Source organism: Maribellus sp. YY47, assembly GCF_023111095.1.
In the GTDB taxonomy this organism is placed as follows: Bacteria; Bacteroidota; Bacteroidia; order Bacteroidales; family Prolixibacteraceae; genus Draconibacterium.
In genome coordinates, this window is sequence record NZ_JALGYW010000019.1 from 18,053 (window position 1) to 75,723 (window position 57,671).

The 57,671-nt window shown below is 43.2% G+C and carries 41 protein-coding genes (1 of these 41 cut by a window edge); 13 read left to right on the forward strand and 28 right to left on the reverse strand.

What is annotated here, in order from left to right; translation table 11 throughout:
* The 4 genes from MR764_RS15300 to MR764_RS15310 form a co-directional block, all read right to left on the reverse strand.
* Positions 1-3,416: HYR domain-containing protein (locus tag MR764_RS15300; RefSeq protein ID WP_247980314.1), on the reverse strand; the 3,416-nt coding region annotated here is incomplete at its 3' end.
* 36 nt (positions 3,417-3,452) lie between these two features.
* Positions 3,453-3,587 carry a hypothetical protein gene (locus MR764_RS20295; protein WP_282189233.1) on the reverse strand — a complete coding sequence of 45 codons (135 nt, stop codon included), beginning with the start codon at positions 3,585-3,587 and terminating at the stop codon, positions 3,453-3,455.
* Positions 3,588-3,621: 34 nt separating this feature from the next.
* The gene (locus MR764_RS15305) at positions 3,622-4,569 is read right to left on the reverse strand and encodes a PorP/SprF family type IX secretion system membrane protein (RefSeq protein WP_348773086.1); all 948 of its coding nucleotides are present in this window, start codon (positions 4,567-4,569) and stop codon (positions 3,622-3,624) included.
* Between the two features lie 274 nt (positions 4,570-4,843).
* On the reverse strand, positions 4,844-6,064 hold the full coding sequence (locus MR764_RS15310; RefSeq protein WP_247980316.1) for a dipeptidase: 1,221 nt from the start codon (positions 6,062-6,064) through the stop codon (positions 4,844-4,846).
* Positions 6,065-6,323: 259 nt separating this feature from the next.
* Here MR764_RS15310 and MR764_RS15315 point away from each other — a divergent pair, with 259 nt between their 5' ends.
* Positions 6,324-7,409 (forward strand): DUF3810 domain-containing protein, encoded by a 1,086-nt coding sequence (locus MR764_RS15315; protein ID WP_247980317.1) that lies wholly within the window; start codon positions 6,324-6,326, stop codon positions 7,407-7,409.
* A 105-nt stretch (positions 7,410-7,514) separates the two neighbouring features.
* On the opposite strand, the gene MR764_RS15320 is transcribed toward MR764_RS15315, so the two are convergent.
* Both MR764_RS15320 and rlmN read right to left on the reverse strand, forming a co-directional pair.
* Positions 7,515-7,928: an META domain-containing protein gene (locus MR764_RS15320; RefSeq protein WP_247980318.1), complete on the reverse strand. Its 414-nt coding sequence runs from the start codon at positions 7,926-7,928 to the stop codon at positions 7,515-7,517.
* A 69-nt stretch (positions 7,929-7,997) separates the two neighbouring features.
* Positions 7,998-9,017, reverse strand: a complete 1,020-nt coding sequence (rlmN, locus tag MR764_RS15325; protein ID WP_247980319.1) for a 23S rRNA (adenine(2503)-C(2))-methyltransferase RlmN — start codon at positions 9,015-9,017, stop codon at positions 7,998-8,000.
* Positions 9,018-9,238: 221 nt separating this feature from the next.
* On the opposite strand from rlmN, the gene MR764_RS15330 reads away from it, so the two are divergent.
* Positions 9,239-10,534, forward strand: a complete 1,296-nt coding sequence (locus MR764_RS15330) for a DUF3472 domain-containing protein (RefSeq protein WP_247980320.1) — start codon at positions 9,239-9,241, stop codon at positions 10,532-10,534.
* 161 nt (positions 10,535-10,695) lie between these two features.
* Here the strand turns inward: MR764_RS15330 and MR764_RS15335 are convergent, their stop codons facing one another.
* The 9 genes from MR764_RS15335 to MR764_RS15375 form a co-directional block, all read right to left on the reverse strand.
* Positions 10,696-12,306, reverse strand: a complete 1,611-nt coding sequence (locus MR764_RS15335; protein WP_247980321.1) for an amidase — start codon at positions 12,304-12,306, stop codon at positions 10,696-10,698.
* Between the two features lie 136 nt (positions 12,307-12,442).
* On the reverse strand, positions 12,443-12,706 hold the full coding sequence (locus tag MR764_RS15340) for a hypothetical protein (protein WP_247980322.1): 264 nt from the start codon (positions 12,704-12,706) through the stop codon (positions 12,443-12,445).
* 146 nt (positions 12,707-12,852) lie between these two features.
* The gene (ruvC, locus tag MR764_RS15345) at positions 12,853-13,404 is read right to left on the reverse strand and encodes a crossover junction endodeoxyribonuclease RuvC (RefSeq protein ID WP_247980323.1); all 552 of its coding nucleotides are present in this window, start codon (positions 13,402-13,404) and stop codon (positions 12,853-12,855) included.
* Between the two features lie 227 nt (positions 13,405-13,631).
* Complete coding sequence (locus tag MR764_RS15350) at positions 13,632-14,744, reverse strand: nucleotidyltransferase family protein (protein WP_247980324.1); 1,113 nt, start codon at positions 14,742-14,744, stop codon at positions 13,632-13,634.
* Positions 14,731-15,897 (reverse strand): hypothetical protein, encoded by a 1,167-nt coding sequence (locus MR764_RS15355; RefSeq protein WP_247980325.1) that lies wholly within the window; start codon positions 15,895-15,897, stop codon positions 14,731-14,733. The genes MR764_RS15350 and MR764_RS15355 overlap by 14 nt, the downstream gene beginning before the upstream one ends.
* A 99-nt stretch (positions 15,898-15,996) precedes the next feature.
* Positions 15,997-16,185: a hypothetical protein gene (locus MR764_RS15360; protein ID WP_247980326.1), complete on the reverse strand. Its 189-nt coding sequence runs from the start codon at positions 16,183-16,185 to the stop codon at positions 15,997-15,999.
* A gap of 50 nt (positions 16,186-16,235) precedes the next feature.
* On the reverse strand, positions 16,236-19,082 hold the full coding sequence (locus MR764_RS15365; RefSeq protein ID WP_247980327.1) for a hypothetical protein: 2,847 nt from the start codon (positions 19,080-19,082) through the stop codon (positions 16,236-16,238).
* A 1,297-nt stretch (positions 19,083-20,379) separates the two neighbouring features.
* Positions 20,380-20,568, reverse strand: a complete 189-nt coding sequence (locus tag MR764_RS15370) for a hypothetical protein (RefSeq protein ID WP_247980326.1) — start codon at positions 20,566-20,568, stop codon at positions 20,380-20,382.
* Between the two features lie 50 nt (positions 20,569-20,618).
* A complete protein-coding gene (locus tag MR764_RS15375; protein WP_247980328.1) occupies positions 20,619-24,449 on the reverse strand; it encodes a GLUG motif-containing protein in 3,831 nt (1,276 codons plus the stop codon).
* A 429-nt stretch (positions 24,450-24,878) separates the two neighbouring features.
* On the opposite strand from MR764_RS15375, the gene MR764_RS15380 reads away from it, so the two are divergent.
* Positions 24,879-26,636: a 7TM diverse intracellular signaling domain-containing protein gene (locus MR764_RS15380; protein ID WP_247980329.1), complete on the forward strand. Its 1,758-nt coding sequence runs from the start codon at positions 24,879-24,881 to the stop codon at positions 26,634-26,636.
* Here the strand turns inward: MR764_RS15380 and MR764_RS15385 are convergent.
* Together MR764_RS15385 and MR764_RS15390 are read right to left on the reverse strand one after the other, a co-directional pair.
* Entirely contained in the window at positions 26,633-26,818 is a 186-nt protein-coding gene (locus MR764_RS15385) for a hypothetical protein (RefSeq protein ID WP_247980330.1), read from the reverse strand. The genes MR764_RS15380 and MR764_RS15385 overlap by 4 nt on opposite strands.
* Positions 26,819-26,986: 168 nt before the next feature.
* A complete protein-coding gene (locus tag MR764_RS15390; protein ID WP_247980331.1) occupies positions 26,987-27,871 on the reverse strand; it encodes a DMT family transporter in 885 nt (294 codons plus the stop codon).
* 276 nt (positions 27,872-28,147) lie between these two features.
* Here MR764_RS15390 and MR764_RS15395 point away from each other — a divergent pair, with 276 nt between their 5' ends.
* The gene (locus MR764_RS15395; protein WP_247980332.1) at positions 28,148-28,615 is read left to right on the forward strand and encodes a hypothetical protein; all 468 of its coding nucleotides are present in this window, start codon (positions 28,148-28,150) and stop codon (positions 28,613-28,615) included.
* Positions 28,616-29,419: 804 nt separating this feature from the next.
* The gene (locus MR764_RS15400; RefSeq protein WP_247980333.1) at positions 29,420-30,286 is read left to right on the forward strand and encodes a hypothetical protein; all 867 of its coding nucleotides are present in this window, start codon (positions 29,420-29,422) and stop codon (positions 30,284-30,286) included.
* Between the two features lie 211 nt (positions 30,287-30,497).
* On the opposite strand, the gene MR764_RS15405 is transcribed toward MR764_RS15400, so the two are convergent.
* Entirely contained in the window at positions 30,498-30,824 is a 327-nt protein-coding gene (locus tag MR764_RS15405) for a helix-turn-helix domain-containing protein (RefSeq protein WP_119436632.1), read from the reverse strand.
* A gap of 136 nt (positions 30,825-30,960) precedes the next feature.
* Between MR764_RS15405 and MR764_RS15410 the strand changes: the two genes are divergently transcribed.
* Positions 30,961-31,962: a YhdH/YhfP family quinone oxidoreductase gene (locus MR764_RS15410; RefSeq protein WP_247980334.1), complete on the forward strand. Its 1,002-nt coding sequence runs from the start codon at positions 30,961-30,963 to the stop codon at positions 31,960-31,962.
* Positions 31,963-32,110: 148 nt separating this feature from the next.
* On the opposite strand, the gene MR764_RS15415 is transcribed toward MR764_RS15410, so the two are convergent.
* A complete protein-coding gene (locus MR764_RS15415) occupies positions 32,111-34,003 on the reverse strand; it encodes a tetratricopeptide repeat protein (protein WP_247980335.1) in 1,893 nt (630 codons plus the stop codon).
* Positions 34,004-34,135: 132 nt separating this feature from the next.
* Between MR764_RS15415 and lipA the strand changes: the two genes are divergently transcribed.
* Together lipA and lipB are read left to right on the forward strand one after the other, a co-directional pair.
* Positions 34,136-34,999, forward strand: a complete 864-nt coding sequence (gene lipA, locus MR764_RS15420) for a lipoyl synthase (protein WP_247980336.1) — start codon at positions 34,136-34,138, stop codon at positions 34,997-34,999.
* A gap of 145 nt (positions 35,000-35,144) precedes the next feature.
* Positions 35,145-35,813 carry a lipoyl(octanoyl) transferase LipB gene (gene lipB, locus MR764_RS15425; protein ID WP_247980337.1) on the forward strand — a complete coding sequence of 223 codons (669 nt, stop codon included), beginning with the start codon at positions 35,145-35,147 and terminating at the stop codon, positions 35,811-35,813.
* Positions 35,814-35,949: 136 nt separating this feature from the next.
* Here lipB and MR764_RS15430 read toward each other — a convergent pair whose 3' ends face one another.
* The 5 genes from MR764_RS15430 to MR764_RS15450 all read right to left on the reverse strand — a co-directional run bounded on the left by MR764_RS15430 (position 35,950) and on the right by MR764_RS15450 (position 43,967).
* Positions 35,950-36,678, reverse strand: a complete 729-nt coding sequence (locus MR764_RS15430; RefSeq protein ID WP_247980338.1) for a DUF1080 domain-containing protein — start codon at positions 36,676-36,678, stop codon at positions 35,950-35,952.
* A 71-nt stretch (positions 36,679-36,749) separates the two neighbouring features.
* Positions 36,750-38,519 carry a RagB/SusD family nutrient uptake outer membrane protein gene (locus MR764_RS15435; protein WP_247980339.1) on the reverse strand — a complete coding sequence of 590 codons (1,770 nt, stop codon included), beginning with the start codon at positions 38,517-38,519 and terminating at the stop codon, positions 36,750-36,752.
* Between the two features lie 15 nt (positions 38,520-38,534).
* Positions 38,535-42,053: a TonB-dependent receptor gene (locus MR764_RS15440; RefSeq protein WP_247980340.1), complete on the reverse strand. Its 3,519-nt coding sequence runs from the start codon at positions 42,051-42,053 to the stop codon at positions 38,535-38,537.
* 93 nt (positions 42,054-42,146) lie between these two features.
* The gene (locus MR764_RS15445) at positions 42,147-43,190 is read right to left on the reverse strand and encodes a FecR domain-containing protein (RefSeq protein WP_247980341.1); all 1,044 of its coding nucleotides are present in this window, start codon (positions 43,188-43,190) and stop codon (positions 42,147-42,149) included.
* Positions 43,191-43,373: 183 nt separating this feature from the next.
* On the reverse strand, positions 43,374-43,967 hold the full coding sequence (locus tag MR764_RS15450) for an RNA polymerase sigma-70 factor (RefSeq protein ID WP_247980342.1): 594 nt from the start codon (positions 43,965-43,967) through the stop codon (positions 43,374-43,376).
* 232 nt (positions 43,968-44,199) lie between these two features.
* Here MR764_RS15450 and MR764_RS15455 point away from each other — a divergent pair, with 232 nt between their 5' ends.
* From MR764_RS15455 to MR764_RS15465, 3 genes are all read left to right on the forward strand, one after another.
* A complete protein-coding gene (locus MR764_RS15455) occupies positions 44,200-46,581 on the forward strand; it encodes a LamG-like jellyroll fold domain-containing protein (protein WP_247980343.1) in 2,382 nt (793 codons plus the stop codon).
* 175 nt (positions 46,582-46,756) lie between these two features.
* Complete coding sequence (locus MR764_RS15460; RefSeq protein ID WP_247980344.1) at positions 46,757-48,028, forward strand: Gfo/Idh/MocA family oxidoreductase; 1,272 nt, start codon at positions 46,757-46,759, stop codon at positions 48,026-48,028.
* A gap of 48 nt (positions 48,029-48,076) precedes the next feature.
* Complete coding sequence (locus MR764_RS15465; protein WP_247980345.1) at positions 48,077-51,457, forward strand: family 16 glycoside hydrolase; 3,381 nt, start codon at positions 48,077-48,079, stop codon at positions 51,455-51,457.
* Between the two features lie 85 nt (positions 51,458-51,542).
* On the opposite strand, the gene pyrF is transcribed toward MR764_RS15465, so the two are convergent.
* The 4 genes from pyrF to MR764_RS15485 form a co-directional block, all read right to left on the reverse strand.
* Positions 51,543-52,376, reverse strand: coding sequence for an orotidine-5'-phosphate decarboxylase (gene pyrF / locus MR764_RS15470; protein WP_247980346.1), 834 nt, complete (start codon positions 52,374-52,376; stop codon positions 51,543-51,545).
* 56 nt (positions 52,377-52,432) lie between these two features.
* Positions 52,433-53,518 carry a peptide chain release factor 1 gene (gene prfA / locus MR764_RS15475; protein WP_247980347.1) on the reverse strand — a complete coding sequence of 362 codons (1,086 nt, stop codon included), beginning with the start codon at positions 53,516-53,518 and terminating at the stop codon, positions 52,433-52,435.
* Between the two features lie 63 nt (positions 53,519-53,581).
* On the reverse strand, positions 53,582-54,751 hold the full coding sequence (locus MR764_RS15480) for an AIR synthase related protein (protein WP_247980348.1): 1,170 nt from the start codon (positions 54,749-54,751) through the stop codon (positions 53,582-53,584).
* 140 nt (positions 54,752-54,891) lie between these two features.
* Positions 54,892-56,553: an AMP-binding protein gene (locus MR764_RS15485; protein ID WP_247980349.1), complete on the reverse strand. Its 1,662-nt coding sequence runs from the start codon at positions 56,551-56,553 to the stop codon at positions 54,892-54,894.
* A 223-nt stretch (positions 56,554-56,776) separates the two neighbouring features.
* Here MR764_RS15485 and MR764_RS15490 point away from each other — a divergent pair, with 223 nt between their 5' ends.
* Both MR764_RS15490 and MR764_RS15495 read left to right on the forward strand, forming a co-directional pair.
* The gene (locus MR764_RS15490) at positions 56,777-57,433 is read left to right on the forward strand and encodes an HD domain-containing protein (RefSeq protein WP_247980350.1); all 657 of its coding nucleotides are present in this window, start codon (positions 56,777-56,779) and stop codon (positions 57,431-57,433) included.
* Between the two features lie 65 nt (positions 57,434-57,498).
* Positions 57,499-57,671: the 5' portion of a VOC family protein gene (locus tag MR764_RS15495; protein WP_247980351.1), read on the forward strand. 217 nt of this gene lie beyond the right edge of the window; 173 of the gene's 390 nt are visible here — the first part of the coding sequence; the start codon lies at positions 57,499-57,501; its stop codon lies off the right edge, out of view.

Genomic DNA, 57,671 nt, shown 5'->3' on the forward strand with positions numbered 1-57,671 from the left:
ACCGGACTTTGGGTTACAGTAAATGAACAGTTATCCGTTGCTGTTATACTTCCTGTCAAATCAGGAACTGTCCCTTCACATGAACCGGCATCTACATTCACATCCTGATCGGTTGCACAAACAGTGATCTGTGGGGCAATATTATCAACCAGAGTCAGTGTAGCTGTACAGTCATCTGTATTGCCGGCAGGGTCAGTAACTGTGATCGTTACAACTTGCGTCGATCCGTCGATACTTCCAAACTTGGTTCCCGCAACCGGACTTTGGGTTACAGTAAATGAACAGTTATCCGTTGCTGTTATACTTCCTGTCAAATCAGGAACTGTCCCTTCACATGAACCGGCATCTACATTCACATCCTGATCGGTTGCACAAACAGTGATCTGTGGGGCTTCATCATCCCCAACAATCACCTCAACCGTAGTTTGTGAGCTACAACCATTTGCAGAAGCAGTAATTGTAAAAGTGGTTGTCTCCAAAACCGTTGGAGTGGAACTGCTTATTATTCCGCTAATTGTATTTCCTATACCGCTTTCCAGTCCTGTTAGCGTAGTGGTGTTATCACGCGTCCACGAAAAACTAGTTCCAGCCACGTTATTTGGGTTGGAAATTTCAATCTGAGTAATAGGTTCTCCCGGACATACCTGCTGTGTTGTCAGCGATGCTGAAACTGTTGGAATAGTATTGACAGTAACAGCAACATTATCACTTGCCGTAAAACCGTTTCCATCGGTTACGGTTACAGAATAAGTTCCCGCATCCGTCGTTGATAAATTTGTCCTTGTTGGGTTTTGATCTGTCGATGTGAATCCATTTGGCCCCTTCCATGCAAAACTAAACGGTGCATCACCAATTGGTGCCGATTCAAGATTTATATCGTCTCCCTCGCAAACCACATTTTTATTAACCGATGCAGTTACAGTTGGATCAGCGGCCGTAATTCCCGAAATGTTAAGATCCCCGGTTAAGCCATTAAATGTAATTGTATTTCCTCCAGCTACATTTCCCTTTGTCCAACTCGTTCCGTTCCATGCTCCAGCCTTAATTTCAGACTCCGTTCCTACAATATCGGCAGGACGATAATCCGCAGTAACACTATAAACAGGATTTGTAATACCTGTTAAATCCACCGTCCAATAGCGTGATAGATAATTGATATCGCTTTCGTTGGTGGCAAAAACGCCATCAGTAGTGGTAACTTTTATGGAAGCATCTGATGAGTATGAGTCTGCGGTAATTGTTATCTCAACAGGAATTTCATTCCCGGAACCATCGCTCAGGTTAAAGGTATAAGTACCATTAGCATCTATAGTTCTGGTAATTTCAAGTTCGGTTTGGTTAGCTGTCGTAATATTCGGGATATCGATGGCACTAATAATTTGGTAGGTGTTTGCTGTTCCGTCTCCAAAATGAAAGATACCATTCGTTATGGTTTTGGTTCCACTTCCATCCACTTCCTCAATGGCTAAATCAACTGCGGTTCCGGTTGTGCTGTTCGCATTAATAATATTTATCGTTCCCGCAGTAAAACTAAAAGCACCTTGTTGAGTAACATTTAAAGCCCCCGTTCCTGAAAGGCCATTCCCAACCATAGCCAGGTTAATTGTACCTCCTGAAATATTGATTCCTGATGGAATTGTGGGATCAATGAGATAGCCTCCAGCCGAGTTTTCAAGACGCCCGGCTATGTTTACTATTCCGCCACTAACTTCAAATGCACCGTCTACCATGGTCTGGACTGAATTTCCGGAGCTAATACCAAAGTTGGCTACACCAGAAGATATCCGAATCAGACCTCGGTTATCAATCGAAAAATCTCCTGTAGTTAAGGTAGCTCCATTCACATGTATTCCTGCTGGCTCGGGGATATCGAAAGCATCACTAAAAGTGTAAGTCCCGGTTGTAAGGACCAAAAGGCCACTGGCAAATGTATAGCTTCCCAATGAAACTGCCCCCACTGAGTTTATTTCAAGCGAGCTTGATACATCTGCTCCCTTGTTTAAAACAAACGCATTAAAATCAGTCGATGAACTTCCACTGATCGTAGCATCTGTCGAACCCGTAAATTCGACAATACCGCTTCCGGATGAGTAAGTGCCGTTATTGGTCCAGTTGCCATAAACACTCAAAGTAGTCGTTCCGGAGTGATTTAATGTAGCTCCAGATTCTATTTCAATATTCGAACAGGAATCAGCACCGTTTACGGTAACTGTAGCTCCAACTACAATAACAACATCATCATCAGGGCCGGGAACCACTCCACCCTCCCAGGTTGAAGATTCGCTCCAGGCTCCACCTATACCAGTAGAATAAATCGTTGCCATCCCCGATTTCAATACCAGCTCCTCCTCGGCTTCCGCCTGGGGTTCTGCCTGTGGTTCCGCCTGAAGTTCCTGCGGCATTTCGTCACTGTCAGTCACATGTACCAGGTGCTCCACTTCGGTAACGTTTCCATAATCGTCGGCAATGCTGTATACACGGGTAACGGTATAGGGGCAACTGAAATCGCTGGCTTTCTGGCTTACAAAACGAAAACTTTCTTCAGCAATGTTACAGTTGTCGATAGCAACACCGCCGGCTTCGGTAAATTCTTGCAGCGAAGTAAAAGCATCGGGAACCGGATTTCCACATTTTACAAAAACCGGGTGGGGAGCAAAGATTTGAGGGATTTCATCGTCGGTAACCGTTACGGTAAACGAGTATTCATCGCGGTTGTATTCCATACCGTCGCTGAAAGAGATGATTACTTCGGTAGTTCCAACAGGAAATGCGCTCCCCGGCAGGTAATTGGCATCGACCAGAATCTGGTCGCGGGAGGCACAGTTGTCCAAAACAATCGGGTCGGCCCAGTTTACAACGGCGTGACAATCTCCCGGGTCAGCTTCCAACGAAATATTGGAAGGCGGATTCATTAAACGTGGCACTTCGTTGTCGGCAACCAGCACCATAAAGGAACAAAATACAGCTTGATTTGATTTGTCCCTCCCCTGATAAGTAACCACAGTAGTTCCTTCGTTAAAGAGATACGAAGTTAGTTGGTTAATCCCCGACGGAGATGAACTGCCCACGGTGGCTCCTTCCATCTGCCAGGTGAGCGATGCAAGAGTATTGCCTGGATCAAGCAGTTCCAGACCGGAACTAATCAACGCATTACAGGAGTTGACGTCGGTGTAGGTAGAAATATCTTCCGGACAAACAATACCGGTGGTATCGTCTAAAAAGGTATTGGTACCGGAAGTTTCGGAAAACTGATTTTCAACAGATGCTTCATAACCACCCCAATAGTAATGTACAGTCCCTCCTTCAAAAGCACGCAACAAGTCTGCCTTTACAGAAGTAGGTTCTATAAATACCGATAAAATAACGATCAGAGCGACAGTTAATTTACAAGTTTGGCTATTTAGCAATTTAGTCAACTTAATGTCTTTCGATTTAAGTGGCCAACCTCTATGTTATTCGCCTTGTGCCGTTACCGGCGTTAAGGTATTTTTCTTCCAACACTGAAAACGGCAGGCGTTGGCATCCGCTTTACAGAAGGCCTGAAGCTGCTGTATATTCACTGTTTTGGTTAATGTTAAGTTTTTCATCTTTCTTAAATTGGGTTTGTATTTTACTTTCCTGTCAGAAGTACCTCGATCGTAAATAATTGCGTCCAAAAAAGTCAATGTCGTAACCAACGGTAAATTCAAAGGTTCCATTCTGATAAGGGTATATATCGGTATAAGAAACGTCCATCGCAAAGCCCACACGAATATTGTTACTAAACATCCAGTTTCCGGTAAAACATAAAGCTGCACCGGTTCGCCACATCATGCCGAGCCAAAGTTTTTCACGAATCATAAAATTGGCACCGATATCGGCCTGAAGCGGTGTTCCCCAGGTGGCACGCACCAGCATGGTGGGTTTAAAAACCACATAATTAAAGGGATCCAACGGCCAAACATAGCCGCCGGTCAGGTAGAGGGTTCGCACTTCGGCGCTGGTTGAATAATTATGAAAATTCTCCTTTAAATCGTTTTCTACGAGTTTAGGAATGGAAAATCCGGCGTAATAAGACTCTTGGTAAAGGAAAAAACCGATTCCGAAGTTGGGCAGAAATTTCAGGTCCACATCTTCGGCAAAAGCATGATCGTATTTATTGTCGGGATATAATTTATATTCAGTAAGAGGATTTTTATAGTTAAGAAACCCAAATTTAATCCCCATTCTTAAACGGGTACGCCGGTCGAGGTAAACTTCATAGGCATAGTCAGCCAATACACTCAAGCGGTTTTCGAGGCCGAACTTATCGTTCATAATATTAAGTCCAACCCCAACGGCTTCATTTTTAAGGGGTGAATGAAAAGAAAATGACTCAGTTAAAGGTGACCGGTTAATACCTGCCCACTGTTTTCTTACTAAGGTGGTAAATCCGACTTTCTCCCATATACCGGCATAAGCCGGGTTAATGACCTGGCCATTATACATGTAAGAAGTTAAAATCGGTTCTTGTTGCGCACCACAATGAATGGAAATTAGCAAGACAAAAACTCCTAGTACAACAATTCTTTTTATGACGATACCAATTATACCTGGTTACAACTATGGCAAACTACGAATAATTATCAACAAACACAACCGTTTCTGAACGAAAAAGATATCCACATAAACCTTGTGAAATCTATACATCCAGAAATACGACTGTTAATTCTCCCATTTTGGGAACTGTTCATAACTCCCAGTCGCCACAATAAACCAAAAATTTAAAATTCATACGTACTTTTCCGGAGCATGCGCACGTACAATCACCTATGCTCCATTACTAAACATAAAACCTAAGAGTAGTCCTAAAAAGAATATTAAGTTATTTAGTTGCCTTTTCTTCAATTACGTTAAATACGCGGAAAAAATTACCGCCCCAAACCTTTGCAATTTCTTCGCTGGTGTAACCACGGGCCATCATTTCCCGGGTAATTCGCGGAAATTCGCTCACATCTGCACAATCTTTGATTCCACCACCGCCGTCAAAATCGGATCCGATGCCTACAAAATCAATACCAACCAGTTTTTTTACATAATCGATATGATCCACAAAATCAGCAACTGTTGGTAATTCCTTTGGATAATTTTTATCCAGGTTTCGCCATTCGGCCCTGATTTTTGCTTTATCATCGTCGCTCATGGTTTCCCAATCTTTTGAAGAGAACACCTTTCTTAACTCGTTCTCCTTCTGAAACCTTACGGTAGTCGTATCCGGATCTTTTATATAATCGTCAAGCATGCAAATCTGAATCACACCTCCTTTTTTTGCCAGAGCCTTTATCATATCATCCGAAAGATTCCGGGGATGATGTGCAATGGCGCGTACGCTGGAGTGCGAAGCAATTACCGGAGCAGAGCTTAGCCCCAGCACATCATAAAACGACTGGTCGGAAATATGCGACACATCGATCATCATTCCCAGCCGGTTCATTTCTTTCACCACCTCTTTCCCGAATGCGCTTAATCCGTTATGTTCAGCTCCTTTTTTATCAGCAGAGGAATCGCAAATATCGTTGTTGGCAGAATGACACAAAGTAATGTAACGAACGCCTTTTTTGTAGAACTCTTCTACTCGACTAAGTTCTGTTCCTATCGGAAATCCGTTCTCCATTCCGATATAAATCGCTCGTTTCCCTTCGGCGGCTATCCTGTTTACATCATCCGGTTCTGTTGCAACTTCAGCCATTTCGCTGTTCTTCTTGCACTCCTCGTATGTTTTTTCAATCATCTGGTTGGCGGTTTCGTAGGCTTTCTGAATATTTTCAGGCGTACGTTCGCGCTGGCCGGTAAAGGCTGCAAAAAATATCGCATCCAAACCACCTTCTTTCATTCGTGGGAAATCAACCCTGCTTTCGGGTGCTTTGTTGCGAGCAGCCACATTGAAGTCGTCCTCCAGCAATGCCATTGGAGTATCGCAATGCGTATCAACAGTGATGGCTTTGTTATGAATGTTCATCACTTTTTTATCGTACGACTCTCCCTTTGCCAAAGAATGTACGAGCAATACCACCAAAGTCAACGCAACGAAAACTGACTTCTTCATTTTGCATTTATTGATTTGTATCGCAAGTATACCAATTTGTTTTCACAATCGTCTTTGTTTAAACAAGAAGTTCTTCAAGATTTCAGATAATTTACACACAAAACATCATTTCCTTCTCAGAGCTTCGTCGTTCCTGCAAAATTCATAAAACAACCCTAGTTTATACACATGTAAACGTTTTATGGCTTTCTGAAAAACCGGACCTCTAACTGAACCTCCCGGATTTCTTTTTTATCTTTCCGGACCATAAAAACATCTGATGCAAAAAGGCTTTAAACATACAATAAGATGGTGGGTATTTCCCCTTTTGGCAATCGTTTGCTTTGCCTTCACCGAAATGGCAGCCAAACACCCCGCGATCGTGGAAAATTGGTATTCGAATGGAATGTACCCGATGGTGGCCGGAAGCATTTCCACCCTAAGTTCGCTGATTCCGATATCGATCGACGACCTGTTTTACCTTGCACTCTTGGCTTGCCTTCCCGCATTGATGGTTTTGCTTGCCTTCCGAAAAATTTCCTTCGGGTTTGCAGGGAAGTTTATCTTAACTATTCTCTCCAGTCTTTATATTTTGTTTTATGTACTTTGGGGATTTAATTATTACCGGCAAAACATCAACCAGCGACTTGGCATTGATGAACAGCAGCCCACGCAAGAGGAATTTCTGTCAATTGTTAACCAACTAATTGCTCAGACCAACCAAAATTACTGTTCTTCCGATAGTCTCACGCCGGAGGACACTGACTCGCTGATAGAACGTTCGTACCAGAAACTTGCGCCGGTTTTGCGTCTCAGCTATCCGGCAGGGAAAAGGCCCGACAAAGCGATCACCTTTAGTCACTTTTTTGCACAATCGGGCATAACGGGATATTTTGGTCCATTTTTTAACGAAGTACATGTCAACACCTATACCTTGCCACTTGAGTATCCGGTAACACTGGCACACGAAAAGGCACATCAGTTTGGAATTACCAGCGAGGCGGAAGCCAACTTTTATGCCTGGCTGGTTTGTTCGCAAAGTCACTCGAAACCGCTCAACTACACTGCTGACCTCTACTTACTAAGGCATTTTTTAAGACAGGCTTATCAACTGAAAGAATACCCCGAACTTGCCGCGAAAATTTCGCCGGAAGTAAAAACGGACTTTAACCGGATCAGACAACACTGGATGGAACTTCGAAATGAGAAGCTCGACCGGGCAGCATCGACCGTTAACGATGCCTACCTGAAAACCAACAAAGTGGAAGGCGGTATCCAGGATTACAGCGGGGTAGTGAAACTGGTATTGGATTTTAAGCTGGACAGCACTTTTCAGAAAACGCATTCATACATACTTTCAGAATAAATTTTTGGACAGTCCCTTAATGGAGGGCTCCTAATTTACAGTATAAAGGTTCAGCATTCTGAAAAAGAATTATTGGGAGAAAAACCGTATAATCGCCATCGAGTTTCAGATCCGCTTCAATTCGAACCAACCCCAGGAAGGAACATTCAGCTTTAACATATTTCCTTCAAACGAAAAACCAGTTACCTGTGGCAACATCAATAAAAACTTTTTTGAGAATTCGCTGTCGCAGCAAATTTTCGTCACCGCTACCATTGAAAAATGAATTGAATCATCACCCGATAAAACAAAACTCCCATTCCCGGTATTCGCATCAAGTTTTATTTCGAAAGAACCATTCTCCTTAAATTCAATCCAGGGGCTAAATCCATTATTCTTGGGATAAGCAATCGACTCCAGCGACATAAGGTTATCAATCTGCCACTTACCATAAATATCAATATTCTCATTTTTGTCATCGTTACACGAAAACAAAACCATCGAAAAAAACAATACCGAAATAATGGAACAGACTCTCATCTCATCTAAATTTACTTCAAGATGTTCCGGAGAGAAAAAGGGTTGCGTAAAAATTCGAAATAACGAAACTTACTTCACCAGCTCTTTGGTCGAGAGCAATCCGCAAGCGGCATAAATATCCTGCCCCCGCGAGGCGCGTACGGTCGTCAATATGCCCTTGTCGTTCAACGCATCCTTAAACCGCTGAATGGTAGCTTCTCCCGGACTTTTTAGCGGTGTTCCCGGTACCGGATGAAAGCGGATCAGGTTGATGCGGCAACGCAAACCGCGAAGCAGACGAACCAGTTCTGCGACATGTGCTTCCGAATCATTCAATCCCTCAAACAAAATGTATTCAAACGACACCCGGCGCTGGCGACCAAAATCCCAGCTTTTTATTTCCTCCACCACGGCATCGATCGGGTAAGCCACCTGTACCGGCATTAATTTCTGACGCTCTTGGTGGAAAGGTGTATGCAAACTTACTGCAAGGTGTGCATCACTTCGCTCGAGAAAAGTAAGCATCCCCGGGATAATCCCGATGGTCGAGACCGTTATTCGTCTCGGACTCATTGCATACCCCCACTCCGAAGTCAATATATCAAGGCTTTTCAACACTTCGTCCAGGTTGTCAAAAGGCTCGCCCATCCCCATGTAAACGATGTTGCTTACTTCTTCTACCTCATCGATGCTGCGAATCTGGTTTACAATTTCGCCGGCCGATAATTGCCCCTGAAATCCCTGCTTGGCAGTAAAACAGAACAAACATCCCATTTTGCAACCAACCTGCGAACTCACACAAACCGTTTTTCGGTCGCGCTCGGGAATCATGGCGGTTTCGATAAATTTATTTTGGATGGTCGGGAAAAGATACTTTTTAGTTCCATCGACACTGGACTGCACCCGGGTATAAGGCGTCAGTCCATATTCGAATCCTTCATTCAGAAGTTCCCTCGCTTTCTTCGAAAGGTTGGTCATCTCATCAATGGAGGAGACCTGCTTTTTATAGAGCCAATCGGTAATCTGCTTAGCGGTAAACTTAGGCAGCCCCAGCCCGCCAACGATCTCCTGTAACTCTGAGAGTGTCTTCCCAAACAAACGTTCTTTCATCCCATCAAATTTTTGGCAAAGATACGCTTTCTTTTGAACAGAAATAAAAAGAGTTAATTGTCGCATAATTGTCCTCAATACTGCATGTCAGCTGGCGAATTCCAACCACGCGAAAGTTCAGGCTTAAGGCAAACGCACACCGTCTGCATCAGTAGTAATTAAAAAAAGAATGTAAATTCGCTCCCCTAAGCAACAATACATGAATTAATCAATCAAATAACATGAAGTACTTCGTTCTTACCTTTCTAATCTTTTTGACTTTTGCCAACGGCTATTCAGCAAACCCTCCCGTAAACATACCGCTTGGAGGCAATGCTTATGTGACCCAAGAATCGGGAGGTGTGGAAATCAATAAAAACGGAATATCGAACTGGAACGATAAAAATGCCGTGATCAGCAGCTGGTTTAAAGTCAGCCATGGCGGTAACCTTGAGCTTTCGATAAAAGCCAAAACCCGGGAAGGGGAATCTGAAATTGAGCTTTCGGTTAACGGGAAAAAATACCCGGTGAGCCTTAGTAGCTCGTCGTGGGAAACACTTAAAGTAGCCACGCTGAAAGTAAACGAGAATCAGCATGTACGTGTCGATTTTAAAGGCAAAACGCGTTCAGGCGAAGTTTTTGCCGATATTTCTGACCTTATTATTGAAGGAGACGCGGCACAGGAGCCGTTAACCTTTGTTCGCGAGCCTGAGAACTTTTATTTCGGAAGACGCGGCCCGTCGGTTCATCTTTCCTATCAAATACCCGAATCAGCCGGAAACGTGGAATATTTCTACAACGAAGTCACCGTTCCCGAAAAAGAAGATGTGATCGGCTCGTATTACATGGTGAATGGATTTGGTGAAGGTTATTGCGGCATCCAGGTAAATTCGCCCGAAGAACGCCGGATTCTGTTCTCGGTTTGGAGTCCGTTTCAAACAGACAATCCGGATGAAATCCCCGAAGAAGCCCAGGTACACATGCTTGGAAAAGGAAAAGACGTTATTACGAAAGAGTTTGGCGGAGAAGGTTCGGGAGGACAAAGCTTTCTGCGTTATTTCTGGAAAGCCGGAAATACTTACAAATTCCTGACACGTGTACATCCCGATAAAAACCGCGAAGGAGCAACAGTTTATACGGCGTGGTTTTTCGATCCGGAGCAAAACAACTGGTGCCTGATCGCCTCTTTTTCGCGTCCGCAAAAAGTAACCTGGTACACCCGGCCACATTCCTTTCTCGAAAACTTTATTCCAACGCAGGGGCACCTGACCCGGAAAGTGGAATTCGGCAACCAGTGGATTGTTACAGAAAAAGGCGAATGGATAGAGTTGACCGATGCCAAGTTTACTTACGATGCCACTGCCTCGGCCAAACGCCGCGACGACTATTATGGCGGCGTAAGTAAAAACCAGAAAGCCTTTGTATTAAAAAACTGTGGATTTTTTGACGAAAACACCACTTACTTAAGTCTGTTCAACCGTAAGGCATCAACCGCCGGCCACCCGGTTATCGACTTTGATGCCCTACCCAACCGATAGCTCATCCAACATCAGATATAAAAAGAATCAGGCTTTTCATCAGTTTTCATTACTGATTAAAGTCTGATTCTTTTTTTGATAATATCCTCCGAACAAGTCCCTCGTATAAATTTTTCAGGATATTGAAATCGGAAACAGAAAATGCTTTTCACATAAAACAACTATTCCTCCATCAGCGATTGTTTAAATCCGGGGGCTTTTCGGTGTTGTGTTTTCTGTTCGTAAGCAAAGGCGATTTCCAAAAGTACAGGCTCGCTCCAGGCTTTGCCAAAGAATGAAATTCCAACCGGAAGACCTTCGACAAATCCCATGGGAACAGTAATATTCGGATAACCCGAAATAGCAGCCGGCGAAGAACTGCCCCCGCTAAAATGATCGCCATTCACCCAGTCGATAGTCCAGGCCGGACCGTTGGTCTGCGCAATAATTGCATCCAGCTGATGTTCTTCCATCACCTTGTCGATTCCTTCCTTACCTGCAAACCGTTTCGAATTCGCCAAAGCTTCCAGGTACTCTTCGTTTGTCAAATCGCCCTTGGCCTGCGCAGCTTCCATTATTTCCTGATCAAACCATGGCATCTCTTTATCGGCATTTGCGCTGTTAAAAGCGATGATCTCCTCCAGGCTTTTCACAGGAGCCGTTGGATGTTCAGCCAGGTATTTATTCAAATCGATTTTAAACTCATAAAGAAGAACCTCGTAAGAATGATAGTCCCATTTTTGGTGATGGTCAAACGCTATTCCCTCAACAATTTCAGCGCCTGCTGCTTTCAGGTCAGCCACTGCCTGATCAAATAAGGCTTTCACCTTTCTGTTCGAAGGCAACATTTGCGCTGCAATGCCCATTCGTTTTCCCTTCAACCCATCTGCCTTCAGGTAAGAAGTATAATCTTTTTGAATATCGCCTTTCTCCAGATGTGTTTCAGCATCGTCCGGATCTGCTTCGGCCAGTGCTCCGAGTAAAATAGCAGCATCGGTAACATTTCGGCACATGGGTCCCGCAGTGTCCTGGCTGTGCGCAATCGGAATAATCCCCTGCCGGCTCCACATTCCCAAAGTCGGCTTAATTCCCACCAATCCGTTAATTCCCGACGGACAAACAATGGAGCCGTTGGTTTCGGTTCCGATTCCGATGGCGCACAAATTGGCCGAAATGGCCGCCCCTGTTCCCGAACTCGATCCGCAGGGACTTCTATCCAGAAAATAAGGGTTCCGCACCTGTCCGCCTCTGCCACTCCATCCACTCGAAGAATTATCCGACCGGAAATTGGCCCATTCGCTCAGGTTGGTTTTCGCGAGTAAAACGGCACCGGCTTCGCGCAATTTCGTTACAATAAACGCATCTTTCCCCACCACGTTCCCGGCCAGTGCCAGCGATCCGGCAGTGGTCATCATTTTATCCCCCGTATCGATGTTGTCTTTGATCAGCACCGGAATGCCGTGCAGCGGTCCGCGAACTTTCCCGCTTTTACGTTCCTCGTCCAGATTTTTTGCAATCTCCAGCGCATCCGGATTTAGCTCAATCACCGATTTGAGAATAGGATCCACTAATTTGATTCGGTCCAGGTACTTTTGGCAAATGGCTTCGGCCGTTAACTCTCCGGTCTCCATTTTTTGCTGAAGTTCGGCAACCGTGGTTTCATTTAACTCAAAATCGGTAAGGTTTACTTTTTCTGACAAAGGCTCAGAACCGGCGGTACAGGCTGCTGCTCCGGAAAGAGCCAGCACCGATCCGCTAATTGCACTGGTTTTAAAAAAGGTACGTCGTTTCATCTGTTTAGATTTTTAATTATTTGGATAACAGATGGAATTCGCATGAGATATCATGTCGTTTGGTGCAAATTCTATTCTCATGCTCATTTCATGTTCTTTTATTCGTTAGGTTTTCATACTTGAATACGAAGATTCGTTAGTTCGGAAACAAAAGATGGAGTAAAAATCCGCCTAAACTGATAAGTACCAGGGCCACCACCACAAAAAGAAAGGTGCTTTTCATTTTTGAGGAGAGCCAGATCAGCGACGGTGTCAGTAATCCCAGAAATACGGCATAACGCAATTCGGTCAAGGACACTTTGAATGCCTCTCCGTTGAGCCAGGCAATAAACGGGGGCAGAAATACAAAACCCAGTATAACAGCCATGACGATTAAAAAGGTCTTGATCGATTTTTTCATTTTCTATCTACTTTAACTAACAAGCAGAACGCGGACAACGCAGATTCAACAGATTTCAGCTGTTTTTTTATCTGTGATTAACGGTTACAATCCCTGTCATCAGCGTTCCGTTTTCACGTTTTTCCTTAGCGCTTCACCCATCCAAATTACTTCACTTTGGCAGGATTTTTTTTGATAAAATCGGCCCAGTTTTTATACTCTTTTGATTTCTGAGGTTTGTTCAGCTGGATAAAATGGCAAATGGCCACCGCTACCGCATCGGTTTCGTCGAGCACACTTTCCATTTCCTTCAGATCGTACACTTTTTGCAGGAAATAAGCCACCTGTTCTTTTGACGCACGCCCCATTCCGGTAATGGCCTGCTTCACCAGCAAGGGCGCATATTCGTGAATCTGAACACCGTGCATCAGCGCTGCCGCCATAATAACGCCCTGTCCGCGTCCGAGTTTCAGCATCGACTGTACGTTTTTCCCGTAAAAAGGGGCCTCAATCGCCATCACATCGGGACGATAGGTCTCCACCAAATGAAGCGCCCGCTCGTGCAAAACCTTCAGACGCTGGTAATGGTCCTTGAACTTCCCGGGCGTAATGTTCCCCATGTGCAGGATCACCGGTTTTTTGTTCCTGATTTCCACCAGCCCGTAACCGGTTACCGTGGTTCCCGGGTCGATCCCCAAAATTCGAAGTGGTTTTTCCATTCGATAAAAATAGTGACTTGTGGTAACTTATTGCGATTTATTGCGAGAAGTTGTGTCAGTCAGCATTAAATCCCCAGAATTCTCTACCCAGCACCTTCTTCTCGTCCTGTCCAACTGCTGAACGAGCACTCCCGAAACGATAAACACCAGCGAAAGAAACGGCGCAAAAAATATGATTTAGAAACAACAGTCCCAAGACATCAACTACTTCCCCAAAAGAAAAATCATTAACCCATGTTGCCCCACGATTTTAAATGAGCGACATACCAACTTTTATTGGTTAATCTCCAAATGAGTGCCTCTCGTTCGGCTTTGTTGTAAATAGCCCTAATTGGCAATGTGATATAGCGAATGAGCCTGGCCTTAAAAAAATGAATTACGATATTGCCTTTATACATCCAAGGCTTGTTCATAAAATACAAAAGTCTGCGGTAATACCTCTTTACGCTTTTATTGTTTACATAGTTGATCTGTCCGGGTTCTCCCATAACATTGGAAGCCACAAACAAATAAGCATTCAATTGTTTTTGATAGTATCCAAATTCAATTACTGCTTCCAGGGGACTTTCCCTTTCTGACAACAAGAGCAAATCATACTTATTTCTTAACTGAATTCTTCTCAACACAAAAGCATTGTCGTTCATTTGTGCATTCAAGATATTATGAAGTATCTGATTACGATCGGACAAAACATAAGCTTCCCCTTCTCCGCATAATTTTTTCTTGTCCCGGTTAATCACCTCGAAATTAAACTTGCGACTATATTTCAACGACACAGGTTGACGATGGATTTCAATGGCCGCTACGGTTTTGTGATTCTTTAACCTGGGATAATGCCTGTGGTTTACCATCAGGTCAACATCAAAATCATGGAATTTAAAATAACCATGCTCTATAAGTTTTTCAACGGCTGGTAATATGTCTTTTTCAGGTAATAAGAAATCAATATCGCCAATCATTCGTTCACCTGGATCAGAATAAAGACCATCTAAAACATGTGCTGTACCTTTTAAAAACAGGGGTGCAATTCCAATAGAGTTTAATGCTGATGTTATATGAATTGCCTCCTTCTGAATGGAAAGATTTCGGGCTAAGTTTAATTGATAAATTTCCGCCAAATAGTCCACCAAGTCATCGGGCAGCTCATTTAACAATCCATTATTTCGAAATTGAACAAAAAGTGCCGGAATAACATAATGACTGCTCCCCAGCCACACCACTCGTTCCCAATTAATATTTTCCCGCTGAATCACTTTTCTGATCTCATCTGCCCGCCCGGGATGCACCGAAAGACTCAAACATTTCCCAATAAAAAAAAGCGTTTCGCTAACCTCTTTCATTCAACATCTTTTTTACGGTTTTGACCATCGCATCATTGTCCGAGTAACGCAATTTCCAGCAGGGCAGATCGTCAAACCACTGTAGAAAACCTTTTACATTTGTTGCAGAAGGAGATATCCACGAATCGGGGATAAGTTGCTGAAAGGCGACCTCTTTGGGCATGCGACTTAATTGCACGCCCGCATTGGGCTCGTATGTCACAAAAACCAGGGCTATGCACGGCACACAACCGGGTTCTGTATTCGTTTGAGAAAGAAAACGAAAAGTTTTGTTTGCCTCCTTGTTCGTGTATTCCGCGGAATGATCCAATTCAGGAAACATTGACCGTAAAGCTTGAACAGCGCCTTTCTTTAACGAGATAGCCGCTGGAAAACGGTACACATTCTTTCTTTTTGATTCAACCGGAAGAAAGTCATCAGATAAAACATCCAAACCACCAGCCATTAAAAGGGCCGATAAAGTACTTTTACCACTTCCCGAATCCCCCAAAAACATCATGCACTTTTCGCCATCGGAAATGCCTGATGCATGAAAGACCCCCATCCATTCATGCTCTTCTTTACCATACAACTGCTGTAAAATCTCCATCGAAAATTTACCTCCCAGGAAATGATCATCAGCCTCTCCCCATGATCCGATCTCCCTTCCATCTGCCTGTAACGAAAAAGTATGGTTTTGGTGAAAAACTTTCAGACTGTGATCAAACTCATCGACCCGTTCAATTTCGAAAAGTGAAAATTTTGGGTGAAGGATTTCACTGGCTCTTGAAGTTTCATATTCAACAAAAAAAACGACATCGTTTATCCTGTAATACCGACGCACAACTTCCTTATCATCAAGAAAGCCGGACAAAGTCGCAGGTGCCATATTTGCACCATTCTGAGCTGAATCACTAAGGCTGAACAGAGTTTTCCTTACCTCCCCGATTAAAGCAGAAACCTGTTCTTCGTTGGTTTCAACCCGATCGCAGCAAGCTAGCTGTATTGAGTGATCATCCTTGCCATCCATCAATGCTGTTACAATTTCAGCTACTAGCGAATCTGCCAGCAAGTATTTGTTGATCTCCGGGAACCAAATAACTTTCTTTTCACCCAGAGAGTGAACCAATAAATTATTCGATTTCCCCCCCAATACTGAAAGAAAATTATTCATGTTACGTTATAAAGGAAGGACTGCTGCATTCCACATTAATAAGACATTTCCGGTAATCTCCATTTACTAAGAAAAGGAGAATTTCTCTCCAATTCTCTTCTAAAAACCACCGGGCCATGGTGTCGGAGCTGAAGGTGATGTCGCCTGCGATTCTTTTGGACTTAAGACGATCAACATGGAAGCTGCAGTTACCGCCGCATACTTCCCTGCCTTTTTTAATGCTTCCTTTCTTGTTATATCCTGGTTAAGGTCTCTTTCTGAATGATTTTGGGTTGCTTTATTTTTCATATTGCTTGTTTCTTTATTTGCCAATTCATCTTTTTTATTCTCCCTCTCTGCTACCTGCCAGTTACCGGCACTTTCAATACTTCGTTCCGCTTCGAATCACTGATTCGCACCAGGTAAAGGCTGTTTGCTCCGGCGGGTGCTGCTATCCGGTTTCTTACACCGCTACTCAACTTGTGAATGGCCAGCTTTCTTCCGTTTATATCATAAACCGTGGCTTCTCCTGTTCCGTCCAACTCTCCCGAAATATAAATGGATCCACTGCTGTACCAGGCCTTAAAATGAGGCTCTCCCGACAGCATATCATCCACTGCCGTGGTACTTGAAAACGTGAGCGTAAAGCGTCCGTAACCCTGTGCACCATCAATGGTAGTGGTATAAACAGCTTCTTCGCGGTTAAAAGGAAAACTCATTCCGGTTGCCTTGTCATTTAATACCGCAACAACTCCCGATGGAAGGTTCTCCGATTTTAAACTCAGGCTGATTTCTCCGCTGGTTGCAGCATCGATTCCTACCTGGATTTCAACTTCCTCCATCCCTGTTTCAGGAAGACATTGCAGTCCAAAATCAACTCCGTTATCTTCCAGTAACCGGGTGTAAATATCAAAACCGGTTTTAAATACGCCGGCATCGTATCCTACATCCAAGCCGTTTGTCATACCGTTGTTGAACCTGATTTTTGCCACCCGGCTTTTGTCTTCCTGCCTGGCTGTTAACTCCACTCCCGACCAGGCGGAATTACCACTTTTTATGCCAAGTGAGGGCTGTGCAGTTTGCATGGCTTGCGTAAAATCAAGCGAAGTAACATCGGTATTTGCTTTTACCATAAAAGCCTGACCGGATTGTGCGTAGTAAGCTGCATCGCTCTTGCCAACTATGGTATATGCATCGTTCCCATCTTCCCATACGTAAACAACGGCATAACTCGGATCGAGATTGGAGGTATTTACTGTTATAAAATTATTGGTAGCATCGGCATTTTCATTAATAAATATCGCTGAAGGAAAAGGATTCCCTACACAGTTCCAGCCATAATTGCCGGTGCGGGAAACTGTAGGACTTACGGTGCCACTTGCCAAAGTGCCGGTGTACCTGACTACTCCGTCGGCATTGGTGCGAAGGGAAAAACCTTTTCCTGCAGTTAAACTTCCGCCTTCGGCATCGGTAAAAAATTCATTCCAGTCATTGCTGGGTTCATCGTAATCCATCATTCCGCGGGAATCTCCATTGGCCGGAATATTGGCGTTGGATAATAGAAAACTAAAGATTTCTCCTCCGGGAGCCGGGGAGGATACCAGGTGCCAGGCATTGCCTGTTAAATACTGCTCAACCGTTACCGTCCCGTTTACCGTCAGGTTTTCCTGACCTAATAATGAGCCGGTAGAACTACTGCTGCTCTGTATTGTTAGGTCATTGCATACTCCTGAAGATGACAATGTGGGATAATTCGTTAGCCCGGCAGGGATGGTTACATTATAATCGGAAGTAGGAACTATATTTCCATCCCAGTTACCCGCAGTGTGCCAGTCGGTACCTTCCGATCCGTCCCAGGTCAATTCTGCGGATGAAGTAGTAAACGTCACCTCGTCACCATAGCTGGTTCCTGCAGGATTTGTTGCATATGCTCGTAAATAATATTGGGTATTAGATATCAGACCCGATATAGTTGAAGAAAAAGAACCAGTGGTAGTTGCAGCACCTTCATTTGTTTTGCTGTCACTAATTGTTGGAGTACCTGTGGTATTCCAGCACATTCCAATTGCTGTCGGGTCCGGATTTCCAAGATTAGTTATTGTTCCATTACCAATGGCTGAAGTAATACCAATACTTAAAACCGCCTGGGTGCTTACTGTAGCAGCTTGCGGCGAGGTGATAAAACTGACCTCATCGCCATAAACGGTACCTGCGGAGTTGGTGGCATAGGCACGAACATAGTACAGCGTATTGGGTGTTAAAGATGTCATGGGTGCGGTAAAAGCACCGGTAGACGAGGCTGCTCCGTTATCAACAGCACCATCTCCCGTTGTTGGTGTGCCACTGGTATTCCAGCAAACACCATGGGCTGTTGGACTGGGAACCCCCAACGAGGTGATGTTTCCATTACCTGTTGCTGTGGTGGTTGAAATACCTGAAACCGCTTGCGTGGTTACCGTGGCGGCTTGTGGCAAAGTGGTAAAACTGTTAACAGAACCATAGCTGGTTCCTGCATAATTTATTGCATAAGCTCTGAAATAATAAGTCGTTCCCGGCAATAATGAACTTACCGTCTGGCTAAAACTACCAGTACCACCTGTAGAATACGCAACTTTAGTCACTCCCGACTCGCCAATAGCGGGGGTGGCATCGGTGGACGCATACGTTACACCCCGCTCGCTTACATCAGCCCCGCCATCAGCAGTAATATCACCCCCCAGAGTGGCCGAGGTGGCGGTAATGCTTGTGGCAGAAAAAGTGGTTACAGTGGGAACAGAAGGTGTATATATAACTACCTGAACAAGAGAAACTGGAGGATTATGAGTTCCTTGCTCAGCAGCCCATGAAGTCACTAAATGAGGCGATGTTCTTTGTGTAAAAAAATCAATACTGGAGGATTCATCGTTAAAGAAATATACACCATCGTTATCACTTATATTATCGTCGATATTCCACCAATAAGCACCGTCATATTCATCGGCATATATATAATAATTTGCCGTTTCATGCTTCCAATATTCCCAATTAGGATTCAATCCGGTTGTTCCAGATTGCTTCACATATACACCATTTGCATCAATAGGGAAAATGATATTCGAAACCATTAAATATTGCGGGGTTTGCCCCCAGCACATTCCACTCGTTAGCAGTAATAGCCACATAAAGGCCACAGCGTAACTCCACTTTGGGAAGTAGTATTTTTTCATCATCAATATTTTTAAATTACACATTCATTTTAAATACACCAATACGAATTTCGCCACCCTGGAACACAGCCGTTATGTATTTCTTCGAATACAGTATGCTGGTATTTCATTGCTTCACCTTGTTCTATAAGCAATATGGAATTGTTTAAAAGTTGCAGTATGATTCTTTCGATATCAATTGCCGTTTTTTCTCTTTATTGTCGATCCAAAAATTTTGTTTCCCTCTTGACCCACCAACCTGCATTTCTTTCAACTGGCTTATAGTTGTTGCAAAATCACCTTTCTGCAAAGGACCCGATACCCGTAAAAGGGCCAGTCTCAAATTGTTGATTTTCGAACGTATAACGCCGGAAGCCCAATAGGCCGGGTGACGGAAATGGCCGCAAGATCTGATGCGGTAGCTAACAGGTAAGGATCGCCCGAAGTTCCAGAACCCTGACCGCAAAAGTCGACATTCCTGAAATAATCAACATGATTCAAAAACGATGGGGTGTTTCATAATTTCGTATGTAATGGTTTATTATTGATCGTAGATTCACAACATTGAGCATTCTTATATCGTTGATTTAACGGGTTAAGTAGTTTCAAAGATAAAATAATTATGTTTTATTTAAGATATGTCCCAAAAGATATTTACAAACATATTTTGCGTAAAACAAATTGTACTGTTGTGAAGAAAAATCTAAACGATTACCGCAGAGTTCTTTCTACATCGTCGGCTCCGGTCTTTTTATTCTTTTGATTTTTGAGGCTTATCTGGCCTGACAAAAGAAAACTGCCAGTTGACAACCAGCATTTCAATATGTTTTTTTATTTCATCATATCCCTCGCGGACATGTGGCTGGTAACGCAAGCAATATCGACTGCCACTCCTTCGAATTGAGTATCAGAAATATTCCGACTGCTTTTATGCGCATACTCTCGCAACTTCATACACTTCTTTTTTATCGCCTGAGTAAATGCCGGCCAGTCTGCATTCGTCCTGAATCACCATGCATCATTTATTAACTTTCTTCGCCGGACGAGATACGGGCCTGAACTTGTTCAAATCGAAATATCAAACCCCATTGTAATTGTCAGTTTTCTAGGCGGTTTTAACGAAAACAGAGTGCATGTGCCTTTTTGCTGACTCACCCTGATCCCGGGCACTCTCCCTCTTCTCCTTCTCTGTGCGCAGAGAGGGAGAAGAGAGAGTGATAACTGCTATAAAACCAACCTATTTTCATATAACACAGGTTAACTTTTAACAACTTCATAAAAAAAAGAAAACAGGAAAACACATCTTTCTAATGCTCTTCTAAAAACCACCGGGCCATGGTGTCGGAGCTGAAGGTGATGTCGCCTGCGATTCTTTTGGACTTAAGACGATCAACATGGAAGCTGCAGTTACCGCCGCATACTTCCCTGCCTTTTTTAATGCTTCCTTTCTTGTTATATCCTGGTTAAGGTCTCTTTCTGAATGATTTTGGGTTGCTTTATTTTTCATATTGCTTGTTTCTTTATTTGCCAATTCATCTTTTTTATCCTCCCTCTCTGCTACCAGCCAGTTACCGGCACTTTCAATACTTCGTTCCGCTTCGAATCACTGATTCGCACCAGGTAAAGGCTGTTTGCTTCGGCGGGTGCTGCTATCCGGTTTCTTACACCGCTACTCAACTTGTGAATGGCCAGCTTTCTTCCGTTTATATCATAAACCGTGGCTTCTCCTGTTCCATCCATCTCTCCCGAAATATAAATGGATCCACTGCTGTACCAGGCCTTAAAATGAGGCTCTCCCGACAGCATATCATCCACTGCCGTGGTACTTGAAAACGTGAGCGTAAAGCGTCCGTAACCCTGTGCACCATCAATGGTAGTGGTATAAACAGCTTCTTCGCTGTTAAAAGGAAAACTCATTCCGGTTGCCTTGTCATTTAATACCGCAACAACTCCCGATGGAAGGTTCTCCGATTTTAAACTCAGGTTGATTTCTCCGCTGGTCGCAGCATCGATTCCTACCTGGATTTCAACTTCCTCCATCCCTGTTTCAGGAAGACATTGCAGTCCAAAATCAACTCCGTTATCTTCCAGTAACCGGGTGTAAATATCAAAACCGGTTTTAAAGATTCCTGCATCGTAGCCAACATCGAGTCCTTCCGTCATATCATCATTAAACTTTAAACGGGTACTACGGGCTGTCTCCGCCATCGTTGCTGTCAACTTTAGTTCAGGACATGGTAACTTTCCGCTTTTAAAAACTGCGGCAGGTTGATTTGTTTGCATAGCCGGGGTAAACCGGATTTGTGCTGCATCAGTTTTTGCTTTGACAAAAAATCCCTGGCCAACTTGCCCATAAAACGCTGCATCTTCAATCGCAATAATTGAATACGAGCTGGTTGTTTCCTCCCATACATAAATAGCGGTATAACTCGGGTCAAGATTAGCTGCGTTCAAATCAATAAAGTTATTGTCGCCATCAGCTGCGTCGTTTATAAATATTGAAGATGGGTAGGGATTGCCCACACAGTTCCAGCCGTAATCATCGGTACGACCTACAGATGTGATTATCGTATCGGCAGATAATGTCCCTGTAAATTTAACAGTCCCGTCAGTATCGGTACGCAAAGAAAACCCCTTGCCTGCAGTTAAATTCCCAGACTGGTCATTAGTAAAAAAGCTATTCCATCCGTTTACCGTTTCATCATAATCCATCATACCACGGTAAATACTGTTAGTGGGGACGTTTGTGTTGTATGATAGAAAATCAGAAATCGCTCCACCCGGAGTCGGCGAAGATACCATGTGCCAGGCATTGCCGGTAAAGTAACGTTCAACTGTTGCCTGAATCCCCGGAGTTCTGTTAATGAGTTGCCCGGTACCCGTAGCGTCCGACTTAATAACCAGCCCTGCAAAATCGGCATAATTGATTAATTTGCCAACAACGGTTAGCCCAGCGAGTGGTTTTATGGTCAGGCAGGCATCTGTTTCCACAATAAGGCTGTCAACGGTTATTACAGTGCTAATCTCGGGACTATTGGTGGCAGTTGCGATAATTATTGTATCAGAAGGAACAAGGTTCTCGCTCCAGTTTAGTGCCGTTTCCCATTCAGCAGAACTGTTCCCCAGCCAAATATTCCCGGGATTAAAATCCTGCCAACGCAAAAACGGGTAGCCATTATTATCTGTTCCGTTTAGTGCCCACAGATTATTGCCGACAGCAAAATTCCAGCCTGCACTAATATAGGTTCCGGCCGTTTGCATTTCGGAAGTTGTTTTACCTGTTCCGGCTTTACTTGTTGCTTGCCCCGATGTCTCAGTATCCCAAAAGCAGCCGTTAACACTTGCCGAATTATAATCAGCAGCGAAACCGCCAAAACTGTTTGCCGAACTACTTACAGAGCCGGTACTGTAACAATTTGTAACAGTAGCGCCTGAGACATCAATTGCGCCGGCGAATCCACCAAGATAAGTTATAGAAGAAGTACTTGCGTTTTTAGAGACATTTCCTACACTATAACAATTCGATACTTTACCACCCTGAATTCTACCGATTAAACCACCAGAATACGAAGTGCCTATAACTGTAACATCACTGTAACAATTTTTCATTGTACCATAAGCAAACCATCCGGCTAATCCACCGGTATAGGATTGAACTCCTGTTACCGTGCCCGTACAATAACAATTTTCAATACTTGCATAACTATTGTATGCTTTTCCAACAAGAACACCAGCATACTTACCCGTTACTGCAGCATTGGTTACCCCAACGTTTTGAATTTTAGCTGCACCTATTTCTCCCCAAAGACCACTGTAATCTGTAGATGGACGATTAATATAAAGTCCGTTTATTATATGAAATTGGCCATTGTAATGCCCGGTAAACTTGGTAACCGAGTTCCCTATTGGCGCGAAACCTAAGCCTTCGTTTAATATTGAAGTCGCTGAAGCATCTATATCTGCTGTCTGGATATAGTATTTATCCCATTCGTTACTATTTTCAGATAGCCATAACAGGTTTTCCAGGTTGGCAATTTCATAAGGATTTGAAGAAGTTCCATTACCAGCAGAAGGAGCAATTGCCTCTATCATAAAAAAAGATACTTCATTCCCATATGTTGTCCCATTGGAACTGGTTGCGTATGTTCTGACATAATATACAGTATTAGCCGACAGACCTGTTAAATCAGAAGAAAAATTGCCAGTGGAAGGAGTACCTTCTTCGGTGTAGTAATCACTTAATGTTGGTGTGCCGGTTGTATTCCAGCAAATACCGTGTTGTGTGGGAGCCGGAGTACCCAAAGTATAAATTGTGCCATTACAGGTGGCAGTAAGAGTAGATGCAGAGATGCTGGTTATTGAATCTGTTGATAAAGCTAATTCTGCATCATTTGTATAGCCTTGCCATGAAAGAAAAGGATAACCCCCATTTTCGGAAGAGTTAAGCCCCCATAAATCATCGTCGCCATTTTCTGATTCACCCATAAGATCCCATCCGGCTCCAAGATAAAGAGATGCTACCTGCATTTCTGCCGTTGTTTTTCCGGTACCTCCTCCGAAACTGGTTTCCTGGCCTGAAGTTTCTGTATCCCAAAAACAATTATTAATGGTAGTTGCAACAGTGTAGGCTACTAAACCTCCAACATAAGTAATTCCTCCGGTTACCAGGCCGGTACTATAGCAATTGGTTACAGTGGCAGAGTGAGTGCCCCCTATGAGACCACCCAGGTTTTGGGTTCCTCCTGAACGCGTTCCGGTAACACTGGCATTACTGTAACAATTCGACATCGTAGATGATGCGGACAAATATCCCACCAGACCTCCAATATTTCCATAATAGCTTCCGCTTGAAATACTCCCGGAAGAAAAGCAATTACTGATTGCAGTGCTGAGATTTGTCCTTCCAACCAATGCCCCCGCTAACTCATCAGCTGCAATTGAAACATCTTTTAAACCCAAATTTATAATCGTAGCCCCTTCCGTATAAGCAAATAATCCAACGCCATCAACACGTGGTCTGTTTATATAAAGTCCGCTTACAGTGTGCCCGTTGCCATTATAAGTACCAGTAAAAGGAGTCTTGGTGTAGTAATCAGTATATGATCCAATTAGTGGCCAGCCTTGAGATGCGTGCCAGGTAGTTATTGCCGGATCTGCATCTGCAAAATCAATATCAGCGGTTTGGATATAATACTTATTCCATTCGTCGGGATTTTGACTTATCCAATACAAATTTTCCCATGTGGATATTTCATAGGCTGTAACTTCACTAAGCCCGTCACCCACAGATGGCGCAACGGCAGTTTGTGCCCCTATTTGCTGAACAAAAAAGACACCTACTACCAACAAAAACAGTTTTAAAAAACCTAGAGAGAGAATTTTATACATCTTAATTGAGTTTGTTAATTTAAGGTAGATAAAGCTATCACGAAAGTTGCATTACCATTGAATTTATAGCGGGACAAAAGCGGGACACCCCCTACTGAAGCACATATCAAGCGCTTACACGTGTCATCACCCTGAAAAAGTAAGTCTTACAACTATTTTTCTTTTATGCTTTAATCAAATTCGGGGAAATAAAAACTAAACAGACTTCATTTAAGAATAGAACAAAATTTCAAATTCGTAGGATTTAAGTTACAGCGCTTAAAAAAAAAGAATTATTCCCGGGTACGATTTTCCCATGTCATTTATCAAAAAAATTTAGCTATTTAATCCCAAGATAAATGCTGCTCAAAAAAAGCTATCATAATATTTTAATTACTTTTGAAATTCAGGACAAATACAGAATTTGATAACGCGTTTATAACCGCTAATATGCGTTGGATTCAAAACAGAGCTAAACACATCGTCCATTTAGCAATGGGATTGACTATTGTTCCACTTTTAATTATTGGTTTCTTCGGAAATATAAAATCGGTTGATAGCAATAAAGAAGAAAACGGACTATTGGTCTATGCTAATGAAACTGGCCAACCTTTTATTTTAAAGCTGGAAGGTAAAATGGAATTTTACTGGAATCAATTGCTCGATCCGGCCGATTTCAAAAATGATTTACTGGTCAAAAGACAGGACACATCATATTTCCCAAAAACCTGGAACGGAAAAATCATTGATGGACAAAAACTACCTGGCAGAGGATTTGCAACCTACCGCACCCAACTTTATTTTGACACTATTTGTCCGATGGCCATTCGCATAAATGATTATTGTAACTCCTATAAACTATGGTTGAACGGAACATTAATATCGCAGGCAGGGATTCCTGGAAAAAATGTTAAGGAAACGGTCCCGGCTAAGGTTAATTCATTAATAATCTTCACTCCGCATGAAGGAGCAAACGAATTGATTATTCAGACCGCTAATTTCAACGAAAAATACGGCGGATTCCGGCAACCTTTTTTAATCGGAACTGCTGATAAAGTGAATACAGTTCACATTAAAAGACAGGTTATTGACAGTTTTTTGCTTGGCATAATTCTTTTTGCTTTTTTATACCATATTGAGTTTTATCTCTTTAATCCTCACCGAAAATCATTTCTGTATTTTGCCATTTTTGTCTTCTTAATGCTAGTACGTCAAACTTTATTGAGTAATATCTCTATTCTTGATCCGTTTCTACAAAAAAATATTTCTTTGTATTTAAAAACATCCGTTTTTTCCGTCTGGCTGGCTTCGCTTACCATTTTGCTCTTTTTTGAAGAATTTTTTCAAAAAGGAGTACCCAAAAAGATATTAAAAATCTATTCTGTATGGATCATCCTTTTTTGTGGATTTATCGTTATAGCTCCCTACTACTATGTTTCTGTCGCGGCTCATTTTTCCCAGTTTACGCTTATTTTTGCCCTTTTATATCTGGTCTATTTACTATTTACTTCGATTGACAAAAATGAACAGTTAGAAATTAAAATTACTGTTGGCATTGTTTCATTTATTGTATTTGTATTAATTGAAGCACTGATTTTTAATCGCCTTTTGTATTCTGTGTATACTCTCCAGTTTGGACTTGCATTTTTTATCATATTTGAATCGTATGCATTAGGACTTGATTTTTCAAAAACCTATCAAAGCAATTTGGCACTGGCAAAAGAACTTGATGTGCAGAATAAAAACCTAAGAGATTTAGTGAAAGAAAAAACAAAAGAAGTTCTCGAAGCAAAAGAGCGTGAAATTGTATCAACTCTCGTACAAAAATCCAAAACTGACTTACTCCTGAAAAATTTTACAGAAAGACTAAACAAGTTAAAACTTGAAAACAAAGATGAACAAAGAGAGATTACAGATATAATAAAAACCAGTGAGCATACTTTTACCAACGATGAAACAGATAAATACCTTCTGCATTTTCGCAAAGTTTATCCGCAATTTATAGAAGGCCTTCAAAAAAATCATCCTTCACTTACTCAAAACGAATTAAAATTGTGTGGTTATCTGAAAATTAATCTAAGCAACAAAGAAATTGCAAATATCTTACATGTTCAACCCGAGTCGGTAAGAAAAAGTATCACCCGGATGCGCAAGAAGATGGGATTAAAATCAAATAAAGAAATTACCTCATATTTTAACAAGCTCTAACCACTAGTAATGCGGTACAGGTACTTTTGGGAAATGGCTTCGGCAGTCAACTCTCCGGTCTCCATTTTTTGCTGAAGTTCGGCTACCGTGGTTTCATTTAACTCAAAATCGGTACGGTTTACTTTCACTGACGAAGACTCAGAACCTCCGGTACAGGCTGCTGCCCCGGATAAATCCAGCACCGATCTGCTAATCGCACTGGTTTAAAAAAAGGTACGTCGTTTCAGGTTTTAGTACTTAGCATTGAGTAATGAGACATTTCAAATTTACTTCTCCTTATCCGGGTTTTTCTTTACAAAATCGGCCCGGTTTTAATCGTAATTTGTGGCGATTCCCACTCAAAAAGCTGTTTAAATCTTCTTCCTATCCAACTGTTGAAGAAGCACGCCCGACACAATAAAAGCCAGGCCGATAAACGTAGTGACATAAATGGTTTCTTTCAGAATAAAATGAATAAACACCAGCGAAAGAAACGGCGCAAAAAACACAAGGTTCCCGATTTTGGCATTGCTGGTGGTCAGGTTCATGGCTTTGAGCCAAAGTACATAGGTAATTCCCACTTCAAAAACTCCGGTATAAACGATGGCGTAAAACCCGGTATTGAGCGTTATTCTGAACGAAGAGAAAAGCGCCATCACGGGCAAGAGGTAAACAAAACCGATGGCAAAATTCAGAAAGAGTTTCAGCACTTCGTCGCGGCGGTCGCGCACATTAAAGATCCAGTAGAGCGACCACAGCACCGAACTCCCCACCGCCAGGAAAACGCCCAGCGGATTTGTGTTTCGGAACCCGTCGAAACCACCCTGCGACGAAATAAAAAACACCCCGGTAAAACTAACCATCAACGCCCCAAAGCTTATCCAGCCAATTTTTTGATTTAGCAGCGGCACCGACAATAATGCCAGCGTAATGGGCCAGATCATGTTCAAGGGTTGCGCCACCTGCGCCGGAAGCAGGGAGTAGGCTTTAAACAACACCAGGTAGTACAGCAAGGGATTGAAAGCGCCCATGAGCAACGAATGCGTCCATTGCCGCGGGGTTACCCGGGCGATTAAATGCACCTTCCGCTGAAACAGCAAAACCGCAAACAGCAACACAACCGTTACGGCCGATGCGTAAAAAATAACCTGGATAAAGTCGTATTCGGCCAAAGCCAGTTTAAAGGCGGTTGCCACGGTCGACCAAAACAACACGGCCAGGCCCGCATATAAATAAGATTTTACAGGTTGCGCCATAAAGCTGATGATTAAAAACGCCAATGTACAAAAAGAAAACCGGATGACCGTCGCCCCAAAAAAACGGGCAACACACAACGCAACTCATTGTACAGATGCTCCATAGCATAGTCGCAAGCCTTGATTTATATGTCTCAATTGCATTATCTTTTTTTTGAAATTCAGGATAACGGAAACCCTGTATACATGTTAAGGTACCTGGCAGCCGGAAGGGTGGCAGGGAAATATCCCCAAAAATTCCAGAGTACCCCAAATTTCAAATCAAATTTAAATCTTATGGAAGACAGATTTTCTTTCCATTTAACCGATGAAGAAAAGGACCAGGTAAACCAGGCCATCCAGGTACTGGCTACCGTACTGGAACCTAAGTTAATGACCCTTACGCCCGAAGAGCGTAAAGAGCTGCCCAAGATGGGCGATAAAACCGTGGCTTTTGTTGAAAAAGCGGTGGAATACGCGCAGGAATATCCGCAGTATATGCCTGCCTTTATTGATGTACCCGAAGCTACTGCCGACTTTGAGGCAGTAAAAGCCATTCGTACGTTTTTCACCCAGCTCGAACGCATCAGCAACGAGTTGGACGATAGTATGATCCTTGCCGGAAGCGAGGCCTACAGCGCATCGCTTTCGGTCTACAAAGTGCTGAAAAATGCGGCTACCATGGGGCAACCCGGCGCCAAAGAAGCAGTTGAAGAATTGGGGAAACGTTTTCCAAGAGGTAAGCGCATACCCGATCCCCGTTAGCAGTTAATTATCCTTCCGTCTATCCTGAATTTTTCGCGGAAATAAGCTAAGCGCTGTGAGCTACAAGCCATGAGCTTCGAGTCGTTGGTAATTGATTATTGAATATTGCAAATTCAGCCTTCCAGTCCATCAACGAAAATGCGCGAATAAGCTAAGAGCTGCATGCTATTGTCAAAATGAAAAACTGTTAAATTGCTAAGAGCTGTGAGCGAAGAGCAGGGAGCTCACCACTGGAACCTGAACTCCAAACTCTGAACTCTGAACTTTGAACTCTGAACTCTGAAGCTAGCTCCGAACGAGATAAAGCTACCTTTAAACGAGAACTTTCTCCCTCAAAGCAAGAACAGGCTCACTTTAAATGAGAACAGGCTTGCAAAAAGTGAGAACATCCTAACTTTCAACGAGAACTTCCTTGTAAAAAGTGAGAACTTTCTCACTAAAAACGAGAACATTCTAACTTTAAGCGAGAACAGGCTCACTTTTTACAAGCCTTTCGGGGGAAAAAGCGAGCTTAACGAGGGTTTTACTGAGAACCGCGAACTCGGGCCTGCGGTTTATGCCCGATAACACCCTGTAAAGAAAAGGCTTGGTTGAATTTCTGTTTATATTTAACCGTCAAATTATCAAAAACCGTTGAATACGCTTTACCACATAAAAACAGAGAGAAATTAGTAAAACATAAAAAGTGTCATTTACATGCCCATTTGGGTGTATGACAACACTTTTTAAAACGATAAAAGAGAAATAACAACGAGGATGATTCACACTAGTTACCAACCATAATAAAACCGAAAAACAACAAAAATGGAAAGTGAAATTAAAATTGGGAAAAAGATATTCATCAGAAATGCAGGAAAAGACGAATATTGGCTTCAAGACATTATTTATGAAAACCCAAAAATTATTGGACTTGGAGATTTAGTTGCGGTAAACAAAGAAAAAAAACAATCAAGTGGTGGGAGACTTGATATTCTGCTTAAAGAACCCACTGATAATTCAATGTATGAAGTGGAAGTAATGCTTGGTGAAACAGATCCTTCACACATAATTCGCTCAATTGAGTACTGGGATAACGAAAAACGCAAATATCCTCAAAGACAACATTTCTGTGTATTGATAGCAGAATCATTTGACAGAAGGTATTTTAATGTCATCCAATTAATGAGTTTAAATATTCCAATGATTGCAATTCAAGCAGATTTATTGGAGGTAAACGGAGATAAAATTTTAAATTTTTCAAAAATCATTGACATTTATACAGAACCCGAGGAAGATGAAGAAGACACAAAACAAGTAAATGAATCGACTTGGAACGCAGACTCTCCCTGGACAAATCTAAATGCAAAAGAAATTTATGAATCATTAAAAGGCAAACACGATAGAATTGACCTACGGTATACGCAAAGTTATATTAGCATAAATATTGACGGACGAAATGCTTATTGGCTGTGCAAGAGAATCAAACCAACTTCTGCACTTTTCTTTTCTGTCAAAGACGATGAAAAAGTTGAAGCAATTCAAAAGAAATTAAAAGAAAACGACATCGGTTATACATACAATAGATACAAAGAATTTATGCTAAATGTGGACATAAAATCCATCAAAAAGAACATTGAATTATTAAATGAAGTTCATGCTATCAGAAACAAAAAAGTGATTGATGATGAATAAATTACGGTTGGCAACAATTAAGCGTTCAACAAATTGTAAATTGCATTGCGGGGTTCGTGGTGTGTCGTTCGCTGGATTCTAGCAACATCGCTCCGTCCTACCGCACGGAACGCTCTCAGGTCTGGATAGCTATCGGGACGCAACGATAACTTGCAAGTGACTGCTGTGTTGTTTATAAAACCCTATCACATCGATGCAATAACACTTAATTTTAAAGATGAGATTCATCCATCGATTTTTCAAAAAGGATTCCTCCTTTGTACATTCCTTTTAGGATAGGATGAATTTCTTTACCAAGATCCGTTAAGCTGTATTCCACTTTTGGCGGAACTTCCGGATAAACCGTTCGACGGATTAACCCGTCAGATTCCAGTTCTTTAAGCTGTTTGGTCAGCATGCGTTCGCTAATATCAGGCAAGAGTTTAACTAATTCGCTATACCTTTTGTCTCCCTGAAAAAGGTGAAGAACGATGGTTCCTTTTCGTTTACCTTTTACCACGTTTATAAATGTATCAATCGGGCAATAACTTTTTTTCATTTTTTTTCTTCTCTCAAAGACTTGTAAATACTAAAAACAGCAATAAATGTTCGTATGTAAACCTTTTGTAAGTTATTGACAAGCAAATTATTTATCCTGACATTTGTACAAAAATAGATAAATTAAAAGACAAAAGATGGTACAAAATAATTCTACATTTAAGGCATTTAGAGTGGAAGAGAAGGATGGGAATTTCGTTGGTTCTATTAAAGAAGTGGCCTTTAATCGGTTAAACGATAATGAAATTTTAGTAAGAGTACAATTCAGTTCCTTGAACTATAAAGATGCATTGTCGGCTTCGGGAAACAAAGGAGTAACCAAAAATTATCCGCACACGCCCGGTATTGACGCGGCAGGTATAATAGAAGAATCGCACAGTGCATTATTTAAAACGGGTGATAAAGTAATTGTTACCAGTTATGATTTAGGGATGAATACCGACGGCGGATTTGCAGAGTACATTCAAGTTCCGGCAGAATGGGCCGTAAAACTACCCGAAAAAATGACCCTGAAAGAGGCCATGATTTATGGCACTGCAGGATTAACAGCTGGAATATCCGTTTTAAGACTTACGGAATTAATAAAACCGGAAGACGGAAAAATAGCGGTGTCGGGGGCAACAGGTGGCGTAGGCGCATTAAGCGTTGCTATACTGAATAAGTTAGGATATTCGGTAGTTGCAATAACAGGTAAGGAGACGGAAAGAGACTATTTAATGAACCTGGGAGCAAAAGAAATAATATTGCGAAGTGAGATCGAAAATTTTGATAAAAAACCCTTGTTGAAACCTTTGTTTGCGGGGGCAATAGATACGGTCGGAGGTGTCATTCTCGAAAACATTATTAAATCAACCCATTCGATAGGCGTTGTAACTTGCTGCGGAAATGTTGCATCTCCCAAGTTGGATTTAACCGTCTTTCCCTTTATCCTTCGAGGTGTTACGCTTATTGGTATCGATTCGCAAAACTATCCGATGAAATACAGGGAAATAGTATGGAATAAGTTAGCCGATGAATGGAAGCCAAAACAATTAGAATATACCTGCAATGAAATTCAGCTAAAGGATTTACCCCATAAAATTGAATTAATGCTCAGCGGAAGATTAAAGGGAAGAACAATCCTGACTTTAGTTGAATAAATACGCAATTCAATACGTGTAGCCGTTGCACACCCCCAATAATTTTTAAGCGCCTGTTAAAACTACGAAGGGAAATAAGCTGTTTTTCGCACTTTTAACAGGTGTTTTTATTTTTAGTGATTGCCGGATTCTCCTAAAAAAAGATGCCTTAAAACTCGGTATTCTCAATGGCCCGCTGAAACAATTGTTCCTTGCCTCCCTCCTCTTTGTCGGGATACACCTCGCGCAGCTCCCTGTATTTAGCACGCGATTCTTCTATATAAACACTGCCCGGGTAGGAGTTAAGCATACTGCGATATAAATCCCTGGCTTTTTCTTTTTGATCCAGGTCGTAATTGTACAATTCAGCCAACTGGTACATCGCATCGTCACCCAGCAATTCGTAGCCAAAATCATTGACAATGGTTTGAAGGTATTCGGCAGCCAGCGTGTAATTCTGATGGCCGATTTCGAGTTTTGCCTTTCGGAAAAGGATGTCATCCACCAGCGAATTGTAGGGGAATTGTTCCTCCAGCGAATCGAGCACCGCCATCGCCTGTTCGTTCCGGTTCTGGAAAAACAGCAGGTCGGCACGGGCAAACATTTGCAAGGGGACAGCCGTGGTATCCAGGTTCAGGTTGTTCCCGATCATCATCGAAAGCTCCATGGCATCGTTGGCAGTCAGTTTCGAAGTACTCGCCTTGAGCACATCGAGCTGCGCTTTGGCCCACTTAAAATTCCCCATATAATAACCTAAACGCGCTTTTTTCAGCTTCACCTCGTCGCCCAGGCTGTTGGCTTTATTTTCGTCGATCACCTGCGAATACAGCAACATAGCTTCCCACGGATCGTTGTTGTACAGGTGAACATCGGCCAGCTCAGTCTTTAGCTCGCCGGTTTGTTCGGGTTTTAATCCGGGAACAGCGATCCCTTTTTCCAGAACTTCGATAGCCTGCCCGGGAGCATTCAGGTAAAAAGCTTCCAAATGCGCATATTCCCGCACCAAAGCGAGCGTAGCCGGGCCAAAATGCAAATATTCCAACCCTTCATTAAATTGCTGAGCCAGTTCTTTTCCTTTTACCGAATCCTCCGGAAAATCGTTGACATACTCCAGGAATGAAGCATTCAGGGTACGAATTAAAGCCTGTGCATAATAGCTGGTTTCCTCTCCTTTGTCAAGCAAGTACTGATACGCCTTTTTCGCCTCTGCATACTCTTTGTTTCGCAAAGCCATGTCGCCTAAAATGGCAATTTGCTGATCTTCTTCACCGGTTCGCCGATCAATGGCAATCGACTGGCGCAGGGCACTGGCAAATTTCCGTTCCTGCAACAGAAACCAGATCAACAGTCGGTTGTAGCCAATTACATCGGGTTCACTTTGAATGCGAAGGAGAACCTGTTCCCTAAACTGATCGCGAAGCCCGTCGTCGATATCCAAACGCATGGCCGACGACAAACTGCTTTGAATTCTCGAAAGGTGCATTGGATCTTTTTTTAACAAATTCAGGTAGGCCTCCATCATGTTGTTATAGTCGCGCAAATACAAATAACTGCGCGCCAGCTCGTAACTAAAATCTTCGTCGGGCATTACTTCAGCCGCTTTCTGGTATACATCGCGCGCCAGCTCAAATTCCTGATCCACCAGAAAAGCATTGGCTACGAGGTAATAACTCCCCTTGTTGGGCTGAACGTTATCGATCGCCTCCCTGTATTTGGCAGTCGCTTCGTCTTTCAGTCCCTGTGCTTTTAAAACCTGCCCCCAGTAAATCAAATAATCGGGCCGGGGCGGCTTTTGCTTTTTAAGTTCATCCTGAATTTCCCGGATCGCCTCGTCGTAACGTTGCAGTCCAATCATGCAGGTTATATAATACCGGTAATACGTACTGTTCCGGGTAAGCTCGTACACGTCCTTTAGCAATGGAAGCGCCTTTTCATAATCCTTTTCGTTATAATATTTTATACCCAAACTCGATTTACTCTGAATTTCAGACACTTTATTTTCTTGTCCGAAAACCGTATTCAGGCTAAAAAGGATCAAAAAGGAGAATATAAGGTACTTCATCGTTTTTTTGCTATCTCACAAAAATAACACAGTTACAGGAAGAAGTGTTTTTTTCGGAACAAATTTAGTATTTGAGAGTTTTAAGTCCTGTATTCATTTTTAAACTGATAACTTTGCTGAAAATTGTTGAATATGGCACATGAGTTGAACGGCAGGGAACGACTGCCCAAGTGGATGAAGATGAAAATGCCAAAAGGGGAAAGCTACTCGAAAGTAAAGAACCTTGTCAATACACATGGCTTGCACACCATTTGTACCAGCGGGAATTGTCCGAATATCGGGGAGTGCTGGAACCGTGGCACCGCAACGTTTATGATACTCGGAAATATTTGTACCCGCAGGTGTAAGTTTTGTGCAGTTCCCAGTGGCAAACCGCTGGCTCCCGACCTGGAAGAACCCAAAAAACTGGCCGAATCGGTGCGGATCATGGGTGTAAAACACTGTGTGATTACTTCAGTCGATCGCGACGACCTGGAAGATCAGGGCGCAGGAATCTGGGCCGAGACCATTCGCGAGGTAAAACGCGTAAACCCGGAGACCAAAATAGAGGTGCTGATCCCGGATTTCAGGGGAAAAACAGAATTAATACAACAAGTAATTGATGCCGGGCCGGATGTGATTTCGCACAACCTGGAAACCACCGAACGACTGACACCGTTTATCCGCTTTGCTTCGAAATACCGCCGCAGCCTCGACGTGATTCGTTATGTGGCCGAAAACTATAAAGTGGCCAAATCGGGCATTATGCTGGGTCTGGGCGAAACACACGACGAAGTTCTGCAAACCATGGACGACTTACTCGAAGCCGGAGCCAAAGTGATGACCATCGGGCAATACCTCGCTCCCACCACCAAACACATGCCTGTGGTGGAATACATTACTCCCGAAAAATTTGCAGAATACCGCAACATTGGCATCCGCAAAGGGTTTAAATTTGTGGAAAGCTCGCCCTTGGTGCGCAGTTCGTACCGGGCGGAAGAGCATGTAAATGCGTAGGAAAGTGATCAGTATGCAGTCGCAGTTGACAGTTTTACAATTTAACAATAGAACATTTAGCAAATAAAAAGTAAAGGAGTTATTGAGTAAACGAGTTCATAAAACTCGAAGCTCGTGGCTAGTAGCTAGTAGCTAAAACAAAAAAATGGCAAATTTTAACTACACCGATCTTGGATTAAAAGAATACAAAGCCTGTTGGGATTACCAGGAAGAGAAGCTTCAGGAAATTATAAACACCAAAAGAAGTACCGGGAATCCGACGGCAGAAAATCATTTTATCCTGGTGGAACACCCACACGTTTACACCTTGGGCAAAAGTGGCGACGAAGCCAATATGATGGCCAATGCCGAATTTTTGAAAAAGATTGAAGCCACCTACTTTAAGATAAACCGTGGTGGAGACATTACGTATCATGGTCCCGGACAATTGGTGGGTTATCCGATTATCGATCTGGAATTTTACAAAATCGGTATACGCGAATACATCGAAAAAATGGAGGATGCCATTATTGCCACCATTGCTGAATACGGTTTGGAAGGAGGACGAAAAGAAGGAGCCACGGGAGTATGGTTGCAGGCCGACCATAAAGTTCGCGCCCGGAAAATCTGCGCCATTGGCGTGCGGGTGAGCCGCTATGTTACCATGCACGGTTTCGCACTGAATGTCAATACCGACATGCGCTACTACAATTACATCAATCCGTGTGGATTTGCGTCGTCGGCAGTTACATCGATTCAGCAGGAGCTGGGTAAAGAAATTCCGATGGATGAAGTAAAATCAGTGATCAGCGGGAAATTCAACGCCATTTATTAAAGCGGGAAACAAGGTCGAAAACCGAATTTTCTTTATTTCACCCCTCTGTCATCCTTCTGGTGACAAATGACATATCCCCTGAAATTCAGGGGAGAATATAAGAAAACCCCGCGGCAAGCCGCGAGGAATTATTTGACTAAAGCTCTTTAATTTTAATTACGCGAAAAACAGTAAGGCCGCCGTGGTCCTGAAGACCGATGCCACCTTTTTTTGCCGCGCCATAGAATTCTTTATCCTTCCATTTTCCGGCTTCTTTTTGTGCTTTCCATTCATCGCTCCACAGTTCGTATTCCACTACTTTTTTACCGTTCAGCCAGTGTTCCACATGTGGGTTATTTACCACGATGCGTGTTGTGTTCCACTCGCCAAGAGGTTTTACTTCGGCTCCAACCGGCGCCTGCATCGAGTAGTTTGCCCCGGTGTACTGCGAATCGTCTAGTTTTGTCGGCCAGCCTTTGTCATCCAACAACTGGTATTCCGGACCCGATTCGTAGATTTTATCCACATTGGCTTCCTGAACGTGGTAAAAAATTCCCGAGTTGCTTTCGGGTGCAATTCGCCACTCTACGTACAATTCGAAGTTTTCAAACTCGTCTTTTGTAACAATGTCGCCACCGTGATCTGACCCAACACCTGAATTGTGTAATTCACCATCGATGATTTTCCAGCCGGTAACTTCTTCGCCTTTAAACTTCTTCCATTTGTCGATGCTTGTTCCATCAAACAACATGATCCACTCATCAGCACTTTTTTCTACCGTGATCTCTACTTTTTCAGCAGAACTCTTTTGAGTAGATGAATTACAGGAAACCAGCAGGCTACAGGCACAAGCTGCAAATAAAAATGAAATAAAATACCGTGTCATAATAATTTGTATTAAAAAAGAACTGCATGGCCGCTTCAAGTGCAACCATGCAGTCTTTCAGTGTATTAAATTTAATTGAGCGTGGGGTAGAAAGTTCCACCCCAGTCTACGTTCTGTTCAATGTTGCTGTTCAAGTCGATTACCTCTTGCTGAATAGGGAAGAAGTAATACTTTTCGGGTACCGAAGTAACTTTTACACCGGTAAAAGGAATCTGATGTACAATGTATTTGAAATCAGCCTCGGTAAGTGCGTTTTCTTCCGCCTTAACTTTTGCCTCACCAATAGGCATTTCGCTACCATCTTCGTTAATAGCAATGGCCTCAACACCGTGTTTGGTTTTTCCATCCAGGCGATCGAGCATACGCAAACGACGCAGGTTCCAGAAACGCATGTCTTCGAAACAGAATTCGATGTTTCGTTCTGCAATAATGGCTTCACGTAATTCTTCGCGCGTAGCTGCTGTAATACCGTAGTTGCCATCGTCGCCTGCCTCGATACCGGCACGCTCCCGAATTTCTTTCAAAATACCCAGCGCAATATCCGATTTCCCGGTTTCATTAGCCGTTTCAGCATAGTTCAACATTACTTCGGCAAAACGCATTACAATAAAATCGATATCGTATTGCTGCACTTCAGATTGCAACAACGACAGGTCGCTGCCTTTACGGATAAAAAATCCGCTGTAGCTATCGAGGTTGGTCGAGTTGATTTTGGCGGCCGGGTTGGTTCCGAAATCGTCCAACACATCGGCAATACCCAGCGAAGTGTACTGACGGTTACCCGCTTTGTTGGATACTTCGTAAGTCGATGCATTCCAAACAATCGATTTGTCAAAACGCGGATCGCGGTTTTCCCAGTAGCCTTGCAAAAACGCTTCATCGGTTTTGTAGTATTTCCCGGTTGGGTCGTTATAAGCTTTACCATCTTTCATCGGGAACTCCTGAATAAACTCCCAGGTTGGCACCGCCCAGGCGTTACCACGGCTTTCTGAACCAGGACGCACACCGTAATCCCAGTTGGTTACTTTATTGGGGTAAGTATTAATTACCGCAAAAACTACCTCGGGACCACGCTCTACCAGAAAAATATCTTCGTAATTTTCGGTTAAAGCATATCCCAGATCTTTCAGCTTGTTGTAAGCTGTTTGGTTGGCAGTAAACGCATCGTCCCAATAACTGTTATCCCATGGGTTGCCCGGATTAAACTGAGGAGAGGCTTTGTAAAGCAACACTTTTGCTTTAAAAGCGCTGGCAAAAGATCCATCAATCTTACCGTAATCCGAAGCTGATTTTTCAATTTGTTCGGGCAGCAGGCCAATGGCGTCATCTAAATCCTGGATAATAAAATCAAAACATTCTGCAGTTGTATTCCGCTTAACATACAAATCGTCGGTGTCTTTGTTTTGCGGAATTTTAATATAAGGAACACCACCGTGGTATTTCACCATGTTAAAATACACATAGGCACGCAAAAATTTGGCCTGTCCCATGGTATTGTCTTTTACATCCTGCTCTAAAGTACTCTTATCAACTTCCAGAATTGCCTCATTAATCAAACGAATGGTTTCGTAATCCCACTCTTTGTAAGAGCTATTGGTAATCGTTACCATATCCTGATAAAAGTGGATGCTTCCCAACTGTTGCGTTTTCTCATCGAGTTGCGAATTCCAGTTGCCAAAAACATCGGCATAAATGTTAGCCATATAAGCCTCAACCAACGACTCATCGTCCCAAACCAGGTCGGCGTTATAATTGTTAATGTTTTCAATATCGAGCGTATTGCAGCTGTTTGCAAAGAACAGCATCACTGTTGCAGTAAGTATATATGTTAACTTTTTCATTTCTACTTCGTTTTTTTAGAATTTAACATCAACACCAAAAGTGAATGACTTCATCAATGGATAAGAATCGTAGCAATCCTGTTCGGGATCGTGGAATTCTGTCATATCAGAGATCACAAACAGATTGGTACCGTTAAAGAATACCTTCGCAGAGCTGATTTTGAAGCCTGAAATCCATTTTTGTGGAATGGCATAACCAACGTTGAGGTTCTTCAAACGTAAATACGCACCGTTTCTGATCCAGAACGACTGGTTTCCTGTTCCCGATTCGTACCAGCTTTTTCCAATTACGCGCGGATATTTTGCATCCGGGTTTTCAGGTGTCCAAACATCATCGGCCCAAATAGGATAATAAGGTCTAACAGTTCCTCCGTATTGGCGAATACCTCCATTCCCTTCTCCAAGGTTACTAATCAAACGATCGTACATGCCAACTCCCTGAAAGTGCATGTCGAGCGAAATTCCTTTCCAGGTAAGGCTGGTTCCGAAACCATAGTTAATTCGTGGAGCGCCGTTTTCTGACAACATCTGAATGTCGTTGCCATCGATTTTTCCGTCAGGACCGGGAGAATAACCATCACCTCTGATGTCTTCAAAATACATACCCCCAAGGTAAGGATCGCGGCCCCACTGTTTTAATCCTGTCGCCAAAAGTTCATCAAGTTGCTCCTGTGTGCGAATGATGCCAAGCGTTTTGTAGCCTGTTATCCGGTTAAGCGGAGCACCAATGACTGAGAATTCTTCCAGATTTCCACCTTCCGAATAAAGAGCGGTTTGATCCAATACGTCCCACTGGTCTTTCGAAAAACCGATATTAGCGTAAATCGTGTAGTCGAGTTCGCCGTTAAAGGCTTTGTCTCTCCACATTACGTTAAATTCCAAACCACGCCAAGATCTGGCTGCATAGTTCTCCGGAGCCAGATCCTGTCCGTAGGTATTGGGAATGGTAACCAATCGCGAACCAAGAATGTCTTCTTCTTTTTTATAGAAACCTTCGAGCGATCCGGATAAACGGTTGTTCAGCACCGTAAAATCAATACCTCCGTTATAGGTGGTTGAAGTGGCCCAGGTAAGGTATGGGTTTGGTGTCGACCCCGGTTGGATTCCCAGGTTTAAGTTGTCGCCCCAAATGTATGAATTGGCCGACTGATAAACCCTCATGTAAGAGAATGGGCTTATTGCATTATTGTTAACATCAAGGTCGTTACCAGTTGTACCATACGAAGCCCTGATTTTTAAATTATCGAGCCAGCTGGATGTGTTATCCATAAACGACTCTTCGCTGATTCTCCAGCCTGCGGAAACCGAAGGGAAAAATCCCCATCTTCTGCTTCCTTCAGGGAAAAGAGAGTTACCATCGTAGCGGAACGAAAACTCGCCAATATATTTCTGATCGTAGGTATAGTTAAAACGTCCAATCCACGATAAGCGTCCGTCGGTTATTTCATAAGCATCACCATATCGTCTTTCGGCATCGGTTGAGTATACATACATCTGATCGTAATTCGTTAAAGGCTCTTCCCCTTTTGCATACACAATTTCGCCACCGTTTTTAGCCTGTTCAAAAACTACCGTACCGGCAATATCGTGTTTGCCAAAGCTGTTGTTGTAGTTTAAAAACCAGTTAAACTGTTCGGCCCATAAGGTTTTTACATCGTAACTCAGAAACTCCTGGTTTTGCGAGAAGGTAAAAGTGTTCATTTTGTTTGGATCGGGTGCTGCAGGGATGAAACGGTTTTCATCGGGAGTGGCAGCTGCCCAAACATAGTTTTGCTGGTAAGTTAAATACTTCTTACGCATGTAATCGTTGCTGATGTAGTTCCCCTGCACTTTGGTGCTCAAGCCCGGGATAAATTTCTCCAGGTTGATATCGAACGAAAGAATGGCATTCACCTCTCTTTTGCGTGTTTTGATGTAACGATCGCCAATTACCTGGTCGATAACGTTCCAGGCCTGCCAGCTACCCATTGGTGTTTGCACCGGATAGTCGGTAACTTCGTTGGCCGGGGTACCGTCTTCGTACAAGTAGAAAGGATAGGTTTTGGGCCAGTTAAAGGTACAACGGTAAAGGTCGCCCACCGTTTGCTCGTCATCGCCCGAGAACGGCCAGTAAAAACGCTTCTGGTTTTGCAAATTGGCCGAAAGGTTCAGGTTCATTTTAATACTCTTGGTAATTTCAGCGGTTACATTCGAACGCAAATTGAACTTGTCGTTCTCCAGGTTTTTGTACGAACCTTCTTCGCCAATGTAGCTACCCAGCGCATAGTAAGTAACCTTATCGCTACCCCCAGATACACTCATCGAATGTTTCTGGTTCCATGGTGTTTGCCAGATATAATCGTTTACGTTGTAGTTTTTATCTTTAAAATAGGCAAACTCCTCGTCGCCATTTGGCTTTTCGAGGCCCTGAAATTCGGCTACGCGGTTTTGATAAATCAGCTCATCGGTAGCGGTTGTTTTATCCGACATCAACTCCATGGTTGGTGTCATAAACGTATAAGATCCCTGGTAATTGAATACCGGTTTTTGTTTAACACCACTTTTGGTGATTACCAGCACAACACCGTTACCGGCACGCGAACCGTAAACCGAAGCAGTAGCCGCATCTTTCAAAAAGCTCATCTGATCGATTTCATTTACCTCCAGAGCATCAAAGGCTTCTTTGTCGCGCACAATACCGTCGATAACAAACAGCGGCTCTCCAAATCCACCGCGAATCCGGATGTCCGAAGTCGATCCCATTAATCCTGAGTTTCCGGTAATGTTAACCCCCGGAGCCCTACCAGCCAGAGTATTCGATACGTTGGTGGTAGAAATATTACCCAGTTCTTCCATTTTTACCGCAGAAATAGCACCGGTCATGTTCACTTTCTTTTGTGTACCGTAACCAATCGCTACCACTTCATCGATACCAATCGTTTCTTCTTCCAACACAATATTGATCTCGGTTTGCCCGCTATATATTACGTCTTTTGATTTCATCCCCACAAAAGAAAACACAATCACTGCATTATCCGGAATATTAGCAAGGGTATAAATTCCATCAGGGCTGGTAACCGTTCCCTGCGAAGTTCCTTTTACAAATACTGTTACTCCCGGCAATGGAAATCCCGAAGGATCTGTTACTTTCCCGGTTATTCCTTTAGCTTCTTCGGTCAAACTCCCATCGTGTAAAGTGGTCAGAATAATCTGCCTGTCCTTTACCAGGTAATTGACATCCGTTCCGGAGAAAAGATCAAAAAGTATCTTTTCAATCGTCTTGTCCTTCACATTTAGATCTACTTTCCTTTCAACGTTCACCATTTTGTGGTTAAACAGAAAATAGAACTCACTGCTGTTTTCGATCTCTTCAAGAATGTCCAACACTTTTGCGTCATTCATCTTAAGCGTTAAACGGGTTTGCTGAGCATAGGCCGACAACGCCAACGCCTGTGTAATGCCCAAAAGCATAAAAAAGATACTAAGTCGCATGATTTTCCACGTTTTAGTTTGGGCGCCATTTAGGATGGCGTCCCGAATCCATTTTTTTTTCATAAATTTGAATCATTAAGTAGTTAAAAAACTTATTATTACCACACTGCTTAAGTTTGCAAGAGAGTGTTTGCGGCACTCTTTTGCTTTTTTGTATTATTTAAATGCAGCCTCTCTTTTCTTATCCAGTTTCAAGATTATCTTTCTTTTTTTGTAGGTATTGTCATTCGTAGTTTCCCGCGACTGTTCCTGGAATGTAATTGGAGCAGTAAGCGTTAGCAATTTCAAAACCTCATCAAGAGGCTCATCAATAAATGTTGCACGAAATACATAGTCTAATATTTCAGTATCCTCGATCAAAACCTCAGCATTATACCAGCGTCCCAAACGCTCCGCAACCTGCTTCATGTTTTCGTGCCTGAATATTAATTTTCCCTCGGTCCACCCAATATACTGTTGTGCTTCCACATTATTGCGTCGTATAGAGTGGTTCTCGATACTGTACGACATCGCCTGATTAGGCAATAAAGAACAATAAAGCTCTCCCTTGGGAGACAAAACGTCCACCTTGCCATTATTGAGAATGACTTCTTCGTTTGAGTCGTCTTTGTATGCGATAACGTTGAACTCGGTTCCTAAAACCTTTACCTGTAAATTTGGAGTGTGCACCACAAACGGCTGTTTTTCGTCGTGCACGACGTTAAAATAAGCTTCTCCTGAAACCGTTACATTTCGCTGACCAGCAAAGGATGTTGGAAAGCGAAGCGTAGAACCACTGTTCAGAAATCCCGTAGAACCGTCGGGAAGCTCGAACTTAGTGCGTACACCAAACGGACATTGTATCTCGGCATAAGCCGATTTAACCGAATCTTTCTTACTTTGAAAATAAAGTACGGTTAAAAAAGCAAGTACCAATGGCACAATGAGTACGGCTGCCACACGCTGAAAAACACCCATAAAGCTTATTTTTCGGGTGGTGCTTGATTCTGCTTTTATTTGACGGTGTATTCTATGGAGCAGGTAATCTACATTATGCTCCGACTGCGGCTCTTCAAAATAATTCTCCCAATGCTCTTCAAGATGTTTCTTTAAGATAGGACGATAAGGCTCACTCTCCCACACGGCCTTAATATTCTTATAGTCTTTCCGCGAGTAGGTACCTTTAAAGTAGCGTTTTAATATTTCAGGATTGAAATCCACTTTTTTTCGTTTTCTATAAACAGGAATAGGGCTCAGGCTAAAAAATCCCCTAGTCTGATCTTAAAAAAAAATCGATTCTCCGAAAAAAAAACAGCAGACTCATCCTTATAAAACACTGGCTATGTGGAAGAAAACAAAAATAGCTTATGCAACATTTTTTTTTGCGCATAACTTTTGTTGCCTTTATAGGCTTTTACCAAAAACAAACATTAAAATGGCTGAAACATTCGCGACACCGAGTTCCTTTTTCAGCTTTTTTAAAGCTTCACTCAAATGGTTTTCAACCGTTTTGGGAGAGATGGCCAACTGTTTTGCAATTTCCTTCACCGAATACCCCTCCTTTCGCTTCTTAATTAGAATCTCTCTCTGACGGGAAGGAAGCTGCGCAATACACAATTCAACTTTCTCGAGTAGCATCTGGTAGTTCAATCGTTCATCCAGGTCGTTGGTAAACTCCACCGACTCCTCTACAATATGATGTATATATTCCTGCTGCCTGGAAATGTATTCGAAATGCTCGAGGACCCGATGGTAAGCAATTTTAAAAAGGTAAGCTTTGAAAGAAAGTTCGGGCTTAAGATTTTCCTTGGTTCGCCATACGGTCAAAAATACCTCCTGCACCACTTCTTCTGCTTCTTCTTTTATTTTAAGGTATCCGTTTACAAAACCAAATAACCTGCTGCCGTAAATAGCAAAAAGCGCGTCAAAAGCATTTGCATCGCCTTTGCGGAGCGACTGCACCAACTCTTGAACCTCTTTTTCGCTATACTTTTCCAAATTATCCCAATATCTTGCAAAAGTTCAAATATAAATTACTTTTAAATAAATGAACATGATCAAAACGCAACTATTTTGTTTTATTATCATACACTTTGCATTTGCTTTTTATATCGATAGACAAAACAGTCCTTGGACAAAAGCCCGCAATCCGTTTTGCAAGCATTAAAATCAAACTCAAATTCATCACATTTCTCACTTAACTAAATGTCTTTTTTCTATTTTTGTTAGCATGCAATGTTTTTACAGGTCGAAAATATTCTATGCCATATCAGGGGCGTTGTTTTTTCTGTTTTTCCCGTTCTTCGTAAAAGGGAAAAGCAGCCTGGACGAACATGTGTTTTTAACCCGGGAAATTAGCGGATCAATTCAACAGGATTTGTCGGACGGGTATCGCGCTTTTATTTTGCTACCCGAAACTCCCCTTGATAAAATTTTAATGGAAGCGGAACAATTTCTGGAAAAGGAGAATAACGAACTCCTAACTTTTATCGTTCCCGGCGAAATTGCAAAACTCGCAGATGCACTGAATAAGCATACGATTAATCGCTATATCGCTACTCCCGGCGAACACTCGCCGGATAACCTCGCGAATTGCATTACTAAAGATAAACGTCTTTTTGTTTTCACCCCCGAGCCAACCAACAGCTCATTTTCGTACAACGAACGGGTGTGCCATTATGAAGTACGGGACGGATTTCCGAACGGAATTACCGACGGATTCGGGGGAAATCGGGAGAACGACTTCGTCGTTTTTCACTTCGATCCTGACCTGAAAACCCTGCCTGATTCTCTCCAACAAAATCCGGGAAAAGTTCCGGAGGTTTTTAACCAATACACGGGGAAATTGCCCAACTTCTTTGTCACCCAACACAAAGAAATTTTCGATACTTATTACAAGGCCTTTTCAAAAAACACATGGTTTACTGCCAATGTAATTTATAACGACCAGCCGCTGGAGGGAATTACCTGGAAAGAAATGCCTCAAATGGAATCGTTTGGAAAAATCCATACGCGGCAAAATGAACTCAGTCCTTACAAAGATGGCTTTCACTTTTCGCCCGATGTTTTCACTTTTAACGCCAGCACCTTAGAAAGCACTAAAATATTTTACGCCCGCCCCAAAGACCTCAAAGATGGAATGGTTTTAAGGCTCCCTTTTGAGCAGGATGTTGACAATGCTGTTGCAACCAATACCGAAATTCCGTACAGCAACATCGAATATAAAAAAGACTCGTTACGCGGCTGGTGTGCTGTGTTTAACGGGAAAGACAATTACATCGACTACGACACCGATATTGAGTTGAACGATAATTTTACGGTAAGTGCCTGGATTAAACCAACCGATATTGAAGGAAACCGAAGCATTATTGGCAAAGGGAAAGCGCTCTCGGTGAAATTCAAAAACGGAAACCTGCTTTTTACTTCTCCGGGAATTAAGGACCATTTAATTGACTCTGCTGTAGTAAAAATCAACGAGTGGCAACAAATTACCTTTGTGATATCCGTCGGGAAAACCGTTCGCTTCTTTAAAAACGGAGAGCTGGTAGGAGTGGACGATGCGGCTGATATCAGCTCTACAGAATATTCGCTTTTAATCGGCACCAACCTTTGGGATGAATTTTTCAAGGGAATGATGGACGATCTCACTATTTGGAATCGCGCATTAAGCGACAGTGAAGTCGCCCGATTCTATGCGCAGGATATTTTAAAAGAGGAACGGGCACCAAATTACTCCTGGATATGGGCTTTGCCGGTAGTGCTTTTAATGGTAACATTTCTAATTCTTCGGTACATCGTCAGGGCGAAAAGAAAATCAGCCCAGACAGCCAAGCCACAAAGAGCCATTATACGACAAAAAGCAAACGCAAAAATCACGGGACCTTATATCCAGATTTTTGGTGGATTCAAAATCATAAACCGCGATGGTATTGATTTAACTTCGCGCTTTTCCACCCGGCGAAAACAACTTTTTGTTTTGGTTTTGATTGCCACCTTGCGCGAAAACGGAGTCAGCTCGAAACAACTGACCAATCACCTTTGGGCCGGCTACCCGGCAGAAAGCGCCAAAAACAACCGCAGCACCCAGGTTCAGCGAATACGTGAAATTACCGATCAGAACAGTGGTCTTAACATTGCATACGAAAACCGCAAATGGGTGATCACTTTCGATGAAGATGTTGAATGTGACCTGTCGGACTATTTCATGCTGATCGAACAATTCAAACAAACCGTTGGCACAGAAATTAGCTACGAGTTGCTGGATAAAATTCTGCTGATTATTGAAAAAGGAAACATACTTCCCTACATGGACGACGTTTGGCTCGATGATTTCAAAAGCAAAATATCGGATGAATTGCTCGAAACCCTGTTGCCGCTTTATTCAGATACCGGTTTTATGAGTAATCCGGAGGCGGTGCTTCGTTTATCGCACGCCTTACTCATTTTTGATCCGCTGAATGAAATAATTCTCAGCCAAAAAATAAGAGTGCTGTTACAGCTGGGAAAAAATACACAGGCACACGAATCGCTCGAGCACTTTGAAAAGTATTACCAGCAATGCTACGCGCAACCTTTTGGCAAAACAATTTCCGATTTGCTGGCCATGCCCTAATCCGATACCAAACAAAAGCGCTCCTTTCGTCTTTCACCCTAAACCTTGCGTTTTAAGCGCATTTTTGTTTGTTTTTTTTGTTTGTTACCCCTAATATTACCCTGTATTTTAACCTGCGCCCCATTATCATTGCAGTTATTTTACCTCTTGCAATTTTTTAATACCAAAAAGCTATATGAGTAAAAATCAAACAACAAACAGGAGAAAATTCTTAAAAAGCGCTCTTCTGGCTGGTGCCGGATTCACGATTATCCCGCGCCACGTTCTTGGAGGAAACGGATTTCTTGCTCCTTCGGATATGCTGACTAAAGCGATCATCGGAGTTGGAGGTATGGGACGTGGACACATCCCTTACGAAGGAACAAAAGTAGTTGCTATCTGCGATGTGGATACCGAACATCTGGCTCTGGCCCGTAACCTGATCGATTACAAAGTGAAAGAATTTAGCGATTTCAGGGAAGTTTGCCAACTTCCGGAAGTCGACATCGTTCATATTGCCACTCCTCCGCACTGGCACGGATTAATGGCGGTTGAAGCTGCAAAGGCTGGTAAAGACATTTGGTGTGAAAAACCAATGACCCGTACCATTGGTGAAGGCAAAAAAGTAGTGGAAGCCGTAAATGCGCACGGACGGATGTTCCGTTTGAATACCTGGTTCCGTTTCAAAGACACTTTCTACGGCCTCGGTACCGATGTGAAACCATTGAAAAAAGTAATCGACAGCGGAATTCTGGGATGGCCGTTAAAAGTAACCGTTAGCGGAATTACCGGCTACAACTGGAAATTCTTCTGGAGTGGAGAACACAACCTGGCTCCCGAACCGGTTCCATCGAACCTCGACTACGACATGTGGCTCGGGCCGGCTCCCTACAGACCTTACAACCACCTGCGTGTACACGCTAATTTCCGCGGATACTGGGATTACGACGGCGGCGGCTTAGGCGATATGGGGCAACATTACCTCGATCCGGTTCAGTACATGCTGGGCAAGGACGATACCAGCCCGGTAAAAATTGAAGTGGATGCACCTCAGCAACACTACGATGCAGTAGGTAGCTGGAGAAGAATTACCTACACGTATGCCGATGGTTGCCAGATTATTCTTGACGGTGAAAACCGCGACAAAGACGCAGCCTATATTGAAGGTCCAAACGGAAAAATCTACCAGGGATTCAAATCAGATATTCCAAACCTGCAAAGTTTTATCAAAACGCTTCCTGAACCGGAACCACAAATCGGAATTTTCTCGGAATCGGTGAAAACGCGTAAGAAATTCGCATTAAACGAGATGAACGGATTCCGTTCGGCAACCCTGGTTAACCTTGGAATAATTGCTGTTCGCCTGGGTCGAACACTTCATTTTGATCCTGAAACACTGGAGTTCATCGACGACGAAGGTGCAAACCGACTGATTAATCAGCCAATGCGCGCTCCGTGGACGATTTAAAAAGATGAAAATTTAAGTTTAAGGATAAACGAATTAATGAAGATTACAATGAAGAAAAATATAATTCAACTTATTTGCCTCCTTGTTTTGGCCGTTGTTTCGGGCACTGGTTTTGCCCAGGACCGCCGTACAATGGACACCAAAGTCGCCGATATTCTGGCACAAATGCCTACCAAAAACCTGACTCACCTCGACAAGGCGATGAACGAGGTTTTCCTGTTGGGAAATGAAGGTTTTCAGAAACTGACACAACAACTGACACCTCCCGGAGTTGGCGATGACACCGCAGTGCGTTTTGCACTGAATAGCTATGCTCGCTACGCCAGTCAGTTTGGTAAAAATGCAGAACGAACTTTGGCTGAAGACAATTTACTGCAAGCGCTTGCTGCACAAAAAGACACTGAGGTTAAGACTTTTTTGATGAACCAACTAAATCTGGTTGGAGAAGCAAAAACCACTGATGCACTGAAATCTTATCTGAATAATGAAGAACTGGTTGAACCAGCCGCACAATGCATCCTGGCAATTAACGGCGATGGCGCTGCCAAATTATTCCTGGAAGCGCTTCCTGCAGCCGGCAAACAAGCGCAGATGACTTTGGTTCGTGCCTTGGGTCAACTGAAATGTAAAGCAGCTGTAGCCCAAATTACACCTTTTGTTTCGGCTGAAGATGTTGCAATGAAGAAAACAGCTTTAGCTGCACTCGCCAACATAGGTGCACCCGAATCGTACAAAACCCTGTTAAAAGCAGCGGGCGACTTTAATTACGAAGCCACCAACGCTGCGGAAGCCTTTATAACCTATACCAACCAACTGGGAGCAAACGGCGAACTGGAGCTGATGAAAAAAGCCTGCAGTGCCATTTTTAAAGCCAACTCCGCTGCCAATCATTTACACAACTACTCAGCAGCTTTATCGATTTACGCCAAATATCTGGGTTACGAAGCCACTCCGCTTTTATTAAAAGCTGTTGACAACGCTGACAAAGCTTTCCGCTATTCAGCCTTAAACATTGCCGAAAAAACCGGAGGAATTGCCGATACCCGCAAATGGATTGCCAAAGCAGAAGCTGCTTCACCGGAAGTAAAAGCCGAAATTATCTCTATGCTTGGCCGTCGGGGTTGTGGTTTGGCAACTACTATTGTTACCGAAAGCCTGGCTTCATCGTCTGACGCCGTTCGTGAGGAAGCGGTAGCAGCGCTGGCCAAATTAGAGGGAACAAAAGCGATTCCTGCATTGACGGCCCACCTGGCCGCCGGAAAAGATATCGCTGCCACAAAAGCCGTTTTAACTACTTTGCTCGACAAAGACCACCTGTACACCGTTGCCGGAAAATTGGGAAATACCAACGGCGCAACCAAAGCAGCTCTGATCGAACTGATTGGCGCAAAAGCAGGTGCACAATATTTCGACAAAGTTTTAGCCGCGACTGCTTCTGCTGATGCCGCTGAAAAAGCTGCAGCTTTCGAAGCTTTAAAACGCGTTTCAACCTACGGCGATACCGATGCCCTTTTGAAACTGTTGCTTTCGGCCTCAAACGATGGCGAAATTGCAGCTACACAAATGGCAATCGTTGCTGCAACAGCTGGTGTTGATGCAGAAAAACAGGCCAACGGCAAAGTTCTCTCAGCGCTTGAAACTACCAGCAAAAAAGCCTTAATTCTGCCTATCCTGCCTGAGATTGGTGGCGACATAGCACTTGCAACCGTTACTAAATATTTCACCACTTCATCGGGCGATCAAAAGAAAGCAGCATTTGATGCTCTGACCAGCTGGAAAGACTATTCAGCTTCGAAATCGTTATACGAAATTTGCAAAAATGCCACAGGCGAATATCAAGCTAAAGCTGCCAGCAACTTTGCAAGAATGGTAAAATCGGCGCAACTGCCCGACGACCAGAAATTGTTGCAATACCGCAAAATTATGCCTTTCGCAGGTTCTGATGCCGATAAAAACAACATCATCAAATCGATTGGTCAGCTGAACACTTTCCTGTCGATCATCTATTTGGAAAATTTCCTTGATAACAAAGCCCTGCAACAAAATGCAGCAGTTGGCATCAAAGACGTTGCCCTGAAAGGTAATTTTTACGGAGACATCGTTCGCCGTGCCCTTGAAAAAGCATCGTCGGTAATGGAAGGTGGCGATAGCCAGTATTACAAAATCGACATTGAAAACTATTTAGCCAAGATGCCTAAAGGCGAAGGCTTTGTTTCGATGTTTAACGGCAAAAACCTCGAGGGATGGCAGGGAATGATTGCTGGAGGTAATCCGATTGCGATTGCCAAATTGAGCGAAAAAGACCGCGCCAAAGCCCAGGAAGAAGCCGACAAAGTGATGCTCGAAAACTGGAGCGTAAAAAACGGTTGTATTGTTTTCAGCGGCCACGGTGGCAACCTGGTATCGACAAAACGCTACAGGGATTTCGACATGATTGTTGACTGGAAGATCACGAAAAAAGGTGACAGCGGTATTTACCTGCGCGGAACACCTCAGGTACAAATCTGGGATACTTCGCGTGTGGAAGTGGGTGCACAGGTGGGTTCTGGCGGACTTTACAACAACAACGCCGACAACATCCGTAATCCCTTGAAAGTTGCCGATAATCCGATTGATGAATGGAATACTTTCCGTATCACCATGATCGGCGAAAATGTAACAGTTTACCTGAACGGCGAACTGGTGGTTGACAATGTTCGCATGGACAACTACTGGGACCGCAAAATTCCGATTTTCGAAGAAGGTACTATCGAACTTCAGGCTCACGGTAACGAACTGGAATTCCGCGATGTATATGTTCGTGAAATCAATACCGAACAAATTGGCCTCACTCAGGAGGAAATCGAACAAGGTTTTGTATCGTTGTTTAACGGCAAAAACCTTGACGGATGGCAAGGAAATAAAACCGATTATTATGCTGAAAACGGCGAGTTGGTAGTTAACCCCAAAATGGGCGGCCATGGCAACCTGTTCACCGAAAACGAATACAGCGATTTTATTTTCCGCTTTGAATTTAAACTGACTCCCGGAGCCAACAACGGCCTTGGCATACGTGCCCCGCTTGAAGGCGATGCTGCCTATGCTGGCATGGAATTACAGATACTGGACAACACGGCACCAATTTATGCCAATTTGCACGAATACCAGTACCACGGTTCGGTTTACGGGACCATCGCTGCAAAACGCGGTTTCCAGAAACCGGTTGGCGAATGGAATGTGCAGGAAGTGATCGTAAAGGGAACAAAAATTAAAATCACCCTAAACGGTGAAGTTATCCTTGATGGCGACATTGCCGATGCACGCGAAAATGGCACAAAAGATGGTAAAAACCACCCGGGCCTGAAACGCGAAAAAGGCTATATCGGATTCCTGGGACACGGTTCGGAACTGTGGTTCAGAAATATCCGTATCAAAGACCTGAGCAAATAACAAAAAACAGGCGACAAGTCAAATTCATAAAAAGCAAAAGGGCTTCCGGTTGGAAGCCCTTTTTTATTGGAGTCAAAATTTATTTTTAAAGCAGATTGGCTTCCTGAAGAAGCACTTCCATTTCCTGTTGAACCTGTCTGGCTGCATCTCTTGCTTTTTCAGCAAAATCAACGTCATTCGATGCATAGATAATTCCACGCGAAGAGTTCACCAGCAAGCCACATTTCGAGTTTAAACCGTTGTGGGCCACCTCCTGTAAACTACCACCCTGCGCGCCAACACCGGGCACCAGCAAAAAGTGATTCGGTACAATCTCGCGAATCTCCTTTAACTTCTCGGCTTTTGTAGCTCCAACTACGTACATCAGGCTTTCGTCGGTTCCCCACTCTTGCGATTTTTTCAGTACTGTTTCGAACAGCTTGTCGCCGGTTTCCTTGTCTTCAATAAACTGAAAATCAAACGCTCCTTTGTTCGAAGTCAGCGCCAGAAGAATTACCCATTTCCCGGGATAAGTCATAAACGGTTTTACTGAATCTTCGCCCATGTAAGGAGCCACTGTAACGGCATCAAAATTCTGTTTTCCGAAAAAAGCCCGGGCATACAAACTCGATGTATTGCCGATATCGCCGCGTTTGGCATCCGCAATCATAAAAATCTTCGGATATTTTTGTTTGATGTACGAAACGGTCTTTTCAAGTGTCATCATTCCCTTCGACCCCATGCTTTCGTAAAAAGCGAGGTTAGGTTTATAAGCCACTGTAAACTCAGCCGTTGCATCAATTATTTCCTTATTGAAAGAAAACATCGGATCGGAAGTTTCCAGCAGATGCTGAGGAATTTTTTGAATATCCGTATCGAGCCCCACACAAAGAAAGCTGCGCTTTTTCTGGATTTGCTCAAAAAGTTGTTCTTGATTCATTGTTAATTATTGAAAGGCCGAAGCCGGAAGCCCGATATTCGTCCTTATTATAAGAATTAAATAGCTGCTTCTTTAAGCTTCTCGGCGTTCTCTTCAAACATCAGTTTTTCGATGATCTCGTCGATTTCGCCGCCAATAATCGCCTGCAGGTTATACAATGTCAGGTTAATACGGTGATCGGTAACACGTCCCTGCGGCCAGTTGTAGGTACGGATTTTAGCCGAACGGTCGCCGGTAGAAACCATGGTTTTACGTTTCGACGAAATTTCATCGATGTATTTCTGGTATTCCATGTTGTAAATTCGGGTACGCAGTTCGGTCATCGCTTTGGCTAAGTTTTTCAGCTGCGACTTCTCGTCCTGACAAGTCACCACAATTCCGGTTGGCATGTGTGTTAAACGAATGGCCGAATAAGTAGTGTTCACCGACTGTCCACCCGGACCGGAAGAACAGTAGGTATCTTTTCGGATATCCGATTCTTTCAGTTCCACGTCAAACTCTTCGGCTTCGGGCAAAACTGCCACGGTTGCTGCCGATGTATGTACCCTTCCCTGCGTTTCGGTTTGCGGAACACGTTGTACGCGGTGTACGCCCGATTCGTACTTCAGGATGCCGTAAACACCTTCACCGGTAACTTTGGCCACAATTTCCTTGTAACCACCCGCAGTTCCTTCGTTGGCATTGGTAACTTCCAGACGCCAGCCTTTTTTCTCGCAGTATTTCGAATACATACGGAAAAGGTCGCCGGCAAAAATACTGGCTTCGTCGCCGCCGGTTCCTGCGCGAATTTCAAGAATTGCGTTCTTCCCATCTTCCGGATCGGCCGGAACCAGCAAGAATTTCACTTCCCGTTCAACTTTTGGCAGCAGTTCTTCCGACGCATCAATTTCTTCACGTGCCATGGCACGCATATCCTCATCGCTCTCCTCTGCCAACATTTCCTTCCCGGTTTCGATATTATCTACCAGGTTCTTATATTCCTGAAACTTGCCCACCAGCTTTTGCAGGTTTTTGTATTCCTGATTCAGCTTCACATAACGCTTCATATCCGCCATAACAGCCGGATCGGTGATCTGCTGCTCTACCTCTTCGTAGCGATGCTTGATCGACTCAAATTTTTCAAGTAATTCGTATTGTGCCATTTTCTATTCCTTTCTTATGCTGTGTATCTCCGGTTAATGATCGCTTGTTTGCCCTGAACTGAATCAGTACACAAACTCTCCCTTTTCTGACCGGATCGTTAACTTTTTCCCTTCAAAAGATTCAACTCTTCCAATAATCTGTGCATCGATGTTGAACGATTCAGAAATTTTAATGATCTCCTGTGCCACATCTTCATCACAGTATATTTCAAAACGGTGCCCCATGTTAAACACCTTGTACATTTCTTTCCAGTCGGTTCCCGATTGTTCGTGAATCAGTTTAAACAGCGGAGGAACCAAAAACATGTTGTCTTTTATGACATGAACATTATCGACAAAATGCAGCACTTTGGTTTGTGCACCACCCGAGCAATGGATCATTCCTGATATCTTGCCACGATACTGATCGAGCACTTTTTTAACTACGGGAGCGTAAGTTCTCGTTGGCGACAGTACTAGTTTACCGGCATCAATATCCAGGTTCTCAACGGCATCAGTCAGCTTTTTGCCGCCCGAATACACCAGTTCTTCCGGCACCTGCGGATCGAAACTTTCGGGATATTTTTCCGCCAGGTATTTTGAAAATACATCGTGACGGGCCGAGGTCAATCCGTTGCTTCCCATTCCCCCGTTGTATTCGGTTTCGTAGGTTGCCTGACCCGACGAAGAAAGCCCTACTATTACGTTTCCGGCTTTGATACGGTCGGCAGAAACCACGTCTGCTCTTTTCATGCGGCAGGTTACGGTTGAATCAACGATGATGGTACGCACCAAATCGCCTACATCAGCCGTTTCTCCACCGGTGGAATGAATGCTAACGCCCATCTCGCGCAAAGTGGCGAGCAATTCTTCGGTTCCGTTGATGATGGCTGCAATAACCTCTCCCGGAATATTGTTTTTGTTTCGTCCAATGGTAGATGAAACCAAAATATTATCGGTGGCTCCCACGCACAAAAGATCGTCTACGTTCATGATCAGTGCATCCTGTGCAATACCTTTCCAAACCGAAAGGTCGCCGGTTTCTTTCCAGTACATGTAGGCCAGCGCCGATTTTGTGCCGGCTCCGTCGGCATGCATAATGTTACACCACTCGGGGTCTCCGCCCAAAATATCGGGAACGATCTTGCAAAAAGCCTTAGGAAATACTCCCTTATCTACATTCCTTATTGCTTCGTGTACATCTTCCTTCGAGGCTGAAACTCCCCTTGCACTGTATCTTGATTCCGTTACCATCTATCCTCAAATTTTTGTGGCTACAAAATTAGCAAAACTTTGCTCATTTCAGGAAATTAGCCTGGCATTGCCCTCATCTTTAATGTAACAAAAAAGGGAAGCCTCATCTGAAGCTTTCCCCTGAAAAATATCAATTTATCTTAGACGTATAAAAATCTCTTGATTTTTCGGGTGGGAGTACGTTCAAACGGAATAGGCTGCAAGACCACCTGATTAATCCGCGAAAATTTGTTGACTTCCATATTCACCTTCTTCTGGATTTCCTGTAAAATCTCCTCTGATTTAACCGCAATATATTGCTTGGCTTCCAGTTTCATAAGTTTCAGGTTTTCCTCCACTTCTTCCATGTTCAGGTGAATCATGGCCACGAGCTTTCCTTTCTTCTCAACCACCAGCGATTCGAGCACAAATCGCATTTTGTTGATGACCGACTCTATTTCTTCGGGGTAGATGTTTTCACCGCTGGCTCCCACGATCATGGTTTTGATACGGCCTTTTACATACAATTTGTTTTTAATGAACACCCCGCGGTCGCCGGTACGAAACCAGCCATCTTCAGTAAAAACTTCTTCAGTGATCTCGGGCGCTTTGTAATACCCTTTCATCACGTTTTCACCTTTAGCCTGGATTTCACCCTCTCCGGTTTTCGGATCAGCATCGGCAATACGAAGGGTCACACCTTCCATGGCAATACCGGTAGAACCAACGCGGGTATTTTTCCCCACAGCGCCTGCCAGCAATGGAGCTGTTTCGGTTAAACCGTAACCAATTGCGTATGGAAATCCGCCTTCTTTCAGAAAACGTTCTACCGTGCTGTCGAGTTTTGCTCCGCCAATTCCAAAGAAATGTACACAACCACCAAAAGTCTCCATCAGCTTTTTTGCGGCCACCTTGTGTAATAGAATCCGGGTGGGAGCAAAAGTGCTCAGGAAACGCATCAGCGCATTTTTCTCGAAAGTAGGCTGTATCTTTGACCGGTACACTTTTTCAATAATTAAAGGCACCGACAGCATTATTGTTGGCCTAACTATTTTCAGTGCCGGCAATAAAACCGGAGGTACCGGTGGTTTGCGCAAATAATGCACCGAGGCGCCATACATCATGGGCAGCAAAAAGCCTACGGTATTTTCGAGCGTATGCGATAGCGGCAAAATAGAAAGAAACCGGTCGTGCTCTTCTATTTTTTGCAACGTGCGGCTTTGGCGGGCTGTCCACGCCAGGTTCTTATGCGTCAGCATTACCCCTTTCGATTTGCCTGTAGTTCCTGAAGTATAAATCAGCGATGCCAGATCTTCTTCCTCAACCTCCACCGGAACAAAATCTTTTTTAGTAACCGGAACAGATGATGCGAGTAATTTCAGATGACTTGCCGGAGTTTTCTTTGGAATAATAGCAAAGCGCTCCATCAGAATCATACATTCGAGCAAGTCAGTCGTTTTCTCACTTAAACCCGAGTACAAACCTTCGGAAACAAACATGGCTTTCGATTCGGAATGTTCGAGTATAGCATGTATTTCGTTGCTGTGAAAATCGGGTAAAATTGGAACTGCAACAGCTCCAATCAATGAAATGGCAAAAAAAGCTTTCCCCCAGTTGGGCATGTTGGCAGCTAAAACCGCAACTTTATCGCCCCGCCCAATGCCAAGCTCCAATAACATTTCTGCAATGCGCTCCACTTCTTCGCCCATTTCGGCGTAGGTGTAATTTTCTTCGCCGGCAAACACAATGGACGTTCTATCTGCATAGTTTTCTACCGAATTGTAAAACAGTGCCGGTAGAGTAAGTCTTTTATTATACATCATTACGATAGTCCCTTATCTGTTCAACTTAAATCAACTGAATCATTTAAGTCCTTAAAACGAGGCAAAAATAGTAAAAAAGCGATTTATCCAACAGTGACTCATATTCCATTCAAATCGACCCATGCAATTATCAGCTAATTATCAGCTCGTTAACTATTTTACATCTCGTAGATTAACATTTTTTTGCTTTTAAAACCTACCTTCGAAGCGTTAATTTTGAATTATGAATTCGAATATTCAAGAAAAAGAAGTAATCAAACGCACTGAAGCCCATGTTAAACAGTTATTTGACGGCGAAGGATCGGGGCACGACTGGTGGCACATTTATCGTGTCCGGAACCTGGCTTTGAAAATTTCAGAAAAAGAAGGCGGTGACCTGTTCATCATTGAAATGGCCGCTTTGTTACACGATCTGGATGACTGGAAATTAAAAACCGAAAAAGAAGCATCGCGCACCGAAGCGTGGCTTCATCAGGTGCAGGTTGACAACGATCAACAAGAAAGGATATTACAGGTTATTTCTGAAGTATCGTTCAAAGGAGCTGAAGTAGAAACACTCGCTACCACTACAGAAGCCAAAATCGTTCAGGATGCCGACCGCCTGGATGCCATCGGAGCCATTGGAATTGCACGTACATTTGCTTACGGCGGGAACAAGGGGCGCTCAATGTACGATCCCGAAACTCCTCCGGTTATGCACAACAATTTTGAAGCCTACAAAAAGAACAACGGACCCACCATCAACCATTTTTACGAAAAACTTCTGCTTTTAAAAGACCGCCTTAATACGGTAACAGCAATCGAAATGGCTGAAAAAAGACACACCTATATGGAAACTTTTTTAGCCCGTTTTTGTGCTGAATGGGACGGAGAAATTTAATTCAGACCCCTCTGTTTTATCCAGAAAACGTTTTGTATTTTTAATAGATCAAAAAAAGCAAAGCCATGCGTATTGAACATATAGCAATCTGGACCAACAACCTGGAAGGTCTCCGAAATTTTTACATGCATTATTTCGATGCATCTTCGTCAGAGATTTACCACAACCATTCGAAAGAATTCCGTTCTTATTTTCTTTCGTTTTACGGTGACTGCCGTCTGGAGCTAATGGAAATGCC

Excerpts from the sequence above, each read along its gene's own strand:
- MR764_RS15315 (WP_247980317.1), top strand. The coding sequence starts at position 6,324 with ATGCAAAAAGGCTTTAAACATACAATAAGATGGTGGGTATTTCCCCTT.
- MR764_RS15480 (WP_247980348.1), bottom strand. The coding sequence starts at position 54,751 with ATGGTAACGGAATCAAGATACAGTGCAAGGGGAGTTTCAGCCTCGAAG.
- MR764_RS15410 (WP_247980334.1), top strand. The coding sequence starts at position 30,961 with ATGGTACAAAATAATTCTACATTTAAGGCATTTAGAGTGGAAGAGAAG.
- MR764_RS15455 (WP_247980343.1), top strand. The coding sequence starts at position 44,200 with ATGCAATGTTTTTACAGGTCGAAAATATTCTATGCCATATCAGGGGCG.
- rlmN (WP_247980319.1), bottom strand. The coding sequence starts at position 9,017 with ATGAAAGAACGTTTGTTTGGGAAGACACTCTCAGAGTTACAGGAGATC.
- MR764_RS15415 (WP_247980335.1), bottom strand. The coding sequence starts at position 34,003 with ATGAAGTACCTTATATTCTCCTTTTTGATCCTTTTTAGCCTGAATACG.
- MR764_RS15375 (WP_247980328.1), bottom strand. The coding sequence starts at position 24,449 with ATGTATAAAATTCTCTCTCTAGGTTTTTTAAAACTGTTTTTGTTGGTA.
- ruvC (WP_247980323.1), bottom strand. The coding sequence starts at position 13,404 with ATGGAAAAACCACTTCGAATTTTGGGGATCGACCCGGGAACCACGGTA.
- MR764_RS15340 (WP_247980322.1), bottom strand. The coding sequence starts at position 12,706 with ATGAAAAAATCGATCAAGACCTTTTTAATCGTCATGGCTGTTATACTG.
- prfA (WP_247980347.1), bottom strand. The coding sequence starts at position 53,518 with ATGGCACAATACGAATTACTTGAAAAATTTGAGTCGATCAAGCATCGC.
- MR764_RS15370 (WP_247980326.1), bottom strand. The coding sequence starts at position 20,568 with ATGAAAAATAAAGCAACCCAAAATCATTCAGAAAGAGACCTTAACCAG.
- MR764_RS15485 (WP_247980349.1), bottom strand. The coding sequence starts at position 56,553 with ATGATGTATAATAAAAGACTTACTCTACCGGCACTGTTTTACAATTCG.
- MR764_RS15395 (WP_247980332.1), top strand. The coding sequence starts at position 28,148 with ATGGAAGACAGATTTTCTTTCCATTTAACCGATGAAGAAAAGGACCAG.
- MR764_RS15430 (WP_247980338.1), bottom strand. The coding sequence starts at position 36,678 with ATGACACGGTATTTTATTTCATTTTTATTTGCAGCTTGTGCCTGTAGC.
- MR764_RS15350 (WP_247980324.1), bottom strand. The coding sequence starts at position 14,744 with ATGAAAGAGGTTAGCGAAACGCTTTTTTTTATTGGGAAATGTTTGAGT.
- MR764_RS15360 (WP_247980326.1), bottom strand. The coding sequence starts at position 16,185 with ATGAAAAATAAAGCAACCCAAAATCATTCAGAAAGAGACCTTAACCAG.
- MR764_RS15380 (WP_247980329.1), top strand. The coding sequence starts at position 24,879 with ATGCGTTGGATTCAAAACAGAGCTAAACACATCGTCCATTTAGCAATG.
- MR764_RS15440 (WP_247980340.1), bottom strand. The coding sequence starts at position 42,053 with ATGAAAAAAAAATGGATTCGGGACGCCATCCTAAATGGCGCCCAAACT.
- MR764_RS15320 (WP_247980318.1), bottom strand. The coding sequence starts at position 7,928 with ATGAGAGTCTGTTCCATTATTTCGGTATTGTTTTTTTCGATGGTTTTG.
- MR764_RS15490 (WP_247980350.1), top strand. The coding sequence starts at position 56,777 with ATGAATTCGAATATTCAAGAAAAAGAAGTAATCAAACGCACTGAAGCC.
- MR764_RS15465 (WP_247980345.1), top strand. The coding sequence starts at position 48,077 with ATGAAGAAAAATATAATTCAACTTATTTGCCTCCTTGTTTTGGCCGTT.
- lipB (WP_247980337.1), top strand. The coding sequence starts at position 35,145 with ATGGCAAATTTTAACTACACCGATCTTGGATTAAAAGAATACAAAGCC.
- MR764_RS15365 (WP_247980327.1), bottom strand. The coding sequence starts at position 19,082 with ATGAAAAAATACTACTTCCCAAAGTGGAGTTACGCTGTGGCCTTTATG.
- MR764_RS15400 (WP_247980333.1), top strand. The coding sequence starts at position 29,420 with ATGGAAAGTGAAATTAAAATTGGGAAAAAGATATTCATCAGAAATGCA.
- MR764_RS15310 (WP_247980316.1), bottom strand. The coding sequence starts at position 6,064 with ATGAAGAAGTCAGTTTTCGTTGCGTTGACTTTGGTGGTATTGCTCGTA.
- MR764_RS15355 (WP_247980325.1), bottom strand. The coding sequence starts at position 15,897 with ATGAATAATTTTCTTTCAGTATTGGGGGGGAAATCGAATAATTTATTG.
- pyrF (WP_247980346.1), bottom strand. The coding sequence starts at position 52,376 with ATGAATCAAGAACAACTTTTTGAGCAAATCCAGAAAAAGCGCAGCTTT.
- MR764_RS15390 (WP_247980331.1), bottom strand. The coding sequence starts at position 27,871 with ATGGCGCAACCTGTAAAATCTTATTTATATGCGGGCCTGGCCGTGTTG.
- MR764_RS15335 (WP_247980321.1), bottom strand. The coding sequence starts at position 12,306 with ATGAAACGACGTACCTTTTTTAAAACCAGTGCAATTAGCGGATCGGTG.
- MR764_RS15460 (WP_247980344.1), top strand. The coding sequence starts at position 46,757 with ATGAGTAAAAATCAAACAACAAACAGGAGAAAATTCTTAAAAAGCGCT.
- MR764_RS15330 (WP_247980320.1), top strand. The coding sequence starts at position 9,239 with ATGAAGTACTTCGTTCTTACCTTTCTAATCTTTTTGACTTTTGCCAAC.
- lipA (WP_247980336.1), top strand. The coding sequence starts at position 34,136 with ATGGCACATGAGTTGAACGGCAGGGAACGACTGCCCAAGTGGATGAAG.
- MR764_RS20295 (WP_282189233.1), bottom strand. The coding sequence starts at position 3,587 with ATGAAAAACTTAACATTAACCAAAACAGTGAATATACAGCAGCTTCAG.
- MR764_RS15435 (WP_247980339.1), bottom strand. The coding sequence starts at position 38,519 with ATGAAAAAGTTAACATATATACTTACTGCAACAGTGATGCTGTTCTTT.
- MR764_RS15405 (WP_119436632.1), bottom strand. The coding sequence starts at position 30,824 with ATGAAAAAAAGTTATTGCCCGATTGATACATTTATAAACGTGGTAAAA.